Source organism: Glaciimonas sp. Gout2 (genome assembly GCF_035018905.1).
GTDB lineage: Bacteria > Pseudomonadota > Gammaproteobacteria > Burkholderiales > Burkholderiaceae_D > Glaciimonas.
Genome location: NZ_JASJXA010000004.1, coordinates 1 through 57,671, shown reverse-complemented (window position 1 = coordinate 57,671; position 57,671 = coordinate 1). Strand labels below are relative to the sequence as shown.

The following is a 57,671-nucleotide window of genomic DNA, read 5'->3' as shown; positions in this document are numbered from 1 at the left end:
AAATCGCGCATGTCGCCGCCGAATTTCTTGGTCAGCACTTTAGAAATCGCCGCAGTCAGTGTAGTTTTACCATGATCAACGTGGCCAATCGTACCCACATTCACGTGCGGCTTGGTCCGCTCAAATTTACTTTTTGCCATCTTGGAACTCCTAAAGATTTGATGAGAATGTTCAGGCACGCGCCCGACTGCATTGCATTGAATACTACGATTGACTAATCCAGAGAACACAGCGCTAACTTCACACTGATTCGGGCACTGCAAACAAACTGTATAGCTGGTGCCCTTGACGTGGATCGAACACGTGGCCTCTCCCTTACCAAGGGAGTGCTCTACCACTGAGCTACAAGGGCTATGCTGCCCGTACACCGAAAACTCACAGTGGCACGTTCAACTTATAAACTTGAAAACCATTTACTTGCAACTCATGTACTACTAAATCTGTAATGCCAAACTTTTTACTGAACTGGAGCGGGTGAAGGGAATCGAACCCTCGTCGTAAGCTTGGAAGGCTTCTGCTCTACCATTGAGCTACACCCGCGAGATCATTTCTTCAACCACAACATTTTTACTTACTCTGCACAACAGTACTACTTCACTATTTCCGGCAATGGTGGAGGGGGCTGGATTCGAACCAGCGTACTCGCAAGAGGGCAGATTTACAGTCTGCTGCCATTAACCACTCGACCACCCCTCCGCACGGAACCCAAAACTATAGTGAAACTTCCTGACTTTGTCAACCACTACCGATAATTTCTTATGAATTAGTTTCATAATGCATTAAACAGCTTTATCGCTGAAAGCCAAGCCCAACAGTATACAACGAAGATTTTCAAATAGACAAGCGCTACATCAAAATATAATGATATTTCTTGCGAATGTGTATTTTAGAAACGCGTTTCCCGCGCTGCCCGCAAAAATCCATCCAATATTGGCGTGCAATCGAGCAATTCTGGACCACCTGCACGGTGGAATTCGGGATGCCATTGCAAACCCATGACAAAAGGTGCTTTGCGATAGCGGATAGCCTCTGTGATGTTATCTACGCCGGACACTGCCTCAACGGAGAGATCGCGACCAAGATCCTTAACTGCCTGGTGATGAATTGAATTCACCACCCACTCTTTGCGCGTATCACTGTCCGACGCAAATAGGGCCGCCAGCGACGATCCCGGTGGAAACTGGATCGCGTGATGTAGACGATCATATTCATCGTTCACATGGGCGATCGAGGTCGGGACGTCGGTAGCGATGTCCTGATACAAGGTCCCGCCCAACGCGACATTGATTAGTTGACAACCACGGCAAATGCCCAGTACTGGCTTGCCTGCCTCTATAAATTCGTGCAGCAACTCGAGCTCATACATGTCACGCACGCGGTCACCACCCCACTCTGGTCTGGTAGCGGCTTCGGCATAGCTTTGCGGCGAAACATCTGCACCACCTTGCAATACTAATCCATCCAGATGCTTGGCATAGTCACGTAGACGAATACTACTAGGATGTACCAGGCCATTGGTGTTCACGGTCGGAATCATGAATACGAGTACGTCGCGCGACATCACCCACTGTGCAATCGATTCTTCAAGATATTGCAATGTCCGTCCGCGTAAACCTTTTGCCCCTTCTTCAGGATGAAATATACGCGCGGAAACGCCAATTTTCAGCGTACGCTGCATCATTCTGCGGCCAGCCTTGTCCGATATTGCTCGGACCCGCGCTGCAATCAATTTCCAGGTTTGCGTCCATGGCGCGTCATCTGCTCGAGCGCCGGAAGTTGCGCTGCCAGCGTGGCCTAAACTGGTATACACCGTCGGTTGTTCCGCCGGCTTAATAATTTTTTCTGCCATGGCGGGAGACGACGCAGTTACTGGCTCAGGAGACGCAGCAAGCGGCTCAGAAGCATTTTCGGATATAACAGGGGGCTCAATAGGAAGGGTAGGTATTGATTCAGAATTTTTCTTATCGGTCATGGTGTCGAAAACTTAAAGTGGAATGTAGGTAGACTATCGCCAGGGCAAAACTATCCGTAGCAGCTAAATTTCGCTAATCCTCGTTATTACATTGCTTTATTACGTTGACCACTCAGCACTTTATTGATACTTCTGGCGATCCATTCGCTTCCGCGCAAACTGGCTCACTGCGCTGGCGCCAGCGATACAATTTTGCCAGCAGGATAAAAAATTATTTACCAAAGTATAGGCCTACTTAGTTTAATTTAGCGCTTGATGCAATATTTAGGCATATAGAACGGTCGATCAAGCGTTACCTCTGCGTTGAGGCCTAAACACGCCTACAACCTCTGGCATCATCGCGGTATCACGATGTTTGATACCATGATTCCACTTGGAGCAGCGTCGAGCAACTATCGATCAACGTGGTGCAAATGTCCCACAATAAATTACACATAGCCAATGGAAAAAAGTCTCTTACTCAATGCATTAATCTATTTGGCCGCAGCTGTCGTCGCAGTACCGATTGCCAAGCGCCTAGGACTAGGGGCGGTCCTAGGTTATCTGTTGGCGGGTATGGTAATCGGACCTTGGGGTCTGCGCCTGATCGATGGCGTTGAAGATATTTTGCATTTTTCTGAGTTCGGCGTAGTTCTGCTGCTCTTTTTGATCGGACTGGAACTTGAGCCTAAACGTTTGTGGTCATTGAGGCGGCCAATTTTCGGTTGGGGCGGTACGCAGGTTGGTATCGTCACGCTAGCGCTATTTGGCGCAGCAATCGGCTTTGGTGTTGACTGGAAAACCGCACTCATCGCCTCGCTTGGGTTATCGCTATCATCCACCGCTATCGTGCTCGCCACGCTGTCAGAGCGTAAATTGACAGCCACGCCTGCAGGTTCTGCTGGATTCGCGATACTGTTGTTTCAGGATATTGCCGCGATTCCGATGATTGCGATTGTTCCCTTGCTAGGGGTCGCTGCGGTCCAAGGCAGCGATGCCGGTTGGCTGAGCGCTGCTAAGGCTGTTGCTGTAATCGCTACACTGATTTTTGGTGGCCGTTTTTTGGTACGACCTCTGATACGCATGATCGCCAAAACCGGCCTGCGAGAAATTTTCACGGCATTTGCCTTACTCCTGGTGATCGCGACTGGATTACTGATGGAGTGGGTCGGCATGTCGATGGCATTGGGCGCATTTTTAGCTGGTGTTTTGCTGGCCGATTCTGAATACCGACACGCCTTGGAAACCGACCTGGAACCTTTCAAGGGCTTGTTACTTGGCTTGTTTTTTATTGCAGTAGGGATGTCCGTAGATTTCGGCGTATTTCTTGCGCAGCCATGGTTAGTACTTGGCTTGGTCGCAGGTTTTTTACTTATCAAAATAAGCGTGCTATATATCCTCAGCAAGCTATTCAAAATCGCCCGAGCCCAACAATTTTTGTTCGCAGTATTGCTATCCCAAGGCGGCGAATTTGCTTTCGTCGTATTTGGTGCGGCTGCCGCAGCCAAGGTCTTCACACAGGAGACTTCCTCACTCCTGGTGGTGGTCGTGGCGCTCTCAATGGTCACCACACCCTTATTGCTAATTTTTTATGACAAGGTCGTCTTGCCGTATTTTGTGTCAACGCGCCAGCGGCCCGATGACGTCATCGACGACAACGAAAATCTTGTCATCATTGCTGGGTTTGGACGCTTCGGACAAATTGTAGGACGCTTGCTGCACGGCAATCAGGTCAGCATGACGGTGCTTGACCATGACCCTGATCAGATCGATTTATTACGTAAATTCGGCTTCAAAGTTTTTTACGGTGACGCTACCCGCATCGATTTGTTACGCACGGCGGGCGTCGCCAAAGCGCGCCTGCTGGTAGTTGCCATTGATGATATTGACGGCAGCTTGCGATTGATCGCTGCAGTTCGACGCGCTTATCCTTTGCTGCCGATTGCGGCGCGTGCACGCAATATTACCCACTATTACGATTTGATGGACCTTGGCGTCACTGTTATTGAGCGCGAAACCTTCGACTCCGCCTTACAACTTGGTCGACAAGCTTTACAACAACTGGGCTTCGGTCCATCGCGCGCGGAGCAAGCTGCGATAAAATTTCGTGCACACAATTTACAAACCGTGCATGATATTTATCCGCATCATAAAGATCAGCAACAGATGGTTTCGTTAGCAAGGCAAGCGCGTGCCGAACTTGAAGAAATGTTCGCGCACGATCAGATGATTCGCAATAACGAAATTGCAATTGGTGGTGAAACAGGCAAGGATCCGGATGCGGACGATGGGCGCGACTGAGTCGCCAACGCAGGCGGAATCAACCTTCACGGCGGATCGGGCGATCTCGCTGCTGCTTAGAACCGACAAACTCGACATCCTTCGCTAGCGCGTTTACACTCAACGCCGCCAGCATTTGGCAGCAGTATTACAAAAAGGCTTCCAATTATGATCACAATTTATCACCATCCTCGCTGCCCGTTTTCGCGCGAAGCACTTCACCTGATCGAAGAAATTTCGACCCGTGAAAACCTTATCCTCGAGATAATCGACTATCAGCAACTACCGTTGAGTATCCCGCAGCTGATTAACTTGCAAAAGAAATTAGGCCTTCCGATCAGTGCCATGTTGCGCAATCAGGATCCAAAGTACACAAAACTCAAGCTCTCCAAGGCTGACGACTCCCAGCTATTACAAGCACTCGTTGATTATCCAAAATTGCTACAGCGCCCCATCGTGGAATATCAAAATCGTGCCGTCATCGCACAACCATCCGCATTGGTAGAGACATTATTTGAAACCTCGGGGAAAGCAAAACCCCGGTCAAAATCTGCGGCTGCGGCTGCGGCTGCGGTTACCGTTGCGGATGTGGTCCCGGCACCACCTTCGGCAGAATAAACCGCCTATAAGACGCATGACCAGCAAGCTATCGCGATAACACTTGGACGCCCCTTTTCTACAGAAATCGTGCGAGCAAAAATACGACTGTCGAAATCAGAATCGTCGAGGCAAATGGCAACGAGAATACTTTGCCAAACAGCTTAAATCGGACGTCTCCAGGCAAGCGTCCGATGCCCATTTTTTCTAACCATGGCAGAGCGCTGGACAATACAATTACCGCAAGAAAAATTACTAAAACCCAACGAATCATACCGTTCTTTCAATTGAAGCCACATCTTGATGCCAGCGGCAGGACGGTCTTACGTACAACACCTTAGAACATGATCGACAGCTATGACCAAGCCGCTAAATGCGTTAAGTAAAACAAACAAGTTTGGCAATTTAATTTGAGCCTATCGCTATTTAGGCCCATCAAGCTCGATCACAATTTGTGGCAACGATCATTGCGTCCAAAGCGGGCCGGAAAAATTGCTTGCTTCCCTACAATCAACACCTTAAATAATTCACCCATCTCAGCCGGAGATATTAATTTTTGAACCGCATTCGCCTGAGGTAAATACTGCAAGGCATTTTCCGGCGGGGTCCGCAACAACAATTCGGCAATCCCTGCATCAAGTAGAAAAGCCGCCTGGCAGGTATACCCCAACACATCCATGCCACCATGAATGGCGGCGACGGCCATCGCGGTAAAGTCAACATGGGCCGTCACATCCTGCAAACCCGGCCAATAAAATGGATCTGGGTGTGCGTGGTGACGATAGTGGCACATCAGCGTGCCTTGATCGCGCTGTCCCAAATAATATTCAGCCGCAGGAAATCCATAATCGAGGAATATCGCCACACCACCAGAACCGGCGTTCAACATTGCGGCTACCGAGTGCATAAAACCGATTGCTACCGGATGGACTTCTGTCAAATAGCCAACCGCCAAGTCATCAGCGCCTGGGATTTGCTCCACCAACGATGGATTTGCTAACCGATCAACATAGACGAACTGCGCCTCACCGACTGAATCCGTCACCTCTTCTAAGCCAACTCCGCGCTGCATCCAGGTCTGTTCGCCCCGTAACAGCATCTCAACCGGCATCGCATCCAACACTTCATTACCGATCACCACGCCTGAAAAAGACGCTGGCAACCGATCCAGCCACTGCACTTGCCTAAAGCCACTCAGCTTCTGCTCTTGCCGTGCGCGCAACTCGGCCGACAGCTCAACGATGTAATATGCGTCAAGACTAAACCCATTGGCATGCAATTCGGTCAGGATATCAAAGGCCAATTGCCCGGTACCGGCGCCGAACTCCAGCATCTGCGGCGCTAACGTTGCGTCTGTCGCAGTGATCAGTTCTGTGGATAATTGCGCAAGTGTTGCGCCAAAAAGCGGCGTAATCTCCGGTGCGGTTGTAAAATCACCGTCTTTACCCAGTTTTGCTGCGCCACCGCTGTAATAACCGAGGTTTGGTGCGTATAACGCCAACTCCATATAACGAGCGAATGAAATCCAGCCATCATAATGACGGATTTCGGCGGCAATGAGGTTGTGCAGCAAGCGTGACGCGTGCTGCGCTTCGATAGAAGCTTCGGGTAGTTGCAGTTGCATGGCGATATTGTAGGAGATATCACCGGTTTCATAGCAACTTCAATAGCTTTTTTTAAATGCTAACATACTGTCAATTCGCTGCAAATCTTAGCGTAAGCAATGACAAACAAAGACGAATAGTCATCCCGAGCTTGCACGATTTTTGAAACAACTCAGAAAATTATTCGAGAATATTAAAGAAACATACTCGACTTTAATGAATTTTAGCCAATTTTAGTGAATTTTTTCCCCAATGAATTACTCTCCCACACGGCCGCTATTAAACGCCAAAGTAGCACTTGTTACCGACGCCTCGAATCCACTCGGCAGCATCATTTCGCGCGCGCTGGCACAACAAGGGTGGGACCTTGCCCTACATTACGGGGATGCACAGCCACCGGCATTGCTGCTGAAGCTCGTCAAAGAATGCGAAAATCTGGGTCATCGCGTGCATCTCATCAGCGCCGATCTAGCCGATGAAACACAGGTTAAGTCGTTGATCCCACGGATCATTGTCGCCCTTGGAAGCCTAACGTGCGTGGTCAATAACGCAGCCCGTGTTGTGGCTGATGTTGCCGCCGATTTTTCAGCCTCACACCTGGAACGGCATATGCGCACCAATTTAGCCGCGCCAATTCTATTGGCGCAATCGTTGCATGCAACCACTGCTGAAGGAGCGCAAGCGGTGGTCATTAATTTATTAGACCAAAAACTGTTTAATCCCGCACCTGACTTTTTATCTTACACATTGTCAAAAGCGGCACTTCAAAAGGCGACAGACTTGCTGGCCCTGGCGCTGGCACCAAGGGTACGCGTGGTTGGCATTGCCCCGGCGCTCAATCTTGATGCTCCCGGTTTGACTCTCACATTGGACGCTGCCACGACCGCGGATGACTTTGCCGCCAGCATCTGTTTTATCGCCAGTTCGACCGCCGTTACCGGCACCACTTTGCTGATCGACGGCGGCGCGCATTTGCGCGCTCGTTCAGGAAATCGGAATGTCATTGTCCCGACCACAGCATCTGCACTATCGGCGACCTGATTCATGAAAAAATCAGCCAACATCAACCTTATTTTTACTGACTGAAACCATGCCATCTGCGCTCATCCATCCCGATCTTAGCGACTGCCGCCGCCTATTTTTGCGTAACTACGAAGTGCAGATCAATATCGGCGTCTTTGAATTCGAAAAAAAAGGCGAACAGCGGGCGCTCATCAGCGTTGATCTGTTTATCCCATTGGCGGTGTCGACACCCAATAATGATCAACTCGATGAAGTTGTCGACTACGACTTCATGCGTAACACTGTCGCGAAACGCATGCAGCAAGGCCATATACATCTCCAAGAGACTTTATGTGATGACCTTGCCAGCGCGTTGCTGGCACATCCCAAGGTACGTGCCGTGCGTGTCATCACCGAAAAACCGGACGCTTATAACGACTGCGATTCAGTTGGCGTCGAAGTATTTCGGATCAAACCGAAAGCATCATTGTTGGAGCCATTATGAATTCCGTATTAAAAACATTTTTCGATCCAAATATGCTGGATCTCATCCCAGCCATACCCCATCTCGCGAGCGCCGTTGCTGAGCAGCCAGCGCCGCCGAGTGCAAAGCAAGTCGAAAAGATCGCCCACGAAAATAACAAGCTGCATAAACGTCTTTGTCGGCAAGTCGGACAAGCCATCGGCGACTTCAACATGATTGAAGACGGCGACAAAATTATGGTGTGTTTATCGGGCGGCAAAGACAGCTACGCGCTGTTGGATATTTTGATCACGTTACGCCAGCGTGCACCGATCAATTTCGAGATCATCGCAGTCAATCTGGATCAAAAGCAGCCGAATTTTCCTGCGCATATACTGCCCGACTACCTGACCAAACTCGGCGTGGCGTTCCACATTGAAAATCAGGATACTTACAGTATCGTCAAGCGCCTGATCCCGGAGGGCAAAACCACTTGCTCGCTATGTTCCCGCCTGCGCCGCGGCATTCTGTATCGCGTCGCCACAGAACTGGGTGCCACCAAAGTCGCGCTTGGTCATCATCGTGACGACATCATGGAAACTTTCTTTCTAAACATGTTTTTTGGCGGCAAGTTAAAAAGTATGCCGGCCAAGTTACAGTCAGACGACGGCAAACAAATCGTCATCCGCCCATTGGCCTATGTAAAAGAAGCGGATCTCAGCCGCTACGCTGAAGTGAAACAATTTCCGATCATTCCCTGCGATTTGTGCGGCAGTCAGGAAAATCTGCAGCGCAAACAGATCAAAGGCATGCTGCGTGATTGGGAAAAGAAGCATCCTGGGCGCGTAGATAACATTTTCTCGTCGCTGTCCACCGTCGCGCCATCGCATCTGATGGATCGCAACCTGTTCGACTTCACCGGACTGAAAGCAACCGGCATTGCCGACCCCAACGGCGATATTGCCTTTGATGATGAGCCATGCGCCGTGCCAACTAATACTGTCTCAAGCATCATTCCGTTGCAAGTTGCCGAATAACTGAATAACCAGTTCGGCAAATCAAACGGCTTATTTGTGACGCTAAACGTTACAAATAAGCCGTTTTCCAACTTTGGATCACTGATTTAACCGATAAACCGTTTATGGCAGTTAAACGCACAATTCACCATCTTGCAAATTTTCAATGGTAGTTGCGAGATCGGACTATATAATCAAAACTCCTGCTGGCATTAAGCAAAGTCGATAAGCGGCCTCAATAAGCTGTATCAATCCGCCATGTCAACGGGACGTGAATTTGTTTTACGGGTGCTCATCTCGCTCTATTAATCATCGGAGAAGAAATTATATGCCCGCTTCCTACACCCTCAAAAGGGACAGCGATGGACAGTTTTATTTTGTGTTGTACGCAGCTAATGGTGAAGTCGTCTTAACCAGCGAAACCTACGCAGCCAAAGCATCTGCAGAAAATGGCATCGCCTCAGTACAAACCAACAGCTCGCATGATGACCGGTACAGCCGAAATCAGGCAGCCAATGGCAAGTTTTACTTCAATCTGAAAGCTGCCAATCATCAAGTCATCGGCCACAGTCTGATGTACAGCACGACCGTTGCCCGCGATGTTGCCATCGCCACGGTAAAGAAAAATGGACCAACGCAATCGGTAGTCAATGACACGTGACGACATAGTCACGTAATGGGCCAGTCAACGTCATCACATAACGGTTTAAAAATACGATTTCCATCGACCTCCGCATAACTTGGCGGATCACTTGATGGTTGTGTGAAGTTAGCTTTCTGTTGCGCGACTGTTGCACAAGAGGCAATAATTATTATTGTATTTGCAACCAACTGTAAGCCGCGTCATCTTTTCTGACGACAATCCGTTCTAGACTGCACAATACTAATTAAGGGCTCACATGAAACATCGATACCTTCATCGTTATGCTGTCCTGGCGTTCACTATTGCAGCCACTCTTACTGTCGCCGGTTGCGTGGTCGCACCGCAACAGCGCGTAGCGCATGAAAATCACATTGTTCAAACACCACCAGCGCCATTATCCGAGGTGATCCCGCCGCCACCTTATCCCGATGCCTATTGGATTGGCGGCCACTGGAAATGGGAAGGTAACCGCTATGTCTGGAACAACGGACACTGGGAACAATCTCGTCAAAATCAAGTGTTTCAGCATCCTTATTGGAGTAACAATGGTGTCGAATGGACCTATCATCCAGGTCGTTGGGTAACGCTAGTTCCAACCACTAGCACCTCAGCAATAGTCATCAACGTCGCGCCGCCTCCACCTAGAATCGAAAACCTGACGCCCTCGCCTAGTCCGAACCATGTCTGGATCGGCGGCTATTGGCGCTGGAACAATGGCGAGCACGTATGGGTCAGCGGACATTGGGAAGTGCGACGCGACGGTTATTTTTATGCACCGGCACATTGGTATCGAAGTGGCAACACCTGGACCTTTTCCAGCGGATTCTGGCAGCACTATTAAGCCTTTAAAGTGTCTTTGATGAGATGAAGTTGCTATAAATCGCATATTTACCTCCCACCGTGGCAATGCCACCATGGGAGGTTGACGTCTAGACGGATTATTTATCTGGGTTGACGTCCAATCCGTATTTAAAAATATCCTCAGCGTCGTAGCAGAAGCTCCAGCATCGACCAAATGGAAAGTACTATCTTTCTCGCTTCGTTCTCTTTTAAGGCCTCTCATTACTGATCGCGGAGATATTGCCTTGCCATATTGTTTATCCGCTATTGCCGACCAAAAACCATTGAAATGATTGTGGGCCATCGTGCTAAAATTTCGCACCTCATTTCACTGCAAAGTACCGTCATGAACGTCGTCATCCTCGCCGCTGGAATGGGCAAACGCATGCAGTCCGCCCTACCCAAAGTCTTACATCCGCTGGCGGGTAAATCCTTGCTAACGCATGTTATCGATACAGCACGCACCTTATCGCCCACGACGTTGTGCGTCATCTACGGGCACGGCGGCGATGCAGTGTTGACCCAATTTACTGCTGCCGACTTAGTATTTGCCAAGCAAGAGCCGCAACTAGGCACCGGCCACGCGGTCATGCAAGCGATTCCACAACTCGACGACGCTGTGCCGACACTAGTTCTATACGGCGACGTGCCGCTGACCACCAGCGCATCGTTGCAACGTCTGGTAGCCGCAGCTGGCTCAGACAAACTCGGCATCTTGACAGTACAACTTGACGACCCAACCGGCTACGGCCGCATCGTTCGAGAAAATGGCGCAATTGTTCGTATTGTGGAACAAAAGGACGCCACCCCAACCGAGCGCGCTATTACCGAATGTAACACCGGCATCATGGTCGCACCCACCGCGCTGCTAAAGCAATGGCTCGCTGGCTTATCGAACAACAATGTACAGGGCGAATATTATCTGACCGATATCGTCGCCAGCGCCGTTGCCGGCGCCACCGAAGTCGTATCAGCGCAGCCAGACGCAGTATGGGAAACCTTAGGCGTCAACAGCAAAGTCCAATTGGCCGAACTGGAACGCATCCATCAACGTAGCGTTGCGGATCGTCTGCTGGAACAGGGCGTGACCTTGCTTGATCCAGCGCGTCTTGACGTGCGCGGCACGCTAACTTGCGGTCGCGATGTCACGATCGATGTTAATTGTATTTTTGAAGGAAGCGTCACGTTAGAAGATGGCGTGACTGTGGGTGCCAATTGCGTCATCAAAAATGCCCACATTGGCCTTGCAGCCAATATCAAACCTTTCTGCCACATCGAGCAAGCGACAGTCGGTGCAGCCTCCCAAATCGGACCTTATGCCCGATTACGGCCCGGTACCACACTGGGCGAAGAAGTCCACATCGGCAATTTCGTCGAAGTCAAAAACAGCCAGATCGCCGCGCACAGCAAAGCCAATCATCTGACCTACCTCGGCGACGCGACAATCGGTTCGCGCGTTAATATCGGGGCCGGCACGATTACCTGTAACTATGACGGCGTCAATAAATCCCGCACCATCATTGAAGACGACGTATTTATCGGTAGCGTCAGCCAACTCGTGGCACCCGTCACGGTCGGCAAAGGCGCTACTTTGGGAGCAGGAACTACGCTGACCAAAAATGCGCCAGCAGGCAAACTCACCGTAGCGCGCAGTAAGCAAATGACGATCGATGGCTGGGAACGCCCTGTAAAAATAAAAAAATAGTGCTTTTGGTAAGTTGCGCCAGAATTTGAACGCTAGCCAAGGCGGTTCATGGTGAAAGTTACGCCATTCAACCGATCATCATTAACCGCCTTAGACCGTCAACACAGCGAGCACTTCTGTCTCAAACCGCAATGTTAGTCTCAAACTTGCTGCGCAAAATCGAAAAATACGTTTTCACGTTGCGTACATTTTTTTGCGCCGCAAATAACTTATGCGCCATCGCATGATAGGCCGCCATATCGGCAACCTGCGCTACCAACACAAAATCCGGCCCTGGCGATACGCGATAGCATTGCAACACTGACGCCTCTTTCGCAACCAGCGCCTCAAATGCCACTTGATATTCGTCACCCTGATGATCCAGTGTGACTTCCACCAGCGCCGTTAGTCCCGCACCCACCTTTTCCGGCGCAACGATTGCCACCTGGCGCACGATCACGCCCAGATCGGTCAAGCGCTTAACCCGACGCAAACAGGTTGGTGCAGATGCATGAATAGTTGCTGCCAACTGCTGGTTGGTTTGCGATGCATCCATTTGCAGCGCGTTCAAAATACGCCGATCAAGCCCATCTAAAATAATATCCATATGGAAATTCAAAATTAATCTGAAATATTTAACCAAAAATTAGTGATATTTGAATTTAAATATCACCAATTAATTACAGTGAAATAATACGTCATTTTTAACTGTATAAAGAACATTTATTTCATTCTCTTACGCCTAGAATAGAATTATTCATATTTATTCTGAGGTTGCCATGTGCGGTATCGTCGGCGCAGTTGCGCAAAACAATGTCATTCCAATCCTCATCGAAGGATTAAAACGCCTTGAGTACCGCGGCTATGACTCTTGCGGCGTCGCTGTACATCTGGATGGAAAGTTGCAACGATCGCGCAGCACATCGCGCGTTGCCGATCTGGAAAGCCAGATCGTCACATCAGGGCTAAACGGATTTACCGGCATCGCCCACACTCGTTGGGCCACCCACGGCGCACCCGCCACGCACAACGCCCATCCGCACTTTTCCCGCGACCGCATTGCGCTGGTACACAACGGCATTATCGAAAATCACGATGACCTCCGTGCCGAATTGCAAGCCGTCGGTTATGTGTTCGAAAGTCAGACCGATACCGAAGTCATCGCCCATCTGGTTGATCACATGTACACCGGCGACTTGTTCGACACCGTCCAGCAGGCCGTCAAGCGCCTCACTGGCGCTTATGCCATCGCAGTATTTAGCCTTAATGAGCCACATCGCGTGGTCGCTGCCCGCCAAGGTTCACCGCTGATTGTTGGTATCGGGAAAGGGCAAAATTTCGTCGCATCCGACGCAATGGCGATCGCTGGCACGACCGATCAGATTGTCTATCTGGAAGAAGGTGACGTTGTCGATTTGCAACTGCAAGGCGTCTGGATCGTCGATGCCAATGGAAAATCTGTCGAGCGCGAAGTCAAAACCGTCCATGCGTATAGCAGCGCGGTCGAATTGGGGCCGTATCAGCACTACATGCAAAAAGAAATCTTCGAGCAACCACGCGCTATTGCCGATACGCTCGAAGGCGTCATTAACATCATGCCGGAACTGTTCGGCGACAAAGCATTCAGCACTTTTCAAAAAATAGATTCAGTCCTTATACTGGCATGCGGCACCAGCTATTACGCTGGCCTGACCGCCAAATACTGGCTAGAATCAATCGCCAAAATTCCCACCAATGTCGAAATCGCCAGCGAGTATCGCTATCGTGACAGCGTGCCGAACCCAAACACACTGGTCGTCACCATCACCCAAAGCGGCGAAACTGCCGACACACTCGCCGCCGTGAAACATGCGCGTGCCCTAGGAATGCTGCACACGCTGACGATTTGTAACGCCGCCACCAGCGCCATGGTGCGCGAATGCGCGCTAGCCTACATCACCCGCGCAGGCGTCGAAGTCGGCGTAGCCTCAACCAAAGCCTTCACCACGCAACTGGTCGGCCTCTTCTTGCTGACCCTGGCATTAGCACAGTCAAAAAATCGCCTCAGCGACGAACAAGAGCAAGCGCACCTCAAAGCACTACGTCATCTGCCCGCTGCGCTCCAAAGCGTCCTAGCACTGGAACCGCACATCGTCGCCTGGGCCGAAGCCTTTGCACGTAAAGAAAACGCACTTTTCCTCGGGCGCGGCATTCACTATCCAATCGCCCTCGAAGGCGCATTAAAGCTCAAAGAAATCACCTACATCCACGCCGAAGCCTACGCCGCTGGCGAACTAAAACACGGCCCGCTCGCGCTAGTCACCGAAGAAATGCCCGTCGTCACCGTCGCCCCCAACGACGCCCTAATCGAAAAGCTCAAATCCAACATGCAAGAAGTCCGCGCTCGTGGCGGTCAGTTATACGTCTTCGCCGACGCCGACTCCCGTATCAATTCCAGCGAAGGCGTACACGTGATTCGACTGCCGGAAAACTATGGCGTTCTATCACCAATTCTGCACGTGGTGCCGTTACAGTTACTGGCGTATCACACCGCGCTGGCACGTGGGACGGATGTGGATAAGCCGAGAAATTTGGCTAAGTCGGTGACGGTTGAGTGAGTAGAGGTAAGCGCGTTATTTTAATGTGCGGACCACAAAAAATTCACTTAATGATTGAGTAATGCCTCCCTAAGTTGGCAACCGCTATTGCATCATGTGACCAGTTTTTCGGCCATCCGAAACCGCTATGAAATCTTTACGAAAGCGGCTCACTAAGGTCACTTTCACCGTCGTGGAGCCGCTGGTGACTAGCACTAAATGTCGTCTGGTTTAAACAAGCCAAACAGCATGCGGCGCGCGACTAAGCCGCGAGGAGCAAGTTGTCCATAATTGCCGAACCCTCCTTAAACCAACTGCTGAACCACCTTCGGCGGGGCGACAACATCGCGTTGCCGGATCTTTTTATTAAAATCGTCAGCGAACATCCCCGATATTTAATGCATCCAATTTTCCAAAAACCTGATTCCCGTGTGCGTTAGCGCATACGCAACAACTCGGGGGCGCTACCTGTCACCGGCCTCACGTTGGTCACAAGCGATTATTGGATTGCAATGGCGACCGCTCCGCATACATTAAACCGTCATCGCTAACGGTTTACCCAAATCCAGCCCAAGCACTTCTGCAAACTTCGCCAACTGCGCGGCATCTTTGCCGGAAGGCAGCGCACGCAATGCGGCAAACGCAATCCATTTCGCATCGACTTCAAAAAAATCACGTAGGTTAGCGCGTGTATCGCTGCGTCCAAAGCCATCCGTTCCCAATGTAACGTAATCTGCCGGGACGTAGGCACGGATACTTTCGGGAATACTCCTCACGTAATCGCTGGCGGCAATAACAGGCCCCCTACTCGGGCTCAGTTGCTGCGTGACATACGCTTCGGTCGAAACGTAAGAAAGGCGTTGATTGCGTTCTGCTGCGATGCCGTCGCGTGCCAGCTCGGTGAAGCTGGTGACGCTCCAGACTTCCGCGATCACACCGAATTTTTCTTTAAGCAAAGCAGCAGCGCCAATTGCTTCTTTCAAGATCGGTCCGGCACCCAGCAAACGTACGTCAGGATTTTCCTGCGATTGTAGGCAATACATGCCGCGCTTGATACCCTCTTCAGCACCTTGCGGAAGGCTCGGCTGCGCTTCATTTTCGTTAGTCGCGGTGAGGTAGTAAAAAACATCCTCATTGTTGTCCAGCATACGGTGCATACCATCCTGCACGATCACTGCCAATTCATAGGCATACGCAGGATCGTAGGACACACAATTCGGCACCATTGCTGCCATCACATGACTGGAACCATCCTGATGCTGCAAGCCTTCGCCCGCCAGCGTGGTGCGCCCTGAGGTCGCGCCAATCAGAAAGCCGCGCGCACGTTGGTCGGCGGCGGCCCAGATCAAATCGCCGATGCGCTGGAAGCCAAACATCGAGTAGTAGATATAGAACGGCAACATCGGCAAACCATGTACCGAATAGCTGGTTGCAGCCGCCGTCCACGAAGAAATCGCCCCCGCTTCGGTAATGCCTTCTTCCAAAATCTGTCCGTCCTTGGCCTCGCGATAGGACAGAATTGAGCCAATGTCTTCTGGCTCATATAGTTGACCTTGTGCGGAATAAATCCCCACTTGCCGAAACAGGTTGGCCATGCCGAAAGTACGTGCCTCATCGGCCACAATCGGTACGATGTGTTTGCCTATTACAGCGTCCTTCAACAATCCCCCCATCATCCGCACCAGCGCCATGGTGGTCGACATCTCCCTGTTATCGGCTTCGAGCGCAAATTTAGCGTAGGCACTGATTTCCGGTACTGCCAATTTGGTTTGCACTTTATTTCTGCGTGGCATGAAACCACCCAGCGAAGCGCGTCGCTCCAACAAATGGCGCATTTCGGCACTGTTATCAGCGGGCTTATAAAACGCCAGCGCTTCGCAATCCGCATCCGAAATCGGTAAACGAAAGCGGTCACGGAACGCGATCAGATCGCTGGTATCGAGTTTTTTCTGTTGGTGCGTGGTCATCTTGCCCTGACCCGCTGCGCCCATACCAAAACCTTTTTTGGTTTGCGCCAAAATCACCGTAGGTTGACCACGATGATTGGCCGCTGCCTCATACGCCGCATGAATTTTTTTCATGTCGTGGCCGCCGCGTCGCAGACGATCGATCTCATCGTCGGTCAGCGTTGCACCAATCGCCTGCATCGCTGGATTCTGCCCGAAAAAATGGGCGCGATTAAATGCGCCATCATTGGCCGCAAATGTTTGCAACTGACCGTCTACTGTATCGTTTAACGCATTGACCAACTCGCCCGATTTGTCGCGTGCAAATAACGGGTCCCAGTCTGAACCCCACAATAATTTAATGACGTTCCAGCCAGCGCCGGTAAATAAGGTTTCCAGCTCGTCGACGATATGACCGTTGCCACGTACCGGACCGTCGAGCCGTTGCAAATTGCAGTTAACCACGAAGACGAGGTTATCCAGCGTCTCACGCGAAGCAAGGCTGAGCGCGGCCAGCGATTCCGGCTCATCCATCTCACCATCGCCAAATACGCCCCAGACCTTGCGGTCCTGCGGTTTCAGCAGACTGCGGTTCTCCATGTAGCGCATAAAGCGCGCATGATAAATCGCGCTGATCGGACCGAGTCCCATCGAGCCGGTCGGAAACTGCCAGAAATTTTCCATCAGCCAAGGGTGTGGATAGGACGACAATCCCTGCGTACCTTGTTTCTTGCCTTCAATTTCCTGCCGGTAGAACGATAATTCTTTCTCCGTCAGCGTGCCTTCAAGAAATGCACGCGCGTAAATACCGGGAGCAGAATGGGCCTGAAAGTACACCAGATCACCGCCGAAATCGTCAGTCCTGGCACGGAAAAAGTGGTTGAAGCCGACTTCGAACAGATCGGCTGCCGAGGCATAACTGGCGATATGTCCGCCCAGTTCGCCATACGCGCGGTTGGCGCGCACCACCATTGCCAATGCGTTCCAGCGGATCAGACTACCCAGATGTTGCTCCATGGCGAGCGCATCTGAACCGCCCGGAAAAGGAGGCTCGTCTTCAACGCGGATGGTGTTGGTATAAGGTGTATTGCGCGAGTCACGCCATTTGATGCCAGCCTTCTGCGCAGCTGCGCTCAGCCGCGACAGCAGATAACGCGCACGTTCCGGACCAGCGGCTTCGATCACGCCTTGGAATGCCTCCATCCATTCGCTGGTTTCTTGCACATCGCTATCGAACTGACCATTCAAATGGTTCGTGGATGACATTTCCATGACTTTCGTTCCTCGCTTGATACATAGAATGAATCGAAAACAAGATAAAGGAGGGATGGTAATGATTACATCCTCCTACACGTCCAACCTTCTCAAAAAGTTTAAATAATGACTACAAGATCACCACTATCAAGGATTACCGAGCTAGTCCGACTGTTAACGCCCGCTATCATTGGATGTGGATTTTTCAAATGATGTCGTCGATTCTAATACCTATATTGTATTTGCATCAGAACCTGTCAGTTCACAAGCGTGTGCGACGCAAACATTGATTGATGTCTATTCACTTTTCATTGGATTACGATGACCTCAAACGCTCACAACGCCCATAAAAAAAGCTCGCCGAAGCGAGCTTTTTTTGACACTAGAGGCAGTTATTAGAACTGGTTCATCGTATTGTCTTTACCAGATGCTTTCAGCGCAGCGTCGCCACTGAAGTAATCTTTGTGATCATCGCCGAGGTCTGAACCGGCCATGTTTTGATGCTTAACACAAGCGATACCCTGACGGATTTCTTTGCGTTGAACGCCAGCAACATAACCCAACATACCTTGATCACCGAAGTAATCCTTTGCCAGGTTGTCAGTAGACAATGCAGCAGTATGATAAGTCGGCAGCGTGATCAGGTGATGGAAAATACCGGCTTCACGTGCTGAATCGGCTTGGAAAGTGCGGATTTTTTCGTCAGCAGCAATCGCCAACTCCGTTGCATCGTATTCAACACTCATCAAACCAGCGCGATCGTACGAAGAAACATCTTTGCCTTCACTTTTCATGATGTCAAAAATTTGCTGACGGAAGTTCAGTGTCCAGTTGAATGATGGGCTGTTGTTGTACACCAGCTTGGCATTTGGAATAACTTTACGAATCGCCTTAACCATACCGCCGATTTGTGCAATGTGTGGTTTTTCAGTTTCAATCCACAGTAAGTCAGCACCGTTTTGCAGGGATGTAATTGAGTCCAGAACACAACGCTCTTCACCAGTACCAGCGCGGAACTGGAACAGGTTACTAGGCAAACGCTTAGGGCGGACAAGTTTACCGTCGCGCTTGATGATGACGTCGCCGTTTTTCATCGCATCGGCCGACACTTCTTCAACGTCGAGGAAGGAGTTATATTGATCACCCAAATCGCCAGGCTCATTCGTTACTGCGATTTGCTTGGTCAGGCCAGCACCCAATGAGTCGGTACGCGCAACGATGACACCGTCGTCTACACCCAGTTCCAGAAACGCGTAGCGAACCGCGCGGATTTTGGCGAGGAAGTCTTCGTGAGGAACCGTTACTTTACCGTCTTGATGGCCGCACTGCTTTTCATCAGAAACCTGATTTTCGATCTGGATGCAGCATGCACCCGCTTCGATCATCTGCTTAGCCAACAGGTAGGTCGCTTCCGCATTACCGAAACCGGCATCAATATCAGCAATGATTGGTACTACGTGCGTGATGTGGTTATCAATTTTATCCTGAATCGCTTGCTTGGCAGCACCTTCAGCACCGTCTAATTGACGGAATAAACCACCCAACTCACGTGCATCAGCTTGACGCAAGAAAGTGTAAAGCTCTTTGATCAGCGCCGTTACAGCAGTCTTCTCGTGCATCGACTGGTCAGGCAATGGGCCGAACTCAGAACGCAATGCGGCAACCATCCAACCCGACAAATATAAATAGCGACGATCGGTGCTGTTGAAGTGTTTCTTGATAGAAATCATCTTCTGTTGACCGATAAAACCGTGCCAACAACCCAAAGACTGGGTGTACTTGGACGAGTCAGCATCGTAGTTGTTCATGTCATCGCGCATGATTTTCGCAGTGTAACGTGCGATATCCAAGCCCGTTTTAAATCTGTTCTGAATGCGCATACGTGCAGCGGACTCAGGATTAATCGCGTTCCATGCACTACCTTCTTTGTCCTTCAAACCGGTGATGGCTTTGATGTCTTCTTGATATTGTGACATGTGGATTCCTTAATAAAGTAAGTTTGAAAATAAGTAAGACTAAAAAACGAATCGGGTGCTGAGGCATCTCTTCACTCATGCCCGAACAACAGGGCGGTGAACTCAAAGCAAAACTGCATGGATCAATAATAGCCGGTTTTTCTCATATGAGCCATGTCTTATATAAGACATATGACTTAAATTAATCTCTTTATTTTCATATACTTACATACTATTTTTTGCTATGTGAAATGTATTTTCAAAAAAAATGTATAAATTCCCTCATTTTTTTCATGCCGTCATTTCACAGTGTGGAATCAACTTTCCGTATCGTGGAAAAACCACAGTTACAGTTCGCCTTAACCCGTTTAAGCGAGCGAATTGTTAAGCGATGACAGACAAAAATGATGTAAACGCCGAAATTTAGTCACCGCCGGAGAGGCAGTGCAGGCGTGTGTTGCGAAAGCGGCACATTCGCCCTTCCGCCTAATGACTTTTAACGGAAAAAGGGAAACTACTTTTTTACATGAGATGAAAAATACATGGATCGAGCGCCCGCCAAGCCCGGACGCTGACGCTGAAGGACGAACGTTGAAAACGTTAAACGCAAGCCAACATTATCGCAATTACCACATCAAATCGTCCGGGATCTGGAAGGCTGCATACGGATCGTCAGCGTCAATTTCAGTGCTAGTCTTGCTCACCCGCACGACGAGCGAGTCATCGCGCTCCGCGATCTTGTCGGCAATAATTCTAGGCACCAATTCAGGCACGCCACCCTGACAAATAATCACCAGACGCCCAGCCACTAAATGCGCTTGAACCGCGGCAGATACATATAGCCGTTCGATCTTCTTGTCATGCGTAAAATGATAGGCGATATCGCCAGCGCCCTTGCTCTGGCGATTCTGCTGCACCATTTGGGTAATTTGCGCCAGGATTGCCTTTTGGGTTGCGGCCGCGTCGCGCTGTGCATTGAGTTCGCGGGCGCGATCAGCATTCTTGCGTTGCGTGTCGAGTGCTGCCTGGCGCGACTCATCAACACTGGACGTACCTGCACGGCGCTCAGCCTTTTGCTGCTTACTCTTGTCCTGGTGCGCCACTTTGGCTTTGTTTTTGTCGACCAGGCCAGCTTTTAAAAATTGCTCTTGCAAAGAGGCCATATGAACTACTCCGTAAATAGGGTCTACCGGATCATGCAATGATGCCGATCAGTGGAAAGACGCTAGCATAGCAAAAATGTCGACCAAGCAGATCAGGGATCGTGACTGGCAAGCATTCAAACTCTGTCAGAGTACCGCTGTGGCAAGGGATTGTGCGGCTTGAATGTGGATTTTCTGTGCATCAAACCATGCCGATTCCACGCATCGCAAAGCTATAATATGAGTCAATACAAGTAAATGCTGTCGGCACGGACTGCGTCTGCCTCTGCGTCATCAAGGAACCAAATGAAACTCGATCGTCATAGTAATGTAGCGATGTACGTGCAGATCGCCGATGCGCTGGCGCGCGACATCGCGCAGGGCATATACCCACCATCGGCGCGCCTACCTTCGGAAGCGGATCTGGTGGCTCAGTTCGCAGTCAGCCGCGTCACTGTTCGTCAGGCTATCGATCAGTTGGGCCGTCAGGGGCTTGTGACCCGCAAACAAGGCAAGGGGACGTTTGTGTCACGTCAGGTCATGCATCATGAGCTAGGTGATCTGGAAGGCTTCTATGATGTCTTGCTTAAACAAGGAGTCGTGCCACAAACGCAATTGCTGGAATTTGTACCAGTCCTCACGCCGCAAGAACTGGTGGCCACCTTCGACGAAACTGTCACGCAATTGCATTTTCTGAAACGCTTGTATCTGGTCGATAACAAACCCATCGCTATCGCCTATGGCTATCTGCGGTTGGACAACGCCAATGTCACTTGGGAAGAGGCGCAGCGCTATCCGATCTATGGTTTGCTCGACCACTTCACATCTGCCCAAATCGCCCGCGCCGACATACGCATTCGCTCAGAACAAGCCACACGCAAGGTCAGTCAAGAACTCGCCCTGCCGTCGCGGGCCTCCACACTGGTCATGCAGCGTACGTCCTTTTGCAATCTTGGTCGGGTCCGTGAGCACTCGACGTTCTACATTCGACCTGAGAACTATGAGTTCAAACTGAGTGTTTCAGGACCGTTGCCGATTAGCTCATCGCTTTTTAACGTCTTGTCCACGCCCGACCAGCACACTAGCGCCACGGTCTGATCCACACAGCTCAGTTGTTACTCGCGACCAATAAAACGTACCTTCTGTGGCGAACCGTCAGCAGCCAGGTGATCATCCGCTGACGCCGGGGCAATAACAGGGCCGCGCAACACACGCAAGGTTTTGGTTGCCGGATCAATCTCTACCAATGCACCATGGGGAATCAACGACGTCACGTCCTCATCGAACCCCGCCATCATTGAGATGCCGCCAAGCGCTGCACCTTGTACCAAAATCGGGTTGACGCTGTTGAACACAATGGCGAGTGGCACCATGTCACGCGACTGCATTTCATTCAACATCCACGCACTCGCCACGCCACCCTTAGCGGTATCAAGTACCAAAATTTTGCCAATATAGGATTGGCCGACAAGCTTGTGCGTTGGTCGGGAAAACACCCCGCGCAAGCGATTCAAATCGTAGCGTGCGGAGAATCCATCCTTCGCCACCAGTGCTTCAGCGGACACTTTATTTCCCATCGCATAGCGCGCGGTCAAGACTAGTTCACTCATGATAACTCTCCCGTTACAGCAGCATTCACGCAGTCTTCCATCGATGCGAGCATCGGTACATAACCGTAACCGCCCAGTATATTAATCAACTTGGCGCTATTACTGGCGAGCCGTTTCCAGCCCTTGGCCTCTGCGATTTCACGTGCGTACGACTGATAAAAACACATGCCCGACATCACGGTTCCGCCTGCCGCCTCAATCCGGTCGGTGAAACCAAAACGATCCGCATCTGGCTTAACCTGCGGACTGGTAATCGCCAGCAGCGGTATCTTGAAGCGGCGACCTTCGCACAGTTCAGCCAGGGAACGCAGTTCGTACAAGCTCAGTTGCGGCGCGGAGAACACGACGACATCAATAGTCTTTTCCACAGCGTAGCTTTTCGTCAGCGCATCGATATCGCTTCGGGTAATACGATGATGCACTGGAAGCTTGTGGCCTCCAACATCTTCCAGTCGCGACGCTTCCGGCGTGATACCAACGATATGAAACAGCGCGATCGATCCGAAGCTCGCCATCGCTGCGCCAAAGTGTTTCAACTCATCCGAAGTCGGCGCAACGGTGAGGCCATCAATCACCGGCACTTCCCAATAGTTACCCGCCAATCGCCCGATTACGCCACCCAGTGCGCCCCACTCGTTGAGCGTTTTTGGCGTCAGGTTAACCTGAAAACGCAGCGTCGCCTGACGATGCGCATCAAGATGAAAGCCATAGCGCGGCGTCCGTCCGGTCAAACCTGCCGAAATAGCAGAAGGACCACCCTCGAAGTTCGAGCGCGCGCCGTTGATCGAGTTGGAATAGATCACGACACCGGTATCGCCGAACGCGACGTGTTCGCCACGTGTCGCTGCCTGCACCGTCTGATAGTTGATGCAAGTATCCGTCATGCTGACACCGAGCTTGATGAAGGCATCGATTGCGCGACGTTCCAGCTCTAACATCCAAGACTGCTGGCCCAGCTCATTCGCTTTGGAAAAATCGGTCCCGCGCGGATCGGTGATGGTCGGCACGCGGACGCGATGCAGGCCATCTTTGACGTCGCACAAGCGTTCCAGCCACATGACGCCAGCCTGACCAAGGCTTTCGGTATCGGCCATGACGTGCGCTTGCGTGACAGGAACAAAGTCGCGTGCGTCAAAAAAATCACCGACCATGATCTGATGTTGCATAGCGATCTGCACGACTTCACCCATCTCACCGGCCAGCATCGCCTTCTCTTCGTCATTGAGGTGCATGTTTTATCCTGTGTAAGTTGTTTTTAATCTGTTTTGTAACCTGATTTGTAACCTGCTACTCATGCCTTTGCACCCACAATACTCGCCATGATCTCGGTCCCTGGCGCGGAATCGTCGTGATCGATAAACGGTTTGTCTGGTCTCATCCAGAATGCGGCCACCATACCGATCAACAGCAAGCCAATCGATAATACAAACGGCAAGTGCCAGTTCCCCGTCTCGTCGATGATGAAACCAAATAGTAATGGTGAGGTAATCCCTGCCACGCCGAAGCCGATATTCATAAAACCACTTGCCGTTCCTGCATAACGGGGGGTGATATCCATCGGCACTGCCCAGAGCGGAGCAATCACCAACTCCATCAAGAAGAACGCCATGCACAAGCAGATCGATACAACCTTAAGATCAGTGAGAAAGAGTACCGGCAGCAAAAAAATCAGTGCACCACCCATACCCAGAATGATGACGTTACGCCGTGCCATTTGTACGTTACCGGTCCGTTTGAATACATGATCGCTCAACACGCCGCCCACCATATCCCCGCCGATCCCCGCAATGAACACGCCAGAAGTGAACAACGCCGAATCACGCAGATTCAGGTGATAGTTGTGCATGAAGAAGGACGGCAGCCAGGTCAGAAAAACCCATAGCGTCCAGGCGTAGCAGAAGTCGACCAGCGTGACCGGCAGCATCCGCCGTAATAGACGCCTGACCGGCACTTTGACACTTTGTTTATGTAATGCAAGCTTAGGCAACCGCGCAAGCTCTTCAGGATTCATGCCCGGATGCGTTGCTGGGTCATCGCGGAAATACCAGTACCACGCCATGATCCACAGCACGCCGATAACACCTGCGATGATAAAGGTACCGCGCCAGTTCCAGAAGGTCATCAGCAACACCACGATTGGTGGCGTCAATGCACTCCCAAGACGCGCGCACGCATGGGTAATGCCTTGACCAAGTCCGCGCCGTTCCGCAGGCAACCAGCGAGCCATCGCACTGGTGGCGGTAGCAAGCGTCGGCGCTTCACCGATGCCCAGTAAAATCCGGCACATGACCAGTGACACAATGCCGCCAACAAATCCGGTCAGCAACGACGCACAAGCGACAATTAAACCAAAGGCTGTCAGTATCCGACGCGGCCCGAACTTGTCACCTAGCCAGCCACCGAATAACTGCACGATGGCGTAAGGATAGGCAAAGGCGGAAAACGCAAACCCGAGTTGCGTATTCGACAGTTGCAAATCGCGGCGGATGGCATCTGCTGCAGTCGCAATATTGACGCGGTCTGAGTACTGAACAAGATAGAGCAGACAGATCAGAAGAAGTACGCAATCTGACACTTTCGGCTTCCAGCGAAGATTCTTCACTACCGTTCTACTGTCCACCGATCCCTCCTTTTTAGGCAAGCGAGGTGTTTGAATCTATCTCACCATCTCGCCAAGTCTACACTTCAATGTATTAATACGACTTAATACATCTTAGAATATAGACCGGCATAATGCCTGTCAACAGCTTTGCGATAGATTGCCATCGAGACATCTATTTGCCGCTCTCGATACAATCGTCTTAATTCAAGATATCAAGATATAAATGTTGCGAAGGAAGTCAGGTCAACCTGTTTGCCGCTTGTTCTACGTCGCTAAACTGCAGATTATCGTTGGTGTTCATGCGAGCCTGGATTGAGGAAGCATTCCGATGTGATTGCAAGTCGCACCTCACGAACGGAGCAGCGAAATAGGCGTGTTACTCGTCATGCGAGCCGATTCACTCACCTCGACTAACATGAGCAGAACCTCTCCTGGAGTGCAAAAGACAAACCGGCTACGCCAAGGATAATCGCATTGCAGGAAGGTTTAAACGCAACAATGCATAACCTGTTGTCGGGAGTTTCGTCTGTTATGACGGAATCCCGAGTATCAAGGTGTATTGCCCGATTTCTTATGCGGCCACGCTGCCATCGAGTGTCGGATAGTCAACATAGCCATGCGCATCACCGCCGTACATCGTCGATGGATCGGCTTCGCTGAGCGGTGCGGATAGTCGCATACGCTCGACCAGATCTGGATTGCTGATAAACGGTCGACCAAATGCGATCAAATCAGCCTGCCCCGCATCCAACCGATCATCTGCCAATGCGGCGTCGTATCCGTTATTTGCCATATACGCGCCGTTAAACAAAGAGCGTAATAGTTGCAGGTCGAAGCCGCCGGGTACCTCGCGCTCACCACCGGTATCGCCTTCAATGACGTGAAGATATGCAAGATTAAAAGCGTTCAATTTTTCAATCACGTGGGTGAAAAGAGCCTGTGGATTACTATCCCAGATATCACCGAATTTGCTGAGCGGTGAGATCCTTAAACCCACCCGATCGCCACCCCACACTGCGGTGACTGCCTCCGTGACTTCTGCCAAAAGGCGAACACGGTTTTCGATACTGCCGCCATATTCATCCGTGCGTTGATTGGTTTTGTCGCGAAGGAACTGATCAAGTAAATAACCATTCGCCGCATGAATTTCAACCCCATCAAAACCGGCAGCTAACGCGTACTTAGCCGCATCCTGATACTGGGTAACGATGCCCGCCATTTCGTCCAGCCGCAATGCCCGCGGCGTCACCAATGGCACGAAGCCATCGTTGGTATAGGCTTGTCCTTCTGGTTTAATCGCAGAGGGCGCAACCGGCAATTCACCATTCGGCTGAATGGAAGGATGCGAAATCCGACCAACATGCCACAACTGCAAAAAGATATGGCCGCTTTTAGCATGGACCGCGTCGGTAATTTTCTTCCAGGCCCCAACTTGCGTCTCGTTATAAATGCCTGGTGTAAAAACATACCCTTTACCTTGGGGCGAAATTTGAGTGGCTTCGGCAATAATCAGCCCCGCACTCGCGCGTTGCGCATAGTACAAAATCGCCATGTCACTCGGCACATCACCATCAGTCGCCCGACTGCGTGTCAACGGCGCCATCACGATACGATTAGGGAGTAGATAAGGACCGAGTTGAACACTTTCGAATAAACGGTCGTTGCTAGGGTTGGCTGTCTTGCTTGAACCTGTTTGCATAGTGATCCTGATTAAAAAGAATGGGATTGAAGGTGAGCGAGCGAAGAAGATATTTATTTACCTAACGCTGGTGAGAAAAAAACCCGTTATTTAAATACCTCACCATCCGAAGAATGGCAATTTTGCAAGGCTATTGTCGACATCAAACAAAATGTCGCATTTATTTGCCGGGTCATCGAGATTTTCAGGTGATGCGATGATAATCGCATCACCTTGGACAAATGATGATTTTGCCAACAAAGGCGACAATCAGACATCTTGAACACGCTACGTCTTCGACGATCTATCATAAAACTTTAACTTTGCACAAAGCAGCTTTGCGCACGCCATAGCCATGTAAACCTACTTTAACTGCTTTTTCAGTTCTTCACCGGCGTGCTCAATTGATGACCGCACGGCTGGTACCTCGCTGATAGCATTGAGCAGACCGAAGTCATGAATCATGCCGTTAAAACGTACGCTGGTGACCGGTACGCCAGCAGCATCAAGCTTGCGGCCATAGGCCTCGCCTTCATCACGCAGTACATCATTTTCGGCAGTGTGAATCAGTGTTGGCGGCAATCCTTTAAATTGTGCGGTGCTGCCTTGCAAAGGCGAGGCCGTAATTTCGCTCCGCTTGGCAAGGTCGGTCGTATAATTATCCCAGAACCACATCATCATATTCCGCGTTAAGAAATGACCTTCCGCAAATTGTTTATAGGATGCCGTCTCGAAATTGGCGTCAGTTACTGGCCAAAACAATATCTGCGCCCGAAGTGGCGGCCCGCCCCGATCTTTCGCCATCAACGCGACCACCGTTGCCATGTTGCCGCCCACGCTATTTCCCGCCACCGCTAGCCTGGCACCATCAACCCTCATTTCGTTACCATGCTCTGAAACCCACTTTGTTGCTGCGTAAGCTTGCTTAATTGCAATACCATACTGTGCTTCAGGTGAAGGCGTGTAGTTAACGAAGACAGCCACTGCACCCGACTGAACCACCAGATCTCGCACCATCCGCTCATGAGTGGGAAAATCTCCCAAGACCCAGCCACCGCCGTGGAAAAACATGAAAGCAGGCAATGCCTCGGAAACATCGACCGGGCGAACGATCGTCAGCTTGATATCGCCGCCATCGACGTTGATCATCTTTTCCATCACTTCGGCTGCTGGTAGCGTTAAATTAACGCCAGATTGCGCGTTAGCCAGGACCTTTCGTGCCTCCTCAGGTGATAATTTCTCCATCGGCTCACCGCCCGCGGCCGCCAGCTTTTCCAGGAATGCCTGCACTTGATGGTCAACTGACGGGTTTCCTGCCGCAACGTTCTTCATAGGTTTATCTTTATCCGTTTCCATAGAGCTTCCTTTCTAATTGAATGGGATGAAAACTGCGCTAGTGATTGAGATCGTTTGCTATGTTTTTAGCATAGTGCGCTATAAACTTTAGTCAATTAAGGGCGTCATCGATACGCCATTATTTTGCCGTTATTTCGCTATTACCAGCGCATTAATGATCGCGGTGATTAACAAAATACAATTACAATTGTGTTTATGTCTTGTCCGGCAAAAAAGATACTGTTGAATCATTCCTTATTGATAACATGCTGATAACATACCGACATGAGGAAGACGATTCGCGGCATCACCACAGCGAATATTCTTTCTGACTAAAAGGGACTGAATAGAATGCATTTTATTTTTTCGACCTGTCGACAAGGATTGCTAGTGATTTTACTAAGCCTTGTTCCTGCTATCGGCGTCTTCGCTGCGGGTACGCCCATCGCTATCCTGGATTTTGAGCTCAATGACCTGACACTCAATTTGACCGCTAATCCGGTCAATCCTGAAGAGGTAGTGCGTACATCGACGCTTCAATCACTATTAAAAAATGCGTTGATAGCGAAGGGCGGCTACACGATATGCGCTATCGATTCGCCCACTCAGGAAAAAGCAAATGCAGGGTTAGGGTATCTTTATGGTCATCCCGACGTTGCTGCAGAACTTGGGCAAAGCGTGGGCGCAGACTGGATCGTGGTTGGGCGCTTGCACAAAGCGAGTTTCTTGTTTGTCTATTTGAAAGCCCAACTGATTAATACAAAAACCAAACAAGTGGTCGAACAATACTCGGTCGAAATCAAGGGTCAGCAAAACAAGATTACGCCAAAAGGCGTGGACCGTCTGGCACAACAGATAAACGATACGATACGCTCCGAAGCCAGCCAGCCGCACCTCTAATGCGGCATCATGCCGAGACGGCACGCGAATTTTTGTATGTAAATTTTGATTAATTCGGCGCCATATTTCCACCCCAACAGGTTGATAAACGTAACAGCTCCGCAAAGATTGGCAGAGCATGACCCTCAACGGTCATGCTCTATGCCAATTTGCTACTCTTCCACTAATCCATCGCAATTGCCCTGGCAATCACCATCCGCTGAATATCACTCGTACCTTCATAAATCTGCGTCACGCGCACGTCGCGATAAATCCGTTCGACCGGAAAGTCACGCGTATAACCATAGCCGCCCAAGGTTTGCAGCGCCGCGCTACACACTTTCTCCGCGCCTTCAGACGCGAACAGTTTAGCCATCGATGCTTCTTTGAGGCACGGCAATCCGGCATCCTTCAGTGCGGCGGCATGCAGCGTCAATTGCCGCGATGCTTCAATGGTCATCGCCATATCTGCAAGCCGGAAAGCGACCGCCTGATGTGATAGTAAAGGCACACCGAACGATTCACGTTCCTTCGCATAAGTCAGCGCTGCTTCATACGCGGCACGCGCCATGCCGATTGATTGGGCTGCAATACCAATACGTCCCGCTTCCAGATTCGACAGTGCAATTTTGTAACCCTGTCCTTCCTCACCAACCAACGCATCAAGTGGTACGCGACAATTCTCAAAGCTAATTTGCGCGGTGTCCGATGCGTGCTGTCCGAGTTTTTTCTCAATACCGGCAACCCGATAACCGGGCGTATTGGTCGGTATCAAAAAGCACGACATTCCCTTTTTACCTTTAGCGGGATCGGTGAGCGCGAGTACGATAGCGACATCGGCCTCACGTCCGGTGGTGATAAATTGCTTGACGCCATTGAGTACCCATTCGTCGCCATCACGCCGTGCGCTGGTCTTCAATGCCGATGCATCGGAACCCGCTTGCGGTTCTGTCAGACAAAAACATCCCAATAAGCGACCGCTGGCGAAGCCTTCCAGATAGCGCGATTTTTGCGCTTCCGAGGCGAATTTTTCAGTGATCCCGCAGATGAGCGAATTCTGAACTGACACGATGGTGGATGTCGCGCCGTGGCCTGCTGCGATTTCCTCCAGTACCACGGCTAGTGTGACGTAATCCATGCCCGCGCCACCGTACTGTTCACTCACTGTCACGCCCATCGCGCCTAAGCCGCCTAGCGCTTTCAATGCTTCCCTCGGGAATAGGGATTCCGCTTCCCATTTTTCGGCAAACGGAGCCAATTGTTCTTGAGCGAAGCTGCGTATCGCTGCGCGGATCATTTGCTGTTCTTCGGTCAAAATCATGTTATCTCCGATTGTATTTATTAATGCATTGCCTTAACGTTAGAACATTAAAACGCCAAGCACCACATCTTCTAGTTTGATCTTTTCTATCAAGGCTTACGCGGCCTTAAAAGATAGCGTCTTGTAGCCGGATAAATCGACTGGTTTGTCGAATATTTCCAACAGTACAACTTTATCTTCGACATACTTCACGATTGCCGCGTGTTTGACTGGTCCGTATCCACGAATTTCACCCGGTAAGTGGGCCAAGGCGACCGCCGCTGTTAGATTCATCTTGCTGATTTTACTGCAGAGTTTTTCGATCATCGAGAAGTAGTCGACAATCAAACGACGTTCACTGGCACGCTCCTCGGTATAACCGAAAGGATCGAAACGCGTAGCGCGCAACCCGCGACACTTTGCCAACACCGCAAACGCAGAAAATATCCACGGGCCAAAGCGACGTTTCTTAGGTCGTCCCGTAGCCGGATCAATACCCGAAATCAACGGCGGCGATAGCCATACCGAGAGTTTGTCCGTAGTCGAAAATTGCTTTGCCAGCGACGCCCTGAAATCTGGTGCGGCATAAAGACGCGCTACTTCGTACTCATCTTTATACGCCATCAAACGGAATGCCTGCTCGGCGACTGCCGTGGCAAATGCTTCCGAATCGTTGCCCAGACGCTGTTCCGCCTGACGCGCTTGCATAACCAGATTGCGATACCGTCGCGCATAATCACCGCCTTGATAGGCAATAAGTTCATTTGCAAAAAAATCGACCGTTCCTTCAAAGTCTTTCGGGCGAATAGCAGCGGTATTGAGGTCAACCTCTGGCGCATCGATTTTATCCAGCGTTTCTGGACTAGCCGCAGCAATGCGCCCCCAAGCCAACGCGCTTTTGTTCATTCCCACCGCCGCACCGTTGAGTTCAATCGCCCGTGTCAACGCTTCCAGCGACAAAGGGACCAGACCAGACTGCCACGCATAACCCAGCATCAGCGTATGGGCGGCGACGGTATCACCAAATAAAGTTTGTGCCAAAGTACTGGCATTGAATGTATAAAAGCGATCCGTAACGGTACGGTTACGCACGCGTTCGAGCATCTCGTCCACCGGCAAACTGGCATCGCGTTGAGACACGACATCGGCCGTCTGTGTCTGCCCCAGGTTGACGATTGCAGCCGTGCGATGGACAGCAAAACGCGCCAGGTTATCGGCCGCAGCGGCCACTACTAAATCGGTCCCGATAAGCAGATCGACTGCGCCCACACCAATCCGCACTGCGCTGATCTCTTCGGCCATTGTCGCAATCCGTATCTGGCTGACTACCGCGCCGTTCTTTTGTGCCAGACCGGTAAAGTCGAGCACGCTCGCCCCTTTACCTTCAATATGCGCAGCCGCGCCCAACAACGCGCCCAACGTCAGTACGCCAGTACCGCCGATACCGGTCACATACACGTTATAAGGACCGTCGAGTAACGGTACGTTGACTGCTGGCAATGAAAGAATTGTCTGTGCTTCCAGTTCTTGCAAACGTTTAGGGTCGGGCTTGCGCAATTGCACACCGTCAATTTCGACAAAGCTTGGGCAAAAACCTTTGACGCAGGAGAAGTCTTTGTTGCAGGCGCTCTGATTGATTTCGCGCTTGCGGCCGAAATCAGTTTCCAGCGGTTGCACCGCGATGCAGTTCGATTGCACCGAGCAATCGCCACACCCTTCGCACACGCGAGGATTGATGAATAAACGCTTGTCCGGATCAGGAAAAGCACCGCGTTTACGACGCCGGCGCTTTTCCGACGCACAGGTTTGCTCATAGACAATGGCACTGACACCCGCAACTTCGCGCAATTTGCGCTGTACTTCATCCAACGCATCACGATGATAAATGTCCACGCCTTTTGCCAGTTCGGGATTACCTTCCCATCGTTCTGGATCGTCCGAGACAAATGCAATCGTCTCCACGCCTTCAGCCTGCAACTGACGCGTAATACGCAGCGGGTCCATCGACCCTTCCGCAGTTTGCCCGCCGGTCATCGCCACCGCGTCGTTGTACAGAATTTTGTAGGTAATATTGGTTTTTGCCGCCAGCGCAGCGCGAATAGCGAGCAAGCCAGAATGTTGATATGTACCATCGCCCAGATTCTGAAACACATGTGATGTCGCCGAGAACGGCGCCGCACCAACCCATTGCGCACCCTCGCCGCCCATCTGGCTGAAGGTAGTGGTTTTTAATTTTGGATCAGATAATGCCATCACATGGCAACCGATACCACCACCAGAAATTGAACCATCAGGCGTTTTGGTCGAAGTATTGTGCGGACAACCCGAGCAAAAATACGGGCGACGAATCGGAATCACTGTGCGTTGTGGCGGCAACAAACGGGCTTCCAGTGCGGCTAGCCGGGTGTGAAGTATCGGTGCTTTGTCGCCGATGCGCGCCACCAGCGCACGCGCCAGCATCAATGGCGTAAATTCAGAGATTTCCGGCAACAACGGTTTGCCGACCTGATCGGTCTTACCGACGACACAAGGACGCTTTCCACTGGTTTCATGAAATAGCGCTTCCTTAATCTGGGCCTCGACGATGGCGCGCTTTTCTTCGACAACGAAGATTTCTTCGCGCCCGTCAACAAACGCTTTCATGCCGACCGTTTCCAGCGGCCAACTCATCGCCACCTTATAAATCGCAATGCCGAGCGCCGTTAAATCCGCGGCTTTTAGGCCTAAATCTTCCACCGCCTGCATCACATCCTGATGCGCCTTGCCGACCGTCACAATACCTAACCAGCCGCCTTGCGTCGTCACAATAGTGCGGTCGAGTTTGTTAGCGCGGGCCCACGCCAACGCGGCAGGCAGTCTTTCATTGATCAGTCGCCGCTCAAGCTCAGCTCGCTCACCCGGCCACGCAATGCTTGGATCCCAGTTCAAACCGTGCGCTGGCACAATGAAGTCCTCCGGCGTCACGTAATGTGGCAATGGCGGCAATTTAAGTGATCCTGCGGTTTCGACCACTTCAGCGATCGTCTTCAGGCACACCCACAAACCCGAAAAGCGCGACAACGCAATGCCCGCCAGACCGAATTCAAGAATTTCAGCCAGGTTAGATGGTTGTAAAACGGGAATCGACGCCGCAGAAAATATGCCGTCAGTCTGATGCGGATACATCGATGATTGCGCCGAATGATCGTCACCCGATACCGCCAGCACGCCACCCAGAGCCGAAGTCCCCAGCATATTGGCGGAGCGAAACACGTCGCCGGTACGGTCAACCCCCGGTCCTTTGCCGTACCAAATACCGAAAACGCCATCGACTTTGGTCTCGCCATACGCTTTATGCATTTGCGCGCCCCACAAAGCGGTCGCGGCTAAATCTTCATTAAGCCCAGGCTGAAACACAATATCGTGCGCCGCAAGCGCCTTGGAGGCTTTCCATAGTTGCAGATCGTAAGTGCCAAGTGGAGAACCGCGATAACCCGACACCAGACCGGCGGTATTCAAACCCCGCGCACGATCCAGCATTCTCTGCATCATCGGCAAGCGCACCAGCGCCTGTGTTCCGGTGAGATAAATACGGCCATCCGTGCGCGTATAAACATCTTCAGCAGAATACGTCAGATCAACTTGTGTCATACAATCTCCACACTTTTTATAGTCAGAAAAGTATAGGTCTCAACTGCTAGCAATTGGGACCAAAAAGGACTACGTTAACTGTAGTTATTAAAGTGTTTCGACTAACAAAGTGACATTTAATAGTTCAATAAAAATGAAAATAGACAAATTCGACGTCAAAATACTCAATATTCTGGCAAATGATGGGCGAATTAGCTGGCGCGAGTTGGCCGATGCAATTGGTTTGTCTCTAACACCGACTTTACGCCGCGTGCGTTTGCTGGAAGAAAGAGGCTATATTCAGGGCTATATAGCCCGATTGGATGAGACAAGACTAGGCGGGGGATTGGTGGTATTTGTGTCAGTCGCTATGGACAAACAGGCGCTTGAAGCGCTGAACCATTTTGAAGAGAGAATTGCGCTGGTGCCGGAAGTAATGAGTTGCTTCCTGATGACGGGCGATGCAGATTATCTGTTACGCGTGGTGGTCAAGGATTTGCACAATTACCAAGCATTCTTGACCAACACCCTTACCCGTATTCCGGGCGTGGCGCATATCAAATCGAGCTTTGCACTGAAAACCGTTTTGATGAGAAATGCACCGCCGCTTTAATGAACGCCTGAACGCAATGCGGTATTGATGATAGTGCCGCCTTGCTGATAGTGAAGTTGGGATTGCACTATTTTGATGCCGTGAACAGCGTCAACAAACCGCCCAAAAACAAGCATCCGGCAAGCATATAAACGCCGCTGTCGAGCGTACCGGTAATCCCTTTGACCCAACCTATCAGCGTCGGCCCGACAAAGCCAGACAGATTACCGAATGAGTTGATCAACGCAATCCCGGCCGACGCACCCGCGCCGCCAAGATAGGCAGTCGGCAGACTCCAGAAAATCGGCAGCACGCTTAAGATCCCCATTGTTGCAATCGACATGCCCATTAAAGCGATCGGTACGTTGGCGCTAAACTTCACGCTGATGATAAATCCGATGGTTCCGATGACGGCCGGGACGAAGATGTGCCAGCGCCGCTCACCACGGCGATCCGCGCTGCGGGCGATCAATAACATAGGTATTACACCAGCCGCCCATGGCAATGCGCTGAGCAGGCCAATGTCGAGCGCGTCTTTTACGCCAGCGGCCTTGATGATGGTTGGCAACCAGAAGCTAATACCGTACAGAGAGAACACGAACAGAAAATAAATCAGGCTTAGCAACCAGGTACGGGCACTCCCAAAAGCCTTGCCTGTGCCCGAATGGGTCTTAGTCGCTTCTTCTTTTTGCATGAGGGCGATGACTTCGCGTTTTTCTAATTCGGTAAGCCACTTGGCATCTGCAACGTTGTCATCCAGATAGCGAAACAGAAAAAATCCTGCAATCACGGTAGGAAGGCCTTCGATCAAAAACATCCATTGCCATCCTGAAAGTCCCCCGATACCGTGGGTATCGCGCAAAATCCAACCAGACAGCGGACCACCGATCAGACCGGATAAAGGAAGAGCCAACAGGAATAACGATGTAGCACGTCCGCGTCGGTCAGCTGGATACCAGCGGGTGAGGTAATAAATGATGCCCGGGAAAAAGCCCGCTTCGGCCACGCCCAGCAAAAAGCGCAAAACATAAAATGAGGTAGCACCCTGAACGAACATCATCGCCGCCGACAGAAGGCCCCAAGTCACTAAAATACGCGCCAGCCAACGTCGTGGGCCGACTTTATGCATGATGATATTGCTGGGTACTTCAAAGAAAAAATAGCCGATGAAGAATACACCGGCACCAAGTCCATACACAGCATCGGTAAAATGCAGCTCGCCGAGCATCTGCAGTTTGGCGAAACCGATGTTGACGCGATCCAGATACGACAGGATGTAGCAGAATAAAAGAAACGGGATCAGGCGCAAGCTAATTTTTTTTGTATATTTGGTCGATGCCAGTCGACGCGTTAAATCGCACGCCCTCGGCAGTGGTGTCATTCATTTTTTGTCTCCGACTTGTTTATCCGGTTTGAACCGGTTTTAATAGTGTGTTATTTTAAAGCTGCGAAATTAACGTTAAAAAGCTGCCGTGAACTACCTTCCAAAAAATCTATTCTTATTCTGCTAACGCAGTTTTCCGTTGAAATCGGCATTGACCAAAGAGGAATGAATCCTCGTTCGCCCCTTGGCAATCGCTGATCTTTGCCGCCTGAACATTACTTCAGTTCAAATATTTTGCCGGGATTCATCAAATTCAGTGGGTCCAGCGCGCGCTTGATCGCACGCATCACATCTAACGCATCGTCACCGTGCTCGGTTTTTAGAAAATCCATTTTGTGCATGCCGATTCCGTGTTCGCCAGTACAAGTGCCACCCACGGCAAGAGCGCGCTCAACGATATTGGCGTTGATGCGCTCTGCTTCTATCCGCTCTTCCGGCTTATTCGGATCAATCAGGATAATGACGTGGAAGTTGCCGTCACCCACATGGCCCACGATCGGGCAAGGGAGCGATGAGGCCTGCAAATCCACATCCGTCGCCATCACACATTCAGCCAGACGCGAAATCGGTACGCAAACGTCAGTGACCACAGCCTGACAACCAGGCTTGAGTTGTAACGCAGCAAAGTAGGCGTTATGCCGTGCGTTCCATAGCTTCTTGCGATCTTCAGGTTGCGTTGCCCATTCGAACTGATGGCCGCCGTGTTCTGCAGCAATCTGCTGAACAGTCTCGGCCTGTTCCTTGACGCCATTTTCGCTACCGTGGAATTCGAAAAAAAGTGTCGGCATTTCTGCCAATTCGAGTTTGTCGTGCCGGTTAATCGCCTTAATCGACAACGCATCGACGAACTCGACCCGCGCAATCGGCACGCCCATCTGGATCGTTTCGATCACCGTCTGCACCGCATCCGCAATCGTAGGAAAAGCGCATATCGCGGCCGAAATCGCTTCCGGCTGCGGATAAACGCGCAGCGTGATCTCGGTGATGATGCCCAGCGTGCCTTCACTGCCGATATACACACGGGTCAGATCGTAACCAGCCGAGGATTTTTTGGCCCTTGTTCCGGTATGGATAATCTTACCCTCGGGCGTCACCACGGTCAGGGCCAGCACATTCTCCCGCATGGTCTGGTATCGCACCGCATTGGTACCCGACGCGCGCGTGGCGCACATACCGCCAATGGAGGCATCAGCGCCCGGATCAATCGGGAAGAACAGGCCGGTATGTTTGATTTCTTCGTTCAATTGCTTCCGCAAAACACCCGCCTGCACGGTCACCGTCAAATCATCGGCATGCACTGCAACCACGGCGTTCATACCGCTAAGGTCAAGACTGAGACCGCCGTGCGGTGCCAGAACATGTCCTTCAATCGACGTTCCTGCGCCAAATGGAATCAGCGGAACACGGTGTTCGTGGCACAACCGCATAACGGCCGCCGCCTCTTCCGTGGTCTTGACAAAGGCTACGGCGTCCGGGGCGATGATCCCGAACGGCGATTCGTCCTTGCCGTGGTGTTCGCGCACGGGCAGCGAGAGTGTAAATCGCGCGCCAAGCAAGACGGTCATCGCTTCGCAAAATGGCACGGGAAGAATTCGAGCGCTCAAAGGCGCAATTTTTGGCATGGCTGTCATGGTGCATCTCCGTTATGTTGCAGAGCCGAACTCTGGCGGTTCTAAGGCTAGGCTTCTGGTAAGTATGAATTGGAAATCAGGTTACTGTGGAAACAAGCGCCAGTGGTAATATCGATTGCATATCCTGCGTTCTCGTTTCCAGATGGCTGCGAACTGAATGCCATTAAGGCATGGCATAAGCAGGATGGCATTAGAGTGACATGAGAGCGACACAAGAGTGACATAAGCGACACAGAGCGTTAGCAATGTAACAAATAATTAGCCATCAACATTATGTCGGTGTCGGCAGCGGAGACAACTTAGTTGGAAATCAGGCAAATCAAATATTTCCTCGCCGTGGTCGACAGTGGCAGCGTCTCGCGTGCAGCCCGACGCTTGTTCGTGGCGCAATCCGCCCTTAGCAAACAAATCTCGGATCTGGAAATCGACCTCGACGTCAAATTGTTGCATCGCAGTCGCAGTGGCGTGTTTCCGACCGAAAGCGGCAAGGTGTTCTACGAATACGGACAAGCTATTCTGAAACAGATAGGAGATGCCCGTGAAGCTGTCCATTTTTCGAGCGAAGCAATCGTCGGTAATGTCGTCATGGGTGTACCGCAAAGTGTCTCGGCAGCGCTGGCGTTACCGCTGATTAACGCGGTGCAGGCGCATTTACCCAACGTGTCCCTGCATATTAATGAGGAACTAACCGGCAATCTGCTGGAACAACTGTGGCAAGGGCGCGTTGATCTGGCTGTCTTTACGTCTAACATCCAGTTGCAGGGCTTTTCTTTCTCACCGATCGCGCAAGAGGATTTTTATCTGGTCAAGCCCGCCAAAGGCCCGAAGTCCACAACATGCGAAGAAGGTGACGTGTCACTGCAAGAAGCGCTTTCCGGGCAATTGATGCTGTCGGGCTTGCAACACAGCCACTGTATCCGCAGCATCATCGAAGAAACGGCGGTCAGACTAGACATGCAAATGCCGTCCTTGTTTGCCGAAATCAACTCGGTGCACATTCTGAAAATCGCAGTTGAAGCCGGTCAGGGCAATACCATCATGCCGCTGGCACTAGTGCAGCAAGAAGTAACGCAGGGAAGACTGAAAGCCAAACGTATCGATCCGACCCAAATCTCGCGCACCTTGGGAATTTGTACCTCGAACAACATTCCTGCGACTAATGCGAAACGGGCAGTCGCGCAATTAATTGCACGCCTGGTGGGGGAGCTGAGCGCGAGTGGGAAGTGGCCATCGCTGCGGATGAGCAATCTGAAGGATGGCGCACTTTAGTATCTATCCCGCACGAACTCGTTCAGCACTGAAGTCGAGCGCGTTGCCAATATACTGGCAGTCACAGTCCCTGCATTGTCAAATATATACTGAAGATCCTATCTTCTACTTCATAAGTCGTTTTACGCGTTATTGATGAACGTTCTCGATGCACTTCAGTGAGAAGCCAATCCCCTCAAAAATTGAGAAGAGATAGCCGATGGCGGCGTGGCTGAGATTTGGCAAGGAATGGAATAGGAATGCCAAAACAGTAACGGCCTTTTGCTTACCGTTCCAATTACTTAAATCGCTCGAGTTATTGGTCTTTCTTGAAGAATTTTCGCTGTATTCTCACCAACCCCAAAAAGTGTAACGCCCAAATTGTATCAGGCGTTTTTATCAACATTTTTTGCAACCATTCGAGAAGTTTAAGTGAACAAAATTAATATCAAATTACTCCTATTTTCAGTCGCGCTATTGATGGGCACAACTGCCTATTCCATGACTAAAGCCCCTGAAATTCAAGCACCCATAAGTGAAAAACAACTGCCAGTTAAGTGGAAGACCAAAACAATTTCCAATCTTTCTGATCATATTTCTGAGTTAAAGACGTCAGACAAAAAACTATCACTGGAAAATATTACCTACGTTTCTGAAGGTAAGTCACTCACCGTCACCGATACGCTAACTGATACAGCGACACTTGGTTTGCTCGTGCTCAAGCAAGATCAGGTATTGCATGAGGAGTATTTCGGAAATAGCACCCAGAAAACGCTCTTCCCATCCTACTCGATCAATAAATCGATCACGTCTGCGATGGTTGGTATTGCCTTGCATGATGGCACTATCCGATCGATTGACGATAGCGTGGCACAATACGCGCCCGTATTAGCCTCTTCGAGTTACAAAGACGTCTCGTTGCGCCATTTGCTACAAATGTCGAGCGGGATAAAATTTAACGAAGGCTATGGCTTTGACGCAGACTATAAATGGATGATCACTTATCTTGGATGGCCTCCTAATACGCTGGATGGCTACATCGCAGGACGTGGACATATTGAAAATTTTGTGCCTGGCACATACTGGCATTACATCGGTATGGATCCTGCGGCATTGGCAACCGTGCTACGCGGTGCGACGGGTATGTCGATGAGTGACTACATGCAAGAAAAATTGTGGACACCAGCGGGCATGGAAAGTATCGCCACATTAGAAACTGACCGTCATGGTCTTGAGATGGGTTTTTGCTGTACCAACATGACGCTACGCGACTTCGCCCGCTTCGGAAAAATTTACGCAAATCAAGGAAAAATTGGCGGTGTACAAATTGTGCCTGCGGCTTGGGTGAAAGAATCAACAACCCCTACTGACTATCGCTGCGGAAAATATGAGGATAAGGCGATCACTCCTGACGAGCCATGCTTAACCGCCGAAGGCGGTCGTGCCAACCCCGCGCAGGACAAAAGTGCCGATTCACCTAATACCATCATCGGTTACGGCTATATGTGGTGGGTGCCAAAAGATGGGAAAGAGGACTTTATAGCGGTCGGATTAAAGGGCCAATTTATCTATGTCGACCCAAAGAAAAATCTGGTGATCGCCAAAGTTAGTAATGATCTGAACCTCGATAAAAAAGGATACACAGATCAGATGCTGGCGATGTTTCGCGCCATTGGCGAAAAGGTTGAATAATATTTTCCAGACGTAGAATGCCAAATCCGCTGGATTGCTGCAGCTTTGGTTTATAAGGCTGCAGCAGATTTGGTCCCGCCTCTCTTCACTCTGCACTCTCAACTAGCGCAAAAAATCAGAAATAGTGGAAAGTGCAAATTCTGCGACCTGCCTGACGCGGCCTGTTTTATCTTTCTTTCCGTTGTATCTGCAATCGGATTCAGTTCTGTAGCCGCTGGCGTCAACTACAGTGCTTTAGACGTCGATTGATTCACAATTGGCAGCGCCCGCAGACGCTTTTCCATCGCATTAACATTACATTGACGGCCTCTGATACTAACTTCTTTATACGCGGTTGACCGATACCAGCCGTTTTCTGGCTAATGCCACAATGCACACATCTGCATAGAAATCTCGATGGCGTGGGCACTTATCTTAGATCGCTGTCAGCTGAACCATTACCTATAAATAAAATAAATAAACGCCTGATTTCGGCGTTGACAAACACAACTTTGATTCCTAAAATTTAATAGTACTGCGCCAGTTGGGCGTAGTTTACCCACACCAACTCTGCACTTGCGCGGCGACCAAATTATATTTTGACTGATAATGAGGAGGCGCATCATGGCAGTCGATCAAGAACGACTTCAGACTTTTATGGGGCGCATGGTGGGCGAGTTCGGCGCCGTCGCATCAGCGGCGCTGATATTGCTCGGTGACAAACTTGGTTTGTACCAGGCAATGGCAGGGCGCGGTCCCATGACTTCCTCCGAGCTTGCCACGCGCACCGGCATGACCGAGCGCTATCTGCGCGAATGGTTATCAGCACAGGCCGCAGCCGGGTTCGTTGAGTACCAATCATCTAGCCAAACGTATGAACTACCCGCTGAACAGGCACTCTGTTTCGCTGACGAGACCAGCCCTGTCTTCATTCCTGGGTTCTTTCAGGTTTGCGAATCTATGTTTAATGATTTACCGTTAATCGAAGAAGCCTTTCGGACAGGTAAAGGCGTAGGCTGGCATCAGCATAGTCATGCACTTTTCCACGGAACCGAACGTTTTTTCCGTCCCGGTTATGCAGCCAATCTGATCAGTACATGGATACCGGCGCTGGACGGCGTGGATGCAAAACTAAAAGCCGGTGCATCAGTTGCAGATGTCGGTTGTGGGCATGGCTCCTCAACGATATTGATGGCGCAAGCTTATCCCCAATCCACCTTTGTCGGCTTTGATTACCATGAGCCATCCATTCAGTATGCCCGTCGCGCTGCAGAAAAAGCCGAGGTTACCGATAGAGTCAGATTTGAAGTAGCTGCCGCAAAAGATTTTCCTGGGCGCGACTACGAACTGGTGACTTTTTTCGATTGTTTGCACGACATGGGAGATCCAATCGGTGCCGCCGAGCACGTCCGTCAATCACTCAAACCGGATGGCACATGGATGATTGTGGAACCGTTTGCGAATGATAGAACAGAAGATAATCTTAATCCGGTCGGGCGCATTTTCTACGCTGCATCGACTTTGATTTGCACGCCCGCATCGCTATCGCAGGACGGTCAAATGGGTCTCGGTGCGCAAGCCGGAGAAAAGCGCTTAAAAGACGTTGTCGTCAAAGGTGGATTCCGTCATTTCCGTCGTGCCACCGAGACGCCGTTCAACTTAATATTGGAAGCGAGGCCCTGAGAAGCTATCCGTGATCTAAAACCTCATCCAACTAAGCATCACGCACATTGTCAGCAGATAGTTCAGTGTTAAATCGTGACCACTCGGACCGTTTTGCACTCGGATTCTGGCAGGCAATTGCGGTGGGGCCGTAAGTGCTGTAGTCGAGCGCGATGCGGCTATTTGACCCTCGTTAAAGGAGTTCACCATGACACGTAAATACATCGATTGCCGCGAATATCCAAGCGACTCAAACTGCTCGGTAGCGATGTCGGCGGACAATGATAAAGAACTGTTAGAAGCAGCGGTCCAGCATGCCGTCAGCGTGCATGGTCATGAGGATTCGCCTGAGTTACGGGGCCAGATTAGCCAGTTATTTAAGGAGGGCACGCCTCCGTTAGAAATTCGAAAAGATGCAGTGGCCGGTTAAAGGGTGCTGATTCAAGGATTCAATATAAACTAGCGGCGACTAGCGGGTTGCGCGGTTGTTTTACAACACTGGACTATCAGGGTGTTTATTAAAGATTGTAAATGAGGTAAATGCAAACCAAATCACATTCACCATCAAGGTTAGTGCTGGTGCGGTTGTCTTTGAATTTGACTTACCCCGACATTGGCGCTGACAATGTCGGGGTAAGTCAAAAACAAATTCAAATATAACCGCAACCGCCTTTAAAGTTTATGTAATTCAGTTTGTATGAACGTCATCAAAAAAACTTATATGCAAACAGGCACGAAAGACTGGTAATGCATGAATCGGCAGCATCGCCACCGACTCAATCTTCCTTATTACCTGACAATCACATTCCCAGATAATTCTACTTTTGCACATCAGCCGTCAAGATAAATCATTACCTCAAGATGATCAAGCCTTTGTCAATTGATCCGCGATTGGTAACGTCCGCAGACGTTTTCCCATGGCATTGAAGATTGCATTGACGACCGCTGGCGCTACCGGCGGCACACCCGGTTCACCGACACCGCTTGGCTTTTCAGTTGAACCCACAATAAACACCTCAATTTTAGGCATCTCATTGATGCGTAAAACCTGATAGTTGTGGAAATTGGATTGCTCAACCACCCCGTCCTTGAGTGTGATCGCGCCATGCAAGGCAGCGGCCAGACCAAAGCCGATACCACCTTCTATCTGCGCCTTGATGACGTCGGGATTCACTGCAACACCGCAATCGACCGCGCAAATAATACGATCAACCTTGAAAGTTCCATCTGCCTTAACGGTGATTTCGGCGACTTGAGCGACGAATGTATTGAAGGATTCGTGCACCGCCAATCCACGACCGCGACGCTCACCTTTTGCGCCCGGAGCTAATGGTTTTGACCATCCGGCCTGACGCGCCGCCAATTGCAACACGCCGCTGTGACGCGGGTGTTTGGCTAACATCGCCAGTCGAAACGCCAGTGGATCTTTACCGGCAGCAACGGCTGCTTCATCCATCAGGCCTTCTGATGAAAAAGCACTGTGCGTGTGACCGACTGAACGGAACCATTGTATCGGAACGCCAACATCCGTCGGCGTATATAGCTCAACCTGAAGATTCGGCACATCATAAGGCAGATCCGCTTGCCCTTCGACTGAGGTCGGATCAATACCGTCTTTGATCACACCCGCAAACGCAGAACCTTCCATGATTGATTGACCGGCCATTCTTACATGCCATGCCGACAAGCGCCCTTGCGCGTCCAGCGCCAGCCGTGCACGGTGCACATTGATCGGTCGGTAATAACCACCACGCGTATCGTCTTCTCGCATCCAGACCATTTTGACCGGTCCTTTGACGCCTTGCGCGCGTGCCGACTTGGCGATGGAGACTGCTTCCACTACATAGTCGCTATGCGGATTGGCGCGTCGACCAAAACTGCCGCCTGCATATAGCTGATTGATCTTGATCTTGTCGGCTGGCATGTTCAAAAACTTGGCAACTGAACCCTGATCGATGGTCTGAAATTGTTCGCCGTTCCATATCTCGCAAGTGCTTTCACCAAGCTGTACCAGACAGTTCAGCGGTTCCATGGCGGCATGCGCAAGAAACGGCACTGCGTAGTCCGCTTCGATCAGGGTCGCTGGCTTGACCAATGCGGCGTCAACGTCGCCAACTTTGCGCGCAACGAGACCCGGTTTTTCCAATGCAGCACGATACTGCGTCAGAATTTCGGGCGAACCTTTTTTATAAGCGTGAGTTTCATCCCACTCTACTTCGAGCGCATCGCGTCCCTGGCGGGCGGCCCAGGTATTGGTTGCCAGCACTGCGACACCGGCAAAGCTGCGCGCCGTGCCTGCAAACTGGACCACCTCGACCACACCGGGAATGGCCTTGGCCTTGGTTGCATTGACGCTTTTAACCGTCGCTCCAAAGCGGACCGGATGCAATGGTACCGCCACCAACATGCCGGGCAACTTGATATCCTGCGTAAACATTGCGGTGCCATTGGTCTTGGCAAAGCTATCAAGGCGCGGCAATTTGGCGTTGCCGACTAACTTGAATTCCTTCGGCGCTTTCAATTTGACGTCGGTTGGGACCGGCTGTGTCGCCGCCGCTGCCGCTAATTCTCCAAAACCGGCTTTGCGACCAGATGCGGCATGATGCACCACGCTCTTGCTGACGGTAATACTGGCTGGCGCGACTTTCCATTTGGCCGCCGCTGCTGACACCAGCATTGCACGCGCTGTCGCGCCGGCCTTACGCATTTGCTCGTAGGAGTTGGCGATCGAACTACTGCCGCCAGTACCCTGAATACCCCATCCCAGATTCTGATAAAGCTTGACGTCAGCTGGTGCGCCTTCGACGTGGACTTTGCTCCAGTCTGCGTCCAGTTCTTCCGCAATCAGACTTGCCAAACCGGTATAAATACCTTGTCCCATTTCCAGATGTTTAGCCAGAATGGTGATGCTGCCATCGTTGCCGATCTGCACAAAGGCATTCGGTTCGAACGCAGCGGTGGTTCCCTGTGTGCCGGTGGCAGCCATCAAAGAACCTAAATGCAAGCCCAATACCAGACCGCCGGAGGCTTGCATGAAGCGTCGACGGCTGACACCGCGACTAAGACCTCGACTAACATTAGTGATGGCAAAATCATCGTTACTCTGGGCGTCGGGCGATGCCAGTTGGAGGGAAGCTGACTGAAAAGCGCGATCAATAGATTTCATCCTGGTCTCCTGTTATGCCAGCGTTTTAGCGGCTTCGTGGATGGCGGCGCGAATGCGGACGTAGGTAGCGCAACGACAAATATTGCCGCTCATGGCCTGATCAATATCCGTATCCGTTGGTTGTTTGTTCTTACTCAGCAATGAAACCGCAGACATGATCTGACCGGACTGACAGTAACCACATTGCACCACGTCAAGCTTGCGCCACGCTGCTTGTACCGCCTGACCGACGTGACCGATGTCAACGCCTTCGATGGTGGTGATTTTTTTTCCTGCTACCGCAGAGATCGGGGTCACGCAAGAACGGATCGCTGCGCCGTCAAGATGAACAGTGCAAGCGCCGCACAATGACATCCCGCAACCGAATTTGGTACCAGTGAGGTTGACAACATCGCGCAACGCCCATAGCAAGGGCATGTCGGCAGGCGCGTCGATTTGCGTATCCTTGCCGTTAATATTTATGCTGATCATGACTCTTTTTTCCTTGAAAAATAAGGACTTATGAAAAATCGCCCTAGCGGCGTTGCGCTTTCCTAGCGGTACTCGGTGCCGTCTTCGATCGGCACGCCTTGCCGGGATGGTTTTCCATAAGTCCTTGAATTAAATATATTTAATTGAATATAGTTAGTGGCGGCGAAGCTCCTATTTTGCCATTACGTAACGTGTTAATACACCCAACCCCAACGCGCTTGAGCGTCGACGACGATTACGGTTTACCATTTTTAAAAACTCAAAGCACCGCTATATTCAGTGAGACATAAAGCTTTTATCCACGCAGAATCCCGGGCGCAATCCCGAGATTTCTTTAGAACTTGGTTTGTTGATTAAGCGAATGCCGTTATCAATCTGCGGACAAAGGCATTCTCAGGCCATCATTTGCCTGAATTCCAGACTGATAGCCATTCTTAAGAGGTATTAAAGGGATCGGCTCCAGATTCGGTTTGCCGATAAATTTGATGGAGTGATAAAGTTTCTTTTCATCAATAAGATGAGATTACTATAAATTCACGAACTTGATTTAAATCTGCCAATTGTATGATTTGTTGCCATCAAAATTGGATCAGTAAATCTGGCCTTTTCGATTTACCCGAAAATAAATCCGAATTTGAAAATCCGAGACTTTCGCGAAACAGCAATAAGTCTGACTAACTGAATAACGCAACACCAATACTGTTGCAGTATTCGGATGATTCAGCGCAGGGAAATCGACCATCAAACAGATATTGCCGCTTAAATCAACTACTGATACCCACTTACAGAGGCTTTCCCAGTGCTGCCCGCAAATCGAAATTGGTAGATTGTTCCGGTTGTACGCGCTCTTCGCAACTATGCAAATGGTGGGCCATTTGCGCTTGTGCCAGTGCTGCATCGCCATTCTCCAACGCAACCAGTACGCTTTCGTGTTCGTCAAAAGAACAGGCATTTTGCCCCGGCGCTTCGACCTTAGCGATTAGCAATGTCGTGCGCGAGACCAGTTTACGCAGCACCTCTACCAGCATAGCGTTATCGGTGATCTCGGCCAATTCCAGATGAAATTGCGCCGACAGCCGAATCCAGCGCGGGCGATCACCGCTCAGATAGGCGGCCCGCTCATCGTCAACGCACTTTCGCAGCGCCGCCAATTGCTTCGGGGTCGCGCTCCGGGCGACCTTTTCCAGTGTTGCGTGTTCAATGATATTGCGTAACTCAAACATGTCTTTTGCTTCTGCGCTGGTCGGACTGGCGATGAAGGCTCCACGATTAGCCTCCAATTCGACGAGTCCTTCAGTCTCCAGACGGATCAGTACTTTGCGCACAGTATGACGCGCCGTATCGTAAATCTGGCACAAGACCTGCTCGGTCAGTTTGGTGCGAGGCGGCAACCGATGTTCCATGATGGCGTCATACACATCGTGGTAAATACGCTCTTCGGCATTGGCCTGCGGTTTAGCGGCGGCGGCACTTGCCAGGCGCAAGGGTTTGACTGGTTTATTCATATTTATCGCGTTGGAAACAGCCATATCGAAAGCGTTTGTCGATGACAACCATTTAAAAATTCAATAATCCTGTGTTTGACCGTGATCGAATTAATTTGTTTTGATTAAAAAATGAAAAATGTGTGATTGAACTCCATCGACTCTATGTCTAATCGCAATGACACAAAGAAGTGTTTATGTTCATTCTTAATAATATATTTTGATTCAATCGCCTTAAATTGGCGACAACAATGTTCTTATTTCCCTTAAAAAAGTTAAATACAGGAAATAAATAAGTGACGATATTACCCTACATTTTGGAGAGGCATCGGCACACTAGTAATGCGGAAAAATAAGTGCTTAACATGATCAAAAAATCAGCATGCTCTTAGCCCATTAAGATGCCAAGAGCATACAATTGAGCAATGCCAATATTTACTTAGGTAAAGAACCTTCTACACCGTCAACCAGCCAGTTGATACTCATCAACTCACCCATCGGCAATACAGCGCCAGCGGCTACTTTTACAGCACCGGTATTATCTTTAAGCGGTCCCGCAAAAGGTACCAATTTTCCATCCACGATATCTTTTTTCTTGTCGTTGAATAGTTTCGATACATCCGCAGGAACAGACGCATTCAATGGCGACAAAACGACCAGATTTTCTTTAATTCCCCACAACGTTTGCTCTGGTTTCCACGTTCCGGCCAGCTCGCGCTTGACTTCCTGAATGTAATACACGCCCCAGTTTTCGGTATTGGCGGTCAGGTGGGCTTTCGGGCCGTATTTAGCCATATCAGTATCCCAACCAAATGCATGCACACCCTTCTCTTCGGCAACCTGCACAACAGCTGGCGAGTCGGTATTTTGTGCCAGCATGTCCGCACCTTGGGCTACCAATGTTTCTGCAGCTTGACGCTCTTTGCCCGGGTCATACCAGGTATTTACCCAGACAACCTTGGTCTTGATCTTAGGATTGACGCTCTTTGCACCCAATGTATAAGCGTTGATATTGCGCACTACTTCCGGGACCGGGAACGAACCAACGAAACCCAATGTATTGGTCTTCGTCATTTTTCCGGCGATCATGCCTAACAGATAAGCGCCTTCATAGAAACGAGTCTGATACGTGCCGACATTGGCTGCCGTTTTGTAACCGGTCGCATGCATGAAATGGACCTTCGGGAAGGATTTTGCTACCTTCATCGTTGGGTCCATGTAGCCAAAAGAGGTCGTAAAGATCATCTGATTACCGTCAACCGCCAATTGGCGAATCACGCGCTCAGCATCTGCCGTTTCTGGCACGTTTTCGACGAAAGTCGTCTTGATTTTATTACCGAATTCTTTTTCTAAAGCGCGACGCCCCTGATCGTGCTGGAATGTCCAGCCACCATCACCGACTGGGCCAAGATACACAAAAGCCACTTTCAGCGGCTCAGCAGCGTGCGCAACCGGAAGCACACCCAAAACCAAACCGGTAGCTGCCGCAATGGCCGCTAATGTAGAGCGTAATCGAAACATCTTGAACTCCTTTACGTGGATGCAATTTTCCGCAATGTAACTTGCAGAAAATCGAAAAAAAATTGCACAGGCAGACTTAAAAATCTATCGCAGGACCAATTCTCAGGATCGCAGAAACGTATTTATAGAATACGTTTCTGCACTTATTTAGAAATGGTATTCGACACGCACCATCGGTGTTTTTGCTAAAGAGCCGCGTACGTTGGCTGGGTTGCCGAATTTATTGCGCCAGTATTGATATTCCAAACCCGCGCGTAGTGTGTTTTTACCCATTCCCAAAGGTGTGCCGAGGTCATACATGACTTGGGCGTCGATGTTTAATTCTGGCGCCGTGCCGCCACCAAATTCATTGGTACCCTTGGCCGCGATGTAGTTCATATAACCTTCAAATGCAAATCCAGTTGAAGCAATAGGAATTCCCCATGCTGCGCTCAACATGGGATGCAAATCGTAGGTATAACGGCTGGTGATGCCAACTGGTTGATTACTTTCCTGAATCAACAGCAAACTGATGCTCAGAAAACCCGGTACGTCCATCATCAGCGTAGGTCCCAAGACCAACATACGTTTTTTGGAAGCATAGCCAGGATCATTTTTGGTATTCCAGTCAAAACCGGCAGTCACGCCAAGACCACGAACCGGACCGAAGGACAGGTTTTTGTTAAAGACTTTGCCCATATCAAGCGTGTTGCGATAGACGATATAGGCTTCTTGTGCGTTGGCATCCTTGCTATTGGATTGCAGCAAATCGACGTTGAAATAGTTGGTGCCGTATTTATAACCGCTTGCGTGGGTCAGATTGATGATGTTCTTCGAAATGCCATTGCCGACGTATGGCTCAGCAAATTGCGTACCGTAACGATACCCAATTGACGTATCGCTCCACTCCGCTGCATTGACTTGCTGAACACTTGCCAGCGCCGCTGCGACCGTTAATGCATTGACCGCCAACTTGCCCATTTTCATTGCTGCTTGCTTTGCCATTTTTTTTCCAAGATTATTAATAATACAAAAAAGGAATTAAGGAGCCCCGTTTCTCCCTATTACGATGATTATGTAAAACTTGCTGTAAATAAATAATAACTATGCATAAATTCGTTTGATTTATTCACAGCAATTCTCATGCCAATTGTTGACAATTACTAGTCACTGGTGAAAATAATTAATATTCTTATTTATGTAAAAACTTATGACGACTATCGGTGCAGCGCATCAATAATTTGCATTAAATTGGCGCTCTTAGAATCATAAATGCACTGTTGCGGTGCAGAAAGGGGGAATAAAAAATTTGTTTTAGCTGAAATATTTACGCAAAATTTAAAATTATTGCATCCAATCAATGATGTTTTTTGTCGACAAAATATTTTTAAAGATGCCAGATCGATCGCATCGTGCTCTAGGAAAGCACATAATCCGTTACCAATTATTGCCAGAAATGGTTTGTGTCCGATGGTTGCGCCCCAACCAGTCGCATCGTGCATTCTCAGCAGAACTGGCACAACAATTGCATTTCCTTCTTATTACGAATCGCTATTTAATTTTCGCTTTTAAATGTAAAACGTTTGAAATTTAGATTTTTTTATCTACCGTTTTCGATCTATCATTTTCAATTTAATTGTTTTTAATTTATCTTTTTTTAATCTATCGCTTTTCAATCTATATTACGGACGCTTCCATGGACCTCCTGCCGATTTATTCTGATCTGCCGCCGCGCCTTGTCTTAAACGGCATTACCAAGCGATATCCGACGGTGGTCGCCAACGACGACATCAGCCTGAGCGTAAGACCTGGCGAGATTCACGCCTTGCTTGGCGAGAATGGCGCAGGAAAAAGCACGCTCATGAAAATCGTCTACGGCGTCACCAAGCCGGACGCGGGCAGTATTCTGTGGGAAGGTCGCTATCTGGACATCGCCAGTCCTTCTCAGGCGCGACGTCTGGGCATCGGCATGGTATTCCAGCATTTTTCATTGTTCGAAACCCTGACCGTCGCTGAAAATATTGCGCTGGCACTGGATGCGCAAATGCCGCCAGCAAAATTAGCTGCGCGGATTACCGAAGTCTCGGAAAAGTACGGCCTGCCCATCGATCCACATCGACTGGTACACAGCATGTCGGTGGGAGAGCGCCAGCGCGTAGAAATCGTGCGCTGCCTTTTGCAAGAGCCGAAGCTTCTGATCATGGACGAACCAACCTCGGTACTGACACCGCAAGCGGTAGTCGTCTTATTTGCCACCCTGCGACAATTGGCAGCGGAAGGCTGTAGCATTCTATACATCAGCCATAAACTCGACGAGATTCGCGCCTTGTGTGACACCGCCACCGTCCTGCGCGGTGGACGCGTCAGCGGCACCGCCATCCCCAAGAACGAAACCAACGATAGTTTGGCGCGCATGATGATTGGCGGCGAACTGGCTGAGTGTCACCTGACACCGCAAGCCACCGGCGAAGTCCGGCTCGCGCTGGATAAGCTATCGCTTACCACCATCGATCCGTTTGGCACCACGCTGAAAAATATCAGTCTGGCGGTCAAAAGCGGTGAAATCCTCGGCATTGCGGGCGTATCGGGCAACGGTCAAAAAGAATTACTGGCTGCCCTCTCTGGCGAAAACCTGAGCCCGCACGGTCCGATGATCACACTGATGGGTGAACAGGTCGGCCAACTTAACCCGGCCCAGCGGCGTCGACTCGGTCTGACATTTGTACCGGAAGAACGACTCGGACGTGGTGCAGTCCCGGCCATGAGTCTGGCAGAAAACGCGCTGCTGACCGGCGCTCGCCATGGCATGGTAAGCAAAGGTCTAATGCGACATACGGCAATCCGGCAGTTTGCCAAAGACGTGATTACCCGCTTCGGCGTCAAATGCGGCGGTGAACAATCGGCAGCATCAAGCCTCTCCGGTGGTAATCTGCAAAAGTTCATCGTCGGACGTGAAACCATGCTAAACCCAAAAATGATGATCGTCGCGCAACCGACATGGGGCGTCGATGTCGGCGCCGCGCAGTTGATTCGGCAAGCCCTGATCGATCTGCGCCTGCAAGGCGTGGCGTTGCTCGTCATCTCAGAAGAACTGGAAGAACTATTCACCATCAGCGACCGTATTTGCGTACTGGCCGCAGGTCGGTTGTCGCCAGCGGTACGATTGGCTGACACCAACATCGAACAAATCGGCAACTGGATGAGCGGCCAATTTGACGAAATGCCGTCTCACTCTGCTGATGCGAACACGTCTTCACCCTTACCGAACAAACAGGAGAGCCATCTTGCTCAAACTTGAACGCCGTGCGGCCCCGTCGCCGATCATGCGGGTCGCCTCACCTCTGATAGCGGCGGTGGCGATGCTCTTGACCGGTATCGTCATCTTCACGATACTTGGCAAAGACCCGCAACAAGCGTTTTACGTCTTTTTCATTAAACCGTTGGCCACCCTATATGGCGTCGGTGAGTTACTGCTCAAAGCCACACCTTTATTATTGTGTGCTCTTGGTCTCGCTTTAGGTTTCCGTGCCAATGTCTGGAACATCGGTGCCGAAGGTCAACTGACGATGGGCGCGATAGCCGGTGGTGGCGTTGCACTGTGGCTGGGCGACAGCACCTCCATGTGGGGATTGCCGCTGATGTTTGTGGCTGGCGCACTTGGCGGTATGGCATGGGCCGCGATCCCGGCGTTCCTGCGCAATCGGTTTAATACCAGTGAAATTCTGGTCACACTGATGTTGGTCTATATTGCGCAATTGCTGTTGTCGTATCTGGTGCACGGTCCATGGCGCGACCCTCAAGGTTTTAATTTTCCGCAATCCAAATCATTTAGCGACGCCCATCTGGTTCCGCTGCTGATCGAAGGTGCGCGTACCAATTGGGGTTTTATCCTTGGACTAGTGCTAGCCCTCGCATCGTGGTTATTTTCCAGTAAAACCTTTGCCGGATTTCGCATGCAAGTGGCTGGTCTGGCCCCCGCAGCGGCTGCTTATGCCGGATTTTCGAATAAGCGTAACGTCTGGACCGCGCTACTCATCAGCGGCGCTACCGCCGGACTCGCCGGACTATGTGAAGTGGCTGGACCAATCGGTCAGTTGCAGGCGCAAATCTCACCGGGGTATGGCTTTGCAGCCATCATCGTCGCATGGATCGGGCGTCTGCATCCGGTCGGTATCGTGCTGGGCGCGCTGCTGATGTCGCTGTTATATCTTGGCGGCGAATCGGCACAAATGCAAATGGCGTTGCCATCAGCGATCACCGGCCTGTTTCAGGGTCTGCTGTTGTTTTACTTGCTGGCTGCCGACCTGTTCATTACTTTCAGATTGATCAATATCAAGGTTGCTCGCAAACAAGCCCCGCTCGTCGTCACCAAGGAAGCCGCATGAATCCCGCCAGCCCCATCCTTCCTATCATTACCAGTACCGTGATTGCCGCCACGCCGTTGATTTATGCCGCAATTGGCGAAACCGTCGTCGAAAAAGCAGGCGTTCTTAATCTCGGTATCGAAGGCATGATGCTGGTCGGCGCCGTCGCTGGCTTCGCCGCGGCATTGACGACAGGCAGCGCAACCGCTGGCTTCATCGCCGCCGCCGCAGCGGGCGTCCTACTGTCGCTGATCTTTGCTTTTTTGACGCTGAGTATGCAAGCCAATCAAGTGGCGACCGGACTCGCCTTGACACTATTCGGCATCGGCTTATCGGCTTTCGTCGGTCACGATCTGGCTGGAACCCCGATTCAAGGCCTGAAAGGCATTACTATTCCGCTGCTGTCAGACTTGCCCGTCATCGGTCAGCTCTTGTTCCATTACGACATCATGGTCTACTTGTCGCTGGTACTGTGTGGCGCGGTGTATTGGTTTCTCACCAAAAGTCACGCCGGATTAAAAATGCGCGCCGTCGGTGAATCGCCAGAAGTCGCACACGCCATCGGTCACCCAGTGATCCTGATCCGCTATCTTGCCGTCATGTTCGGCGGTGCAACAGCCGGAATCGCAGGCGCGTATTTATCGATTGTGCAGACCCCGATGTGGGTAGAAGGAATGACCGCAGGCAAAGGCTGGATCGCGTTGGCACTCGTCGTATTCGGCACATGGAAACCTCTCCGCGTCGTGTTCGGAGCCTATCTGTTCGGTGGCGTCACCGTATTACAACTCTACGCACAAGGTTTCGGTTTGGGCGTACCGTCACAAATATTATCGATGCTGCCTTACGTAGCAACAATCGTCGTACTGGTCATCATCTGCCGCGATCCCAAAACTATTTTGTTGAATCAACCGGTGTCGCTTGGACGTAGTTTTCATCCTGATGCTTGAGTGTGGTGATTGAATGTGATGAATCGGTAAAGAGTACAAGATCAATAATGCGATGAGCCAGAAATCGCTTCTTGCACTCGCCGCATTGCAGATCATACAAATGCTGGACCAAAACAGCCGCTGTTTTGGTCCTACCATTACAGGCCAATAATCTGATGCGCAATACGACTGAGTGCATCGTATTCATGTGCGGTCTGACGAACGTGGCCCGCACTGCCCCGAATATCTTCCCCCACGCGATTACCAAGATTATCCAAAGCGTAATTGACGTTGTTGCCGCGACTGTCGGTAGCGCCGATCATCCGATGGGCATCGTCGTATGCGTAAGTAATGGCGTCGCCGCCGGACAGGTTGGCCTTCAGCAATTGTCCCGCGCCGTCGTAATGGTAGTTGATGGATTCCTGAACCCCATCTGTCGTCACGATGCGAGCGCTCAACCAGCCACGCGATGTATAAGATAAGCGCATCGTGCGACCAAGTGATGTCTCTATTTTTCCGATCCGACCATTGGCGTCATAGTGCGACAGCTTTGTTACACGACCATCGGGATCAGTCACAGTAACCAGATTGCCCGCATCGTCGTAACTGTACCGTATGACATCACTGATGCGAATACGCGGACCGGTGGCCGTTAACATTTGGCCGAGCATATTGTAAGTGTAGCGCCACGTAGATTCCTTGCCGATTGACGCGTTAGAGGCCTGCTTGCCAGTGCCAGCGGTCGTAAGTTGCAGCGTTTTTGTCAGGACGTTGCCGACGCTATCGTAGGCAACGGTCGTCGTCCGGTCAGGCTCAACGATACGCGTTGGTAGTCTAAAGATCGGGTGCCATTCAGTCGTTGTCGTACGCGCCAGCGCTGAGCCGGTAGACTCAACTTTGCTCAACTCCAGATTCCGAGTCATATCATAGGTATAGGTTGTTTTGTGGCCGTTTAAATCGGTTTCGCTTGCCAGATTGCCGTTGACGTCGTACTTATAAGCAGTTTCACCCGCTGCGCTACCTGCACCACTAGGCTGTCCAACCCGCCACAGTTTCACGACATTCGCCGCCTTCTGATAATAATAATTGCGTACCGTGCCCACCGGATCGGCAACGATGCCGTGCACTCCCACACCGGGATAGGAAACCTTATACTGATCCACGCCACCGGCAAGCTCGGTACCGATAGCCAGCTCATTGGCCGCGTAATGCATCGTCGCATATCGGACACCGTTCTCATCGGTAATGCCGGTCAAAGCGAAAGGCAGATCTGCACCGGTCGTTTTATCCTGCTCGTTGTACCAATAGATTCGCTTCTTGCCGTCTGGGTAAGTCACTGAGGTAAGATTGTTGGTCGCTTGCCCGTTGACAACAACGGCGCTTTCTTCGTCGTATCCATAGACATATTTTTCACCAGCGGGATCGACCATGGCCACCATCCGCGACAAATGGTCATACATAAAATCAAGATGACGATTAAATGCATCCGTCACGCGTATCAGAAGTCCAGGCTTGGACGCGATATCAATCGGGGTATTTGCATCCGAATAAGTCAGTGTTTGTACTTTCCCGTTGCGGGCCGTGATGGTTTGCAAACGACCGGTCATATCGTAAAGCTCAGTCGTATCGTTTCCAGAGTTATGGACACTATATCCAACGACAGCACCCTCTGCGTTGAGGACCTTGGTCAAAGTATCGTTGATACCTGCCGGTGGACTCAGGTCAGTTTCGGTCCCAAATGCAATTTCTCTGTCATTCCCGCGACGCACTGAAAAATCATTAGCTTTTGTGGATTTAGCATAAGGCAAGCATTGCAGATGGCCGGTGGTTTGACCGATACCAGAAAAACAGGTTGAATCCGGCAAATCGGTTTCAGCGGAAATTGCAGTGTAATCAATACCGGTAAATTGATAGTTATGCGCCCACTTATGCGTATCGCTGCGATAGACTCTTGTCAGGTGCAATTCATTCGTACCGTCTCCCTGATAATCTATCTCAGTCGCTTGCTCCACACCCGATGCGGGGAAAATCGGCTTCCCAACTGCGATCACGGGGCTTTTGGCGTTGCACAGGTTGGAATCGGTAATTATGCTTTCCATTCTAGAAGAACAGCCGACACGCTCCATATTTGGCGAGCTCCATCTCTGCATGGGTTGAACACATTCTACTGTCATTTGATAGCCGGATGTCCAGCTTGCAAACCCATCATTGGAAACGTAGTCAATGCGATGAAAAGTTCGAATTCCGTTAATGCTACTGGGAGAATCACCCACAGGGAATCCTGTTATCACCAATCCAGCGTCCCAACCTTTTTTAATTGCTGCTTGAATTTCTGCTTCACTTTCATAATGCCGATTATCAATGCCGTTCAGCCATCCCGAAACATAAAGATATTTAGGCGCAATATCGCGGGCTTGGGCTCTATGGTAAACAAGCATTGAAGCAATGAACAGGATGATGATCTGCCAAAGTGGTATTTTTTTAATCAAACGCATATTGTATAAAGCTCGCTGGTAAGTTCCCCGTTTTAGGGGGCTGTGGCGGTATAGAGTAGGGCGCTTTTAAACGTGCCTGAAGAAGTTGGAAAGGTCATGATCGTTCTGCAATTTTTGAGAAGAAGTGCTTATCCATATTTACCAAAAATAAGATGGAACGCTGACCTTTTTGCCAAGATCTTTTACTTTCCCATCGCTTCCATTGCTCCCGCCGTGACTCGAAGTATCTTGCTCCCAAACAGAATTATCGCTTGGGCAAAGCCTTCCTGACGATCGTGGAATTCGATCAAATTTTTCGGCTGCGGCGGTCGGATTCTCTGGATAGACGATGGGATCGTCAGGGCCATTTTGATTAAACATCGACCCAACCACATTCCAGCCGACCCAAGCACCAACACCCGCCCCAGCGACACCACCAACCACCGTACCCACCGGTCCAAACGCAGAGCCAACTCCCGCACCGCCAATAGCGCCAGCAACCGGATTTAACCCAAACGGATCGCTATACGAAACCGGGTTCCCACCCACATACTCATAAGTTTTAATCCCACCATGAAGCCCCAACCTGATCGAACTGTAATCAGAATGCTATTTCAGCCTCCGAACCCACGGCGCAGGAAGAAGGGCAAGCAAGACCGTGGCAAAAAGGAAATAGCCTCCATCGTGGGATTCGAAATACCATTTCACCCATATATCTCCGTTGGGGCCAGCAAATAAAAATGTCACAAGAAGAAATACAAGTAAATTAGTGACGACACCAATCGCTCCACACACAGCAACTATGCGAATCCAACGATTTAATTTCAAAACAACACTCATCTCCAGTTAGAGTAACTGCCAAATTCGAATTTCATAGAAGCGCCTCCCCCAAGCCCAAAATTCGGTTGTAAGTTCAATGTCGCGTTCGGTGGAGAGTCAATAAATTCACCGTTGACTTTATCTACAAACGCATTTCCAGAATACCCAGTCCATCCCTTCTTAAAACTAAATGGTCCAGCGTTATATCCTACCGCAGCCTCTCCATATGAACGTGCGATATAACCATTGCCACACGATTGCGCGTGCTTGTCTGGTTTTCCCCCAGGATCAAATTCAAATCCCCCTCCCACGC

Annotated in this window: 45 protein-coding genes and 3 tRNA genes (1 of these 48 running past the window's edge); 19 read left to right on the top strand and 29 right to left on the bottom strand. The window is 50.5% G+C overall.

Annotation, left to right across the window (positions count from 1 at the left end; genetic code table 11):
- The 5 genes from tuf to QN379_RS04795 form a co-directional block, all read right to left on the bottom strand.
- Positions 1 to 140, bottom strand: partial view of an elongation factor Tu gene (gene tuf / locus QN379_RS04815; protein WP_205322864.1) — the beginning only. 1,060 nt of this gene lie to the left of the window's left edge; only the first 140 of its 1,200 coding nucleotides appear in the window; the start codon lies at positions 138 to 140; its stop codon lies beyond the left edge, outside the window.
- A 137-nt stretch (positions 141 to 277) separates the two neighbouring features.
- Positions 278 to 352, bottom strand: a tRNA-Thr gene (locus tag QN379_RS04810).
- 114 nt (positions 353 to 466) lie between these two features.
- A tRNA-Gly gene (locus tag QN379_RS04805) sits at positions 467 to 540 on the bottom strand.
- Positions 541 to 610: 70 nt separating this feature from the next.
- Positions 611 to 696, bottom strand: a tRNA-Tyr gene (locus QN379_RS04800).
- Positions 697 to 886: 190 nt separating this feature from the next.
- Positions 887 to 1,972 (bottom strand): type 1 glutamine amidotransferase, encoded by a 1,086-nt coding sequence (locus QN379_RS04795; protein WP_322233959.1) that lies wholly within the window; start codon positions 1,970 to 1,972, stop codon positions 887 to 889.
- Between the two features lie 441 nt (positions 1,973 to 2,413).
- Between QN379_RS04795 and kefC the strand changes: the two genes are divergently transcribed.
- Positions 2,414 to 4,252: a glutathione-regulated potassium-efflux system protein KefC gene (kefC, locus tag QN379_RS04790; protein ID WP_323506144.1), complete on the top strand. Its 1,839-nt coding sequence runs from the start codon at positions 2,414 to 2,416 to the stop codon at positions 4,250 to 4,252.
- A gap of 147 nt (positions 4,253 to 4,399) precedes the next feature.
- The gene (locus tag QN379_RS04785) at positions 4,400 to 4,849 is read left to right on the top strand and encodes an ArsC/Spx/MgsR family protein (RefSeq protein WP_323506143.1); all 450 of its coding nucleotides are present in this window, start codon (positions 4,400 to 4,402) and stop codon (positions 4,847 to 4,849) included.
- 58 nt (positions 4,850 to 4,907) lie between these two features.
- Here QN379_RS04785 and QN379_RS04780 read toward each other — a convergent pair whose 3' ends face one another.
- Together QN379_RS04780 and QN379_RS04775 are read right to left on the bottom strand one after the other, a co-directional pair.
- Complete coding sequence (locus QN379_RS04780; RefSeq protein ID WP_322233966.1) at positions 4,908 to 5,102, bottom strand: DUF2905 domain-containing protein; 195 nt, start codon at positions 5,100 to 5,102, stop codon at positions 4,908 to 4,910.
- Positions 5,103 to 5,273: 171 nt separating this feature from the next.
- The gene (locus QN379_RS04775) at positions 5,274 to 6,452 is read right to left on the bottom strand and encodes a class I SAM-dependent methyltransferase (RefSeq protein WP_323506142.1); all 1,179 of its coding nucleotides are present in this window, start codon (positions 6,450 to 6,452) and stop codon (positions 5,274 to 5,276) included.
- A 232-nt stretch (positions 6,453 to 6,684) separates the two neighbouring features.
- Here QN379_RS04775 and QN379_RS04770 point away from each other — a divergent pair, with 232 nt between their 5' ends.
- The 6 genes from QN379_RS04770 (at position 6,685) to glmU (ending at position 12,101) form a co-directional block, all read left to right on the top strand.
- Positions 6,685 to 7,473: an SDR family NAD(P)-dependent oxidoreductase gene (locus QN379_RS04770; protein ID WP_322233972.1), complete on the top strand. Its 789-nt coding sequence runs from the start codon at positions 6,685 to 6,687 to the stop codon at positions 7,471 to 7,473.
- Between the two features lie 49 nt (positions 7,474 to 7,522).
- On the top strand, positions 7,523 to 7,939 hold the full coding sequence (locus QN379_RS04765; RefSeq protein WP_323506141.1) for a dihydroneopterin aldolase: 417 nt from the start codon (positions 7,523 to 7,525) through the stop codon (positions 7,937 to 7,939).
- A 32-nt stretch (positions 7,940 to 7,971) separates the two neighbouring features.
- On the top strand, positions 7,972 to 8,934 hold the full coding sequence (ttcA, locus tag QN379_RS04760) for a tRNA 2-thiocytidine(32) synthetase TtcA (protein ID WP_416186851.1): 963 nt from the start codon (positions 7,972 to 7,974) through the stop codon (positions 8,932 to 8,934).
- Between the two features lie 307 nt (positions 8,935 to 9,241).
- Positions 9,242 to 9,574 carry a YegP family protein gene (locus QN379_RS04755; RefSeq protein ID WP_322233976.1) on the top strand — a complete coding sequence of 111 codons (333 nt, stop codon included), beginning with the start codon at positions 9,242 to 9,244 and terminating at the stop codon, positions 9,572 to 9,574.
- Between the two features lie 238 nt (positions 9,575 to 9,812).
- Positions 9,813 to 10,397 (top strand): hypothetical protein, encoded by a 585-nt coding sequence (locus tag QN379_RS04750; RefSeq protein ID WP_322233978.1) that lies wholly within the window; start codon positions 9,813 to 9,815, stop codon positions 10,395 to 10,397.
- Positions 10,398 to 10,742: 345 nt separating this feature from the next.
- The gene (glmU, locus tag QN379_RS04745) at positions 10,743 to 12,101 is read left to right on the top strand and encodes a bifunctional UDP-N-acetylglucosamine diphosphorylase/glucosamine-1-phosphate N-acetyltransferase GlmU (RefSeq protein WP_323506140.1); all 1,359 of its coding nucleotides are present in this window, start codon (positions 10,743 to 10,745) and stop codon (positions 12,099 to 12,101) included.
- A 121-nt stretch (positions 12,102 to 12,222) separates the two neighbouring features.
- On the opposite strand, the gene QN379_RS04740 is transcribed toward glmU, so the two are convergent.
- Positions 12,223 to 12,687, bottom strand: coding sequence for an Lrp/AsnC family transcriptional regulator (locus QN379_RS04740; protein ID WP_322233982.1), 465 nt, complete (start codon positions 12,685 to 12,687; stop codon positions 12,223 to 12,225).
- Between the two features lie 172 nt (positions 12,688 to 12,859).
- Between QN379_RS04740 and glmS the strand changes: the two genes are divergently transcribed.
- On the top strand, positions 12,860 to 14,677 hold the full coding sequence (gene glmS / locus QN379_RS04735) for a glutamine--fructose-6-phosphate transaminase (isomerizing) (RefSeq protein ID WP_322233984.1): 1,818 nt from the start codon (positions 12,860 to 12,862) through the stop codon (positions 14,675 to 14,677).
- A gap of 512 nt (positions 14,678 to 15,189) precedes the next feature.
- Here glmS and mdeB read toward each other — a convergent pair.
- The 3 genes from mdeB to QN379_RS04720 all read right to left on the bottom strand — a co-directional run bounded on the left by mdeB (position 15,190) and on the right by QN379_RS04720 (position 20,974).
- Positions 15,190 to 17,874: an alpha-ketoglutarate dehydrogenase gene (mdeB, locus tag QN379_RS04730; RefSeq protein WP_323506139.1), complete on the bottom strand. Its 2,685-nt coding sequence runs from the start codon at positions 17,872 to 17,874 to the stop codon at positions 15,190 to 15,192.
- A 377-nt stretch (positions 17,875 to 18,251) separates the two neighbouring features.
- A complete protein-coding gene (locus QN379_RS04725; RefSeq protein ID WP_322233990.1) occupies positions 18,252 to 19,832 on the bottom strand; it encodes an isocitrate lyase in 1,581 nt (526 codons plus the stop codon).
- A 605-nt stretch (positions 19,833 to 20,437) separates the two neighbouring features.
- On the bottom strand, positions 20,438 to 20,974 hold the full coding sequence (locus QN379_RS04720) for a DUF2058 domain-containing protein (RefSeq protein ID WP_322233992.1): 537 nt from the start codon (positions 20,972 to 20,974) through the stop codon (positions 20,438 to 20,440).
- Positions 20,975 to 21,259: 285 nt separating this feature from the next.
- Between QN379_RS04720 and QN379_RS04715 the strand changes: the two genes are divergently transcribed.
- The gene (locus QN379_RS04715) at positions 21,260 to 22,051 is read left to right on the top strand and encodes a GntR family transcriptional regulator (RefSeq protein ID WP_322233993.1); all 792 of its coding nucleotides are present in this window, start codon (positions 21,260 to 21,262) and stop codon (positions 22,049 to 22,051) included.
- A gap of 17 nt (positions 22,052 to 22,068) precedes the next feature.
- Here the strand turns inward: QN379_RS04715 and QN379_RS04710 are convergent, their stop codons facing one another.
- The 5 genes from QN379_RS04710 to QN379_RS04690 form a co-directional block, all read right to left on the bottom strand.
- Complete coding sequence (locus QN379_RS04710) at positions 22,069 to 22,563, bottom strand: aconitase X swivel domain-containing protein (protein WP_323506138.1); 495 nt, start codon at positions 22,561 to 22,563, stop codon at positions 22,069 to 22,071.
- Complete coding sequence (locus tag QN379_RS04705) at positions 22,560 to 23,795, bottom strand: aconitase X catalytic domain-containing protein (RefSeq protein WP_323506137.1); 1,236 nt, start codon at positions 23,793 to 23,795, stop codon at positions 22,560 to 22,562. Before QN379_RS04705 ends, QN379_RS04710 begins: the two co-directional genes overlap by 4 nt.
- A 59-nt stretch (positions 23,796 to 23,854) precedes the next feature.
- Complete coding sequence (locus tag QN379_RS04700) at positions 23,855 to 25,183, bottom strand: MFS transporter (RefSeq protein ID WP_323506136.1); 1,329 nt, start codon at positions 25,181 to 25,183, stop codon at positions 23,855 to 23,857.
- Positions 25,184 to 25,736: 553 nt separating this feature from the next.
- Complete coding sequence (locus tag QN379_RS04695) at positions 25,737 to 26,864, bottom strand: alkene reductase (protein ID WP_323506135.1); 1,128 nt, start codon at positions 26,862 to 26,864, stop codon at positions 25,737 to 25,739.
- Positions 26,865 to 27,206: 342 nt separating this feature from the next.
- Positions 27,207 to 28,199 carry an alpha/beta hydrolase gene (locus QN379_RS04690; protein ID WP_323506134.1) on the bottom strand — a complete coding sequence of 331 codons (993 nt, stop codon included), beginning with the start codon at positions 28,197 to 28,199 and terminating at the stop codon, positions 27,207 to 27,209.
- A 369-nt stretch (positions 28,200 to 28,568) separates the two neighbouring features.
- Between QN379_RS04690 and QN379_RS04685 the strand changes: the two genes are divergently transcribed.
- Positions 28,569 to 29,078 (top strand): DUF2380 domain-containing protein, encoded by a 510-nt coding sequence (locus tag QN379_RS04685; RefSeq protein ID WP_323506133.1) that lies wholly within the window; start codon positions 28,569 to 28,571, stop codon positions 29,076 to 29,078.
- 163 nt (positions 29,079 to 29,241) lie between these two features.
- Here QN379_RS04685 and QN379_RS04680 read toward each other — a convergent pair whose 3' ends face one another.
- Positions 29,242 to 30,378 (bottom strand): acyl-CoA dehydrogenase family protein, encoded by a 1,137-nt coding sequence (locus tag QN379_RS04680; protein ID WP_322234008.1) that lies wholly within the window; start codon positions 30,376 to 30,378, stop codon positions 29,242 to 29,244.
- Between the two features lie 96 nt (positions 30,379 to 30,474).
- Positions 30,475 to 33,987 (bottom strand): indolepyruvate ferredoxin oxidoreductase family protein, encoded by a 3,513-nt coding sequence (locus QN379_RS04675; RefSeq protein WP_323506132.1) that lies wholly within the window; start codon positions 33,985 to 33,987, stop codon positions 30,475 to 30,477.
- Positions 33,988 to 34,120: 133 nt separating this feature from the next.
- Between QN379_RS04675 and QN379_RS04670 the strand changes: the two genes are divergently transcribed.
- On the top strand, positions 34,121 to 34,579 hold the full coding sequence (locus QN379_RS04670; RefSeq protein WP_322234012.1) for an Lrp/AsnC family transcriptional regulator: 459 nt from the start codon (positions 34,121 to 34,123) through the stop codon (positions 34,577 to 34,579).
- 67 nt (positions 34,580 to 34,646) lie between these two features.
- On the opposite strand, the gene QN379_RS04665 is transcribed toward QN379_RS04670, so the two are convergent.
- Positions 34,647 to 35,939 (bottom strand): MFS transporter, encoded by a 1,293-nt coding sequence (locus QN379_RS04665; RefSeq protein WP_323506131.1) that lies wholly within the window; start codon positions 35,937 to 35,939, stop codon positions 34,647 to 34,649.
- A gap of 218 nt (positions 35,940 to 36,157) precedes the next feature.
- The gene (locus QN379_RS04660; RefSeq protein WP_323506130.1) at positions 36,158 to 37,573 is read right to left on the bottom strand and encodes an FAD-linked oxidase C-terminal domain-containing protein; all 1,416 of its coding nucleotides are present in this window, start codon (positions 37,571 to 37,573) and stop codon (positions 36,158 to 36,160) included.
- 303 nt (positions 37,574 to 37,876) lie between these two features.
- Here QN379_RS04660 and QN379_RS04655 point away from each other — a divergent pair, with 303 nt between their 5' ends.
- The 4 genes from QN379_RS04655 to QN379_RS04640 all read left to right on the top strand — a co-directional run bounded on the left by QN379_RS04655 (position 37,877) and on the right by QN379_RS04640 (position 42,584).
- Positions 37,877 to 38,842: a LysR family transcriptional regulator gene (locus QN379_RS04655; protein WP_323506129.1), complete on the top strand. Its 966-nt coding sequence runs from the start codon at positions 37,877 to 37,879 to the stop codon at positions 38,840 to 38,842.
- 411 nt (positions 38,843 to 39,253) lie between these two features.
- The gene (locus tag QN379_RS04650; protein WP_323506128.1) at positions 39,254 to 40,513 is read left to right on the top strand and encodes a serine hydrolase; all 1,260 of its coding nucleotides are present in this window, start codon (positions 39,254 to 39,256) and stop codon (positions 40,511 to 40,513) included.
- 603 nt (positions 40,514 to 41,116) lie between these two features.
- Entirely contained in the window at positions 41,117 to 42,175 is a 1,059-nt protein-coding gene (locus QN379_RS04645; protein ID WP_323506127.1) for a class I SAM-dependent methyltransferase, read from the top strand.
- Positions 42,176 to 42,362: 187 nt separating this feature from the next.
- Positions 42,363 to 42,584, top strand: a complete 222-nt coding sequence (locus QN379_RS04640; protein WP_323506126.1) for a DUF1059 domain-containing protein — start codon at positions 42,363 to 42,365, stop codon at positions 42,582 to 42,584.
- 435 nt (positions 42,585 to 43,019) lie between these two features.
- Here QN379_RS04640 and QN379_RS04635 read toward each other — a convergent pair whose 3' ends face one another.
- The 6 genes from QN379_RS04635 to QN379_RS04610 form a co-directional block, all read right to left on the bottom strand.
- The gene (locus QN379_RS04635; protein WP_322240295.1) at positions 43,020 to 45,188 is read right to left on the bottom strand and encodes a xanthine dehydrogenase family protein molybdopterin-binding subunit; all 2,169 of its coding nucleotides are present in this window, start codon (positions 45,186 to 45,188) and stop codon (positions 43,020 to 43,022) included.
- 144 nt (positions 45,189 to 45,332) lie between these two features.
- Positions 45,333 to 45,791, bottom strand: a complete 459-nt coding sequence (locus tag QN379_RS04630; protein ID WP_322234028.1) for a (2Fe-2S)-binding protein — start codon at positions 45,789 to 45,791, stop codon at positions 45,333 to 45,335.
- A 782-nt stretch (positions 45,792 to 46,573) separates the two neighbouring features.
- Entirely contained in the window at positions 46,574 to 47,296 is a 723-nt protein-coding gene (locus QN379_RS04625) for a GntR family transcriptional regulator (protein WP_323506125.1), read from the bottom strand.
- A gap of 414 nt (positions 47,297 to 47,710) precedes the next feature.
- Positions 47,711 to 48,796 carry a BMP family ABC transporter substrate-binding protein gene (locus QN379_RS04620; protein ID WP_322234033.1) on the bottom strand — a complete coding sequence of 362 codons (1,086 nt, stop codon included), beginning with the start codon at positions 48,794 to 48,796 and terminating at the stop codon, positions 47,711 to 47,713.
- Between the two features lie 147 nt (positions 48,797 to 48,943).
- Complete coding sequence (locus tag QN379_RS04615) at positions 48,944 to 49,780, bottom strand: outer envelope protein (protein ID WP_322234036.1); 837 nt, start codon at positions 49,778 to 49,780, stop codon at positions 48,944 to 48,946.
- A 212-nt stretch (positions 49,781 to 49,992) separates the two neighbouring features.
- Positions 49,993 to 50,295, bottom strand: coding sequence for a hypothetical protein (locus QN379_RS04610; protein ID WP_322234039.1), 303 nt, complete (start codon positions 50,293 to 50,295; stop codon positions 49,993 to 49,995).
- A 176-nt stretch (positions 50,296 to 50,471) separates the two neighbouring features.
- Here QN379_RS04610 and QN379_RS04605 point away from each other — a divergent pair, with 176 nt between their 5' ends.
- Genes QN379_RS04605 through QN379_RS04595 form a run of 3 tightly spaced genes read left to right on the top strand, consistent with a single transcriptional unit; the run spans position 50,472 to position 54,086 of the window.
- Positions 50,472 to 52,073, top strand: a complete 1,602-nt coding sequence (locus tag QN379_RS04605) for an ABC transporter ATP-binding protein (RefSeq protein ID WP_323506124.1) — start codon at positions 50,472 to 50,474, stop codon at positions 52,071 to 52,073.
- Positions 52,074 to 52,098: 25 nt separating this feature from the next.
- Positions 52,099 to 53,160: an ABC transporter permease gene (locus QN379_RS04600; RefSeq protein ID WP_322240297.1), complete on the top strand. Its 1,062-nt coding sequence runs from the start codon at positions 52,099 to 52,101 to the stop codon at positions 53,158 to 53,160.
- A complete protein-coding gene (locus QN379_RS04595) occupies positions 53,157 to 54,086 on the top strand; it encodes an ABC transporter permease (protein WP_322234046.1) in 930 nt (309 codons plus the stop codon). The genes QN379_RS04600 and QN379_RS04595 overlap by 4 nt, the downstream gene beginning before the upstream one ends.
- Positions 54,087 to 54,223: 137 nt before the next feature.
- Here the strand turns inward: QN379_RS04595 and QN379_RS04590 are convergent, their stop codons facing one another.
- The 3 genes from QN379_RS04590 to QN379_RS04580 all read right to left on the bottom strand — a co-directional run.
- Positions 54,224 to 56,164, bottom strand: a complete 1,941-nt coding sequence (locus QN379_RS04590) for a hypothetical protein (protein WP_323506123.1) — start codon at positions 56,162 to 56,164, stop codon at positions 54,224 to 54,226.
- Between the two features lie 534 nt (positions 56,165 to 56,698).
- Entirely contained in the window at positions 56,699 to 57,088 is a 390-nt protein-coding gene (locus QN379_RS04585) for a hypothetical protein (protein WP_323506122.1), read from the bottom strand.
- A 287-nt stretch (positions 57,089 to 57,375) separates the two neighbouring features.
- Positions 57,376 to 57,671 (bottom strand): hypothetical protein (locus QN379_RS04580; RefSeq protein WP_323506121.1); only part of this gene is annotated, 296 nt, incomplete at its 5' end.

Excerpts from the sequence above, each read along its gene's own strand:
- QN379_RS04795 (WP_322233959.1), bottom strand. The coding sequence starts at position 1,972 with ATGACCGATAAGAAAAATTCTGAATCAATACCTACCCTTCCTATTGAG.
- kefC (WP_323506144.1), top strand. The coding sequence starts at position 2,414 with ATGGAAAAAAGTCTCTTACTCAATGCATTAATCTATTTGGCCGCAGCT.
- QN379_RS04785 (WP_323506143.1), top strand. The coding sequence starts at position 4,400 with ATGATCACAATTTATCACCATCCTCGCTGCCCGTTTTCGCGCGAAGCA.
- QN379_RS04780 (WP_322233966.1), bottom strand. The coding sequence starts at position 5,102 with ATGATTCGTTGGGTTTTAGTAATTTTTCTTGCGGTAATTGTATTGTCC.
- QN379_RS04775 (WP_323506142.1), bottom strand. The coding sequence starts at position 6,452 with ATGCAACTGCAACTACCCGAAGCTTCTATCGAAGCGCAGCACGCGTCA.
- QN379_RS04770 (WP_322233972.1), top strand. The coding sequence starts at position 6,685 with ATGAATTACTCTCCCACACGGCCGCTATTAAACGCCAAAGTAGCACTT.
- QN379_RS04765 (WP_323506141.1), top strand. The coding sequence starts at position 7,523 with ATGCCATCTGCGCTCATCCATCCCGATCTTAGCGACTGCCGCCGCCTA.
- ttcA (WP_416186851.1), top strand. The coding sequence starts at position 7,972 with ATGCTGGATCTCATCCCAGCCATACCCCATCTCGCGAGCGCCGTTGCT.
- QN379_RS04755 (WP_322233976.1), top strand. The coding sequence starts at position 9,242 with ATGCCCGCTTCCTACACCCTCAAAAGGGACAGCGATGGACAGTTTTAT.
- QN379_RS04750 (WP_322233978.1), top strand. The coding sequence starts at position 9,813 with ATGAAACATCGATACCTTCATCGTTATGCTGTCCTGGCGTTCACTATT.
- glmU (WP_323506140.1), top strand. The coding sequence starts at position 10,743 with ATGAACGTCGTCATCCTCGCCGCTGGAATGGGCAAACGCATGCAGTCC.
- QN379_RS04740 (WP_322233982.1), bottom strand. The coding sequence starts at position 12,687 with ATGGATATTATTTTAGATGGGCTTGATCGGCGTATTTTGAACGCGCTG.
- glmS (WP_322233984.1), top strand. The coding sequence starts at position 12,860 with ATGTGCGGTATCGTCGGCGCAGTTGCGCAAAACAATGTCATTCCAATC.
- mdeB (WP_323506139.1), bottom strand. The coding sequence starts at position 17,874 with ATGGAAATGTCATCCACGAACCATTTGAATGGTCAGTTCGATAGCGAT.
- QN379_RS04725 (WP_322233990.1), bottom strand. The coding sequence starts at position 19,832 with ATGTCACAATATCAAGAAGACATCAAAGCCATCACCGGTTTGAAGGAC.
- QN379_RS04720 (WP_322233992.1), bottom strand. The coding sequence starts at position 20,974 with ATGGCCTCTTTGCAAGAGCAATTTTTAAAAGCTGGCCTGGTCGACAAA.
- QN379_RS04715 (WP_322233993.1), top strand. The coding sequence starts at position 21,260 with ATGAAACTCGATCGTCATAGTAATGTAGCGATGTACGTGCAGATCGCC.
- QN379_RS04710 (WP_323506138.1), bottom strand. The coding sequence starts at position 22,563 with ATGAGTGAACTAGTCTTGACCGCGCGCTATGCGATGGGAAATAAAGTG.
- QN379_RS04705 (WP_323506137.1), bottom strand. The coding sequence starts at position 23,795 with ATGCACCTCAATGACGAAGAGAAGGCGATGCTGGCCGGTGAGATGGGT.
- QN379_RS04695 (WP_323506135.1), bottom strand. The coding sequence starts at position 26,864 with ATGCAAACAGGTTCAAGCAAGACAGCCAACCCTAGCAACGACCGTTTA.
- QN379_RS04690 (WP_323506134.1), bottom strand. The coding sequence starts at position 28,199 with ATGGAAACGGATAAAGATAAACCTATGAAGAACGTTGCGGCAGGAAAC.
- QN379_RS04680 (WP_322234008.1), bottom strand. The coding sequence starts at position 30,378 with ATGATTTTGACCGAAGAACAGCAAATGATCCGCGCAGCGATACGCAGC.
- QN379_RS04675 (WP_323506132.1), bottom strand. The coding sequence starts at position 33,987 with ATGACACAAGTTGATCTGACGTATTCTGCTGAAGATGTTTATACGCGC.
- QN379_RS04670 (WP_322234012.1), top strand. The coding sequence starts at position 34,121 with ATGAAAATAGACAAATTCGACGTCAAAATACTCAATATTCTGGCAAAT.
- QN379_RS04665 (WP_323506131.1), bottom strand. The coding sequence starts at position 35,939 with ATGACACCACTGCCGAGGGCGTGCGATTTAACGCGTCGACTGGCATCG.
- QN379_RS04660 (WP_323506130.1), bottom strand. The coding sequence starts at position 37,573 with ATGACAGCCATGCCAAAAATTGCGCCTTTGAGCGCTCGAATTCTTCCC.
- QN379_RS04645 (WP_323506127.1), top strand. The coding sequence starts at position 41,117 with ATGGCAGTCGATCAAGAACGACTTCAGACTTTTATGGGGCGCATGGTG.
- QN379_RS04640 (WP_323506126.1), top strand. The coding sequence starts at position 42,363 with ATGACACGTAAATACATCGATTGCCGCGAATATCCAAGCGACTCAAAC.
- QN379_RS04635 (WP_322240295.1), bottom strand. The coding sequence starts at position 45,188 with ATGCAAGCCTCCGGCGGTCTGGTATTGGGCTTGCATTTAGGTTCTTTG.
- QN379_RS04630 (WP_322234028.1), bottom strand. The coding sequence starts at position 45,791 with ATGATCAGCATAAATATTAACGGCAAGGATACGCAAATCGACGCGCCT.
- QN379_RS04625 (WP_323506125.1), bottom strand. The coding sequence starts at position 47,296 with ATGAATAAACCAGTCAAACCCTTGCGCCTGGCAAGTGCCGCCGCCGCT.
- QN379_RS04620 (WP_322234033.1), bottom strand. The coding sequence starts at position 48,796 with ATGTTTCGATTACGCTCTACATTAGCGGCCATTGCGGCAGCTACCGGT.
- QN379_RS04615 (WP_322234036.1), bottom strand. The coding sequence starts at position 49,780 with ATGGCAAAGCAAGCAGCAATGAAAATGGGCAAGTTGGCGGTCAATGCA.
- QN379_RS04605 (WP_323506124.1), top strand. The coding sequence starts at position 50,472 with ATGGACCTCCTGCCGATTTATTCTGATCTGCCGCCGCGCCTTGTCTTA.
- QN379_RS04600 (WP_322240297.1), top strand. The coding sequence starts at position 52,099 with ATGCGGGTCGCCTCACCTCTGATAGCGGCGGTGGCGATGCTCTTGACC.
- QN379_RS04595 (WP_322234046.1), top strand. The coding sequence starts at position 53,157 with ATGAATCCCGCCAGCCCCATCCTTCCTATCATTACCAGTACCGTGATT.
- QN379_RS04590 (WP_323506123.1), bottom strand. The coding sequence starts at position 56,164 with ATGGAAAGCATAATTACCGATTCCAACCTGTGCAACGCCAAAAGCCCC.